Raw genomic sequence first — 57,671 nt, forward strand, 5'->3', positions numbered from 1 at the left:
GTACCGCCCGCAAAGCGCGGGCTTGCGATGGTGTTCCAATCCTATGCACTTTATCCGCACATGACGGTCCGCAAGAACATCGCCTTTCCACTGCGTATGGCGAAGCTGGATCAAGCCGAAATCGATAAACGGGTCGAAGGTGCGGCGCAGGTCTTGAACCTGAGCGATTATCTGGATCGAAGACCCGGTCAACTATCTGGTGGTCAGCGCCAGCGTGTAGCCATCGGTCGTGCTATTGTGCGCGAGCCAGCCGCGTTCCTGTTCGACGAACCGCTGTCAAACCTTGATGCGGCTTTGCGGGTCGGGATGCGACTGGAAATCAGCGAACTACATGAACGTCTGGCGACCACCATGATCTACGTCACCCACGATCAGGTTGAAGCCATGACAATGGCTGACAAGATTGTGGTGCTGCAGGCCGGCGTAATCGAACAGGTTGGCACCCCGCTGGAACTGTATCGTACACCCCGGAACCTGTTTGTCGCCGGATTTATCGGGTCGCCGAAAATGAACTTTATTGAGGGTGAAGAGGCCGCGAAACATGGCGCCCATACTATTGGTGTGCGCCCCGAGCATATAGCGGTTTCTGACAGTGAGGGGACATGGTCCGGCGTCGTTGGTGTATCGGAGCACCTCGGATCAGACACGTTCTTCCATATCCACGAAACTGATCTGGCCGATACGATCACCGTCCGCGCAGATGGCGAAGTTGGGTTCCGCCACGGGGACCGCATTCATCTGACACCGCGTACAGATGTGATCCACCGGTTTGACGCGAAAGGCTTGCGGATCGAATGACACGTCTGACAGGCAAAACCGCCCTGATCACCGGGGCCGCGCGAGGCATCGGGTTGGCCTTTGCCAAAGCCTATGTGGCCGAGGGCGCTCGTGTCGCCATCGCCGATATCGACATCCAGCGCGCACAGGATGCGGCTGCCGAGATTGGTAAGGCTGCTATCGCCATCGAGATAGACGTGACCAAGCAGCAGAGCATAGACGAAGCTATCGCAAATACCGTCAGCCGTTTCGGTAACATCGACATTCTGATCAACAACGCAGCCATCTTCACTGCTGCACCAATCGTTGAGATTGATCGGGCCGACTACAACCGTGTGTTTGACATCAACGTCGCTGGCACGTTGTTCACGATGCAGTCCGTCGCTCGCCACATGATCGAACACGGAACCAAAGGCCGGATCATCAATATGGCCTCGCAGGCTGGTCGAAGGGGAGAGCCTTTAGTCGCTGTATACTGCGCCAGTAAGGCCGCAATCATATCCCTGACTCAATCGGCAGGCCTGAATTTGATTTCTCATGGGATCAACGTGAACGCGATTGCCCCAGGCGTTGTTGATGGCGAGCACTGGGACGGCGTTGATGCGTTCTTCGCTAAACACGAAGGCAAGCCACTCGGACAGAAGAAGCGGGAAGTGGCGGCTGCTGTTCCTTATGGCAGAATGGGCCGCGCCGAGGATCTGACCGGGATGGCGGTTTTTCTGGCTTCTGATGATGCCAAATACATCGTCGCGCAAACCTACAATGTCGATGGCGGAAATTGGATGAGCTGATGGGTCCTGTTGCGAACTCAAAATCTCCGGTTCGGCTGCGGCGCGATAGCTTTATAGACCTGCCGCCGACTGTAAGGACTCCGACCTATGTGTCCTCGGATTTGTCACCCGGTATTGTCCATATCGGAGTTGGTAATTTTCACCGCGCGCATCAGGCTTGGTATCTACACCAACTGATGCAGCAGGGTCTGGCCCATGATTGGGCGATCATCGGAGCAGGTGTGCGAGCCTATGACGCCGAGATGCGAGAGAGGTTGCTTGAGCAGGATTGTCTCACAACGCTGATCGAACTGGATCCAAGTGGGATATCCGCTGAGGTGATTGGTTCGATGACAGACTACCTGCCGATAGAGGAGGGCAACCCCACGCTGATCCTCAGAATGGCCGATCCATCCATCCGAATTGTTTCGCTAACCGTAACCGAGGGCGGGTATTATCTGGATGCCAACACTGGCGCTATCAACTTAGCTCATGATGATATCCGTCATGACGCGGAAAACCCTGACCAGTCTCGCACAGTGTTTGGTGCTATTGTTGCGGCACTTAGGCAGCGTCGGGCGAATGAGGCGAAACCGTTTACTGCTCTGAGCTGTGATAATCTTCAGGGCAACGGGGAGATCCTGCGAAACTGCGTTGTTGGGTTGGCACGTATCTCAGACCCTGAACTGGCTGACTGGATTGACCAGAACGGAGCCTTCCCCAACTCGATGGTAGATTGCATTGTGCCCGCAACGACTGATCAAGTGGTCTCGCAATGTGATGCAATTGGCATCGATGACCGTGCCCCGGTCTCGCACGAGAACTTTCGCCAATGGGTGATTGAGGATGATTTCTGTGCTGGGCGGCCGCAGCTCGAAAAGGTTGGAGTAACCCTGACCGACGATGTTCACAGCTATGAGACTATGAAACTGCGCATTTTGAATGGGGGTCACCAACTGCTCGCCAATGTCGGGGAAATTCTGAATGTTCCAACGATTGCAGACTGTATGCAGGATCAGGATATCGTAGTATTCTTCAGGAAAGTTCAGGCCGAAGAAATATTGCCTCATGTCGAAGCCGTCCCCGGAACCTCGGCGGAGCAATACCTAGGGTTGGTTGAGAGGCGATTTGCAAACACAGCGATTCACGACACAACCCGCAGGGTCGCGTTCGACGGATCCGCGCGTCATCCAGGGTTTCTAATTCCGTCGCTGCGCGATGCACTTGAGGCGGGTTCTTCGGTAAAAGGGCTCGCGTTGGCCGAAGCTTTTTGGTGCCGGATGTGTGCGGGTGTTCGTGAAGATGGTTCTGAAATCGCTCCCAACGATCCCCAATGGGAGAGCTTGCAAAAAGCAGCGTTGGCATCGAAAGCTGACCCAGAGCTTTGGCTCGAGCAGCGCCGGTATTACGGAGACTTTTGCCGCAGTGCACAGTTTTCCGCTGCCTTTGCGTCCTGGCTGACCGCAATATGGCAGAATGGCAGCCGGGCGGTCATCGCTGATTATGCCACTAACGGCACCAATTCACGCTAATCGAATATGCAAAACGCGATCAATCACGTAGTCATCCAACGTATTCGACCGTATTCGACAATCAGAACAATAAAGTACTCGGCCCACAACCAATGCGCTTGTAGTAGGCCTTTGCATACCGACCTCTGAGCTCGTTCTCAGCGCCACAAGCACCTGGCACACTTAAACCGGCCATTCGCACCGTGAGCAATGACCATTGGGAACCAAACAACAAAGTCTCATAACAACGCGAGCGTTTCTGCCCGATACAATTTTGCCAAGGCCACATCAGAGTTGCCTCCGTTTGCTTTTACCAGCCTCAAACCGCTACTGGAACTTCCTGGAAATCGATCCTCTTAAATTCTGGCAATTGCGAGGATCGCCCCAGGAACTTTCCTTCGTGCAAATCCCTCAGGCTTCGCTCTTGGGTTTGCGGCGACCAAATTTCGAAGTGTTCCGAGCGACCACCAACCAATTATCATTGGGATACGATCTGTTGCGTGTGGCGGGCCAAGTTCATGGCGGTGGAAAACTTAACAGATCAGGTCTATTCTTTGGGTATTATAAAAATCGCGCGCGCTCGTGATGGATAAGGCCCGGCAGCGCCAAGTGCGAAGCAGTCAATCTATGAGAGACCGGCAAAAACATGGCGCTTGAGGACCCCTTCACAGACCTCAAAATAGAAACGCAACGAGCTGGGTTTTATAAAGGATACAGCTTGCCGATTGCATTGGTGAGCAAGTTTTCGGTTTCGCTGCTGGTGCTTTGGGCACTGGTGTGGCCATTATCAGCAAACGATACATTGCGATCATGGAAGTCCGGTTTACTGACCGAATTCAACACCTTCTACAACCTTTCGGTCGGCCTGTTTGTAGTTTTCCTTTTACTTGTCGCGCTCATTCCTGCAACCGGGCGAAAGCGGCTCGGAGCCGAAGGAGATATGCCCGAATTCTCGAACTTCTCCTGGTTTTCAATGATGTTTGGTGCGGGTCTTGGCGTGGGTCTTATGGTTTATGCAACCGCTGAACCGCTTGGGCTGTGGGAAACCAATCCATTGACTGTATCCGGGATAGTCACACCCAAGAGTGAGGAGGCGATTGAAGGAGCTTACCGCTACACGTTTTTGCACACCGGTTTTCACGCATGGGCAATTTATGTGGTCACCGGTTTGAGCCTTGCCTACTACGCCTACACCCGCGGAATGCCCCTGACTATCCGCACCGCACTGACTCCGTTGCTCGGAGAGTATTCCAACGGTTTTGCAGGTCATGTGATCGACATACTCGGCGTCGTGGCGACGATACTCGGCGTGGCGGTAACCATCGGCTATGGCGTTTCGCAACTGGTGGACGGAGCCTTTCTGATTACCGGCGCGAGCTGGCTCGTGGAAAATCCGCTAACTACAATGAAACCCTCGACCGCCGGCCTGATCACGGCGTTGTTGGTGGTCATGATCATGTCGACACTGTCTGCCGTCTCTGGCGTGGGACGCGGTGTCAAATACCTGTCGAATATTAACCTCTTGTTGTCTTTGGTTTTGTTGGCCGTATTCATTGTTTTTGGCTCATTTGGATTTGCCGCAACAACCTACGCTTCGGCTCTGGTCGACTACATCAAAAACTTCTTCTCTATGAGCTTTCAAGCCTACCGTCCGATTTCGGAGGTCGAGTTTGCATCAGTATTACCGGCTGAGGCTGCCCCATTTGTCGGAGAGTTATTCGCTGGTGCCACAGATGCCTGGGGAACGAAGGCAGCCTTTCTTGAAGGTCTGAGCAACGATGCCGCTGCTCTTTCCGACGCGGCCAAAGCTGCGGCTTACGACGCGGGCACGCAAGGACGATTGTTTGAATGGCAAGCCGGATGGACAACTTTTTATTGGGCTTGGTGGATCGCGTTTTCACCCTTCGTGGGTCTTTTTCTGGCGCGTATCTCTAAGGGCCGAACAGTGCGCGAGTTCATTTTTGGCGCGGTCATTGCGCCGTCGCTGGTTTGCTTCGCATGGATGGCCATTCTGGGCGGTGCCGCCATCGATATGGAGCTAAATGGGGATGCGAATGGGGCAATCCTTGCCGCATCGACGACATCGACACTGTTTGTCACGCTGGGTGCAATGATCTCGGGCAACTTTCTCACGATCATGAGTGTCATGTGTGTGCTGTTGACAATGACATTCCTGGTTACGTCAGCCGACTCTGGCATCCTTGTGATGAACACGATCATGTCCGGTGGGTCTGAAGACACCGGCTTGCTTCATCGTATTATCTGGGGCGTTCTTCTGACCCTTGTCATTGGAACTTTGCTTATTGCGGGTGGCGGCGGACTAGAGGCTTTGACCAATTCGATGATCATTGGCGCGCTACCGTTCAGCGTTGTGTTGCTGCTCATGTGCGTCTCTCTGGCCAAAGCGATGATCAACGACCTGCGTCGGCTGAACCACGAGGCGCAATCAGAGGGGTCGCCGGGCTCGCAATAGCCCGTGGTTAGTCCTTGATACTTCCGGCTGCGTTCATCCAGGGATCGAGCGGATTTCAAAGTGTTTTGGAAACATTGACTGCAGTACAAACAGGCAGATTTTCAAAGCCTCCTCGGGTTTGAAAATCTCAGAGTGCAAATGGTAGTCGGTCCAGAGCCCTTCCAACAAAGCAATCAATGCGTCTGTTGCAAGTTTAGCGTCGACGTCCTCGTGTTCACCGTCGCGCTTTATTTGCTCCAACAGCTCCAGGATCACCGTGCGGAAGCGTTTATCTCGCGAGTCGATAAATGGAAATATGTGGGGGTTCGATAGCGCTTCGGCCCGGAACGAAAACCAGATCGCAACGTCCCGCGCATTTAGGACCAACGGGTCGAAATCTGCCTTTAAGATAGAAATCAGCTTCTCAGCAGGGCCCAACTCTGGATTATCAGCGATTGCCTTCCACTGTCCCGCATAGCGCGCCGATAGCTCCTCTGCTACCGCAAGCAGCAGCTTCTCTTTCGAGCCAAAGTGCAGGTTCACCATTCCCCGCGACAACCCTGACAGTTCCTGGATTCTTGCTGAAGTTGTCCCTCGAATTCCGTATTTATGGATGGCGTCTGCTGCCGCCTGGATCAGCTGCTTTCGGTTCTGCAGCTTGCTCAGATCTCGGGCATTGGTTGGGATATTGGGCTCGGCAGAAATGTCAGTTTCCTTTGGTGATGTACTTGCCTTTTGCTTTTCGCATCTAGCGAAGCAGAAGTTCAAGGATTGACATTGAATGAATGTTTGTTCATTTTGTGATTTATGTTACATTGTGGTGCCGCATGACCCTTTTGAACTCGGACTTTCAGTCTGTACGTGACTGGGACAACAGTCATTTCCTGCATCCATGGGAGGGGATGTCGTACCTAGGCCAAAATGAACGAACCTTTGCCGAAAGCGGTCTTGGTATCCACGTCGTGACGGAGGACGGAAAGCGCCTGATAGATGGACCCGCAGGCATGTGGTGCGTTCAATTGGGCTATGGAAACACCGAGATTGCCGATGCGATGGCCCAGCAGGCGAAGGAGATGGCGTATTTCTCGCCCTTCAATAACGCAAACTCGGCACCGGCCAGGCTAGCACATGAGATTGCGAAAAGAACACCGGGTGACCTGAACCATGTGTTTTTCACAACTGGCGGCTCAACGGCAGTGGATAGCGCGTTAAGGTTTGTGCAGTTCCGTAACAATTTGTTGGGAAAACCTGAAAAGAAAATCGTGATCTCACGCCAAAAAGCGTATCACGGTTCGACGTATCTGGCCGCCTCGGTATCTGGCAAAGAGCGCGACAAAGGGTGGTTGGATCAGGCAAGCCATCTGGTGCGTTTCCTGCCGAACGTGAACCCGTATACACGCAATCACGATCAGACGATTGATGACTTTCTGAACGAAAAAGTTGCTGATCTCGAGAACATGATCCTGCAGACCGGGGCAGACAAGGTCGCTGCTTTCATCGCCGAACCAATCCTGTGTTCGGGTGGGGTCATCGTACCTCCGAAAGGGTATCACCAGCGTTGTCTTGAAATCTGCCGGAAGTATGATGTCTTGTACATCTCAGACGAGGTCGTGACCGGATTTGGGCGACTTGGACATTGGTTCGCATCTGAAGATGTCTTTGGAATTCAACCCGATATCATTACCTGCGCCAAGGGGATGACGTCTGGCTATGTCCCCATGGGGGCCTGTATTATCTCTGACCGTCTGATTGCAGATGTGAGCGGAGAAAACGCACAGGACGCTACGTTTTCAAACGGTTTCACCTATTCAGGCCACCCAGTAAGCGCAGCTGCAGGTTTGAAGACCATCGAAATCATGGAGCGTGACGGCATTCTGGAGCATGTCCGCGCGATTACGCCGCTGTTCGAAGAGCGTCTTCAAGCTCTGTCAAACTTACCGCTGGTCGGCGACGTCCGTGGTATGGGTCTGGTTGGCTGCGTTGAGTGTGTTGCGGACGCCCAGGCGGACAACCTTTTGGATCTGGATAAATCCGTTGGCGCATTAATTGACCGGCATTGTCAGGAGAACGGGCTGATCTTGCGGCCGATCATCAATATGTGTGTGTTTTCTCCGCCGCTGATCATCAAGGAAGCCGAGTTGAATCAGATGTTTGACATCCTTGAAAAAGGCATCCGGCTGGCAACCGAAGACCTGACGCGCCAAGGCGCATTCAGAAACTAGAGACGTTGTCGAAGCCGCTTCGCAACCTTGTTCGTTGCGAAGCCTTTCCTTTGCACAGCAACTTTTAACCAGCGCGCATTGCCTCACGGGGCAATTTGATCGGGAACCTGGACCGAACCTCTTCATCCACCTTGCTGCCAAAGTAATTCGGATAGTGATTGGATAGGATATCATCCACAACGGACCGGCTCCGCTCGAACATGTCCTGACGACCGGCCTTCTCCCAAGTATCTGTCAATTCACGGTCCATCAGGGCCGGATAAACATACTCGGTTTCCATGTATTCCAGGGTCTGCGCGTTGCCGAGGAAATGGCCTGGTTCGATTGCGCATTCATGGATGACGTCAACAGACAGCGTGTCGTCACTCACTTCGATCCCGCGAAGCGTTCGTGAAATCATACCGGCGGCCTCGTTGTCGATGACCATGGACTCGAAGCTACAGCCCATCAGGCTGCCAAGCATCCCGCCAAATTCGCAAAGCCGGTTGGCCCCTGCATGAGCCGCCAAAGCGAAAGTTAACGCCTTTTCCAGACCATACTGTGCATCAGGTATCTTGGAATCCGTCATGCCGCATCCGACACTAGTCGGCAGATTGTAAAAATTGCCCATCTGGATCGCCGCCGCCGAGATCAACGCCTGCTCACCACTGCCACCTGTAAATGAACCAGTGCGCAGGTCAGTAATAAATGGCCAGGCCGCAAAGACAACCGGAGTCCCCGGATTGATCAGGTTGGCGATGGCCACGCATGACAGGGTCTCGGCCACAGCTTGCGCCAGAGTACCAGCCAATGGCGCAGGCGATGTCGCCCCGGCCTGCGGCGGAACGGCCAGATCGCAGACAAGGCCCATCTTTGCCGTATCAATCAGAATTTCCAGATTTTCGCGCCCGAACCGAAGCGGGGAGACGATGGGACAGCCACCAAAAATCACAGAGGGCTTTTCAAGGAACTTGCCCTCCCCACCCGATGCCAGATCGAATAGATGAATAGCGTCTTTAATGTGCTCACGCGTGCGGAATGTCAGACAGGATGGTTTCTCACTGCCCGCAAGAATGGCATAGAGCATGCTCATGTCATGCTCGTAGTCCTGAGGCACATCCGTTGCCAGAACCGTATCACCGGTCATGTGAATGTTGTCGAGCCGGTCAACCAGACGGGTGAAATCGTAGATGTCCTTGAGGGTTGATGGTCGGTAACTGCGCGTTTCCGCGTCGAACGTTGTCACTGCCGTGCCGGAGTTTGCGTAATACACCTTGTCCTTGGTGCAGTGCATGTCGTCCTTACCAGCTCGCGATCCGCGTGCATGGACATAGAATTCGCTGGCGGACTTGGCCAACAGGTCTTCCATCAATGCCCGAGGAAAGCACAACCTGCCATGCTCGTTCACCGTCGCCCCTTTGGGCAGCACGAGTTCAAGAACTTCCGGCGTGGGATCCCCTACCCCAGTACGTTCCAAAATGTTGAGGGCCGCCTCGTGAATGCGCGACATGTCCGCGTCTGAAAGTGGCCTGTATCGCCCACCAGAAATGCCCGGCCAGATTGCTTGCGAGGCGGCGTTACTGTTCCGCACTGCGGCTCGTGCTTCGCGCCCGCCCCCGCGCCGTCGTGATCTGCGCTGAGTTAACTCTGTCATGTTTAGTCTCCGAATTCTGAGCGTGTCAGATCATGCTGAAATAGTTGCGATAGAAACCGGGAATGCTCCATTCCATCTCGGACAGTGGACCCGGGACGAAATGGTATGAATTCACGCCTTCCTGATTGTGCCGGATGATCCGTTCGTCATCGAGCGATGTGACATGCCAGAGCCATGTCAGGGCCTCCTTATCGTAATCTCGACCCTCTTCCGCGTCGCCGCGCACGTACCAAACGATCTGAATATCTGTTTCTTGCAGGGCGCGTGGGACGAACCGATACCCAACCACGTGATCTGCGTAGACGAGGAAATAGTTGAGCGTCCCGATCCCCAGATCGGTGGCGCCGCCATCGTGACCTTTCAGTTCACCCAATGGCGGTGCCAAGGGTGCGCCATCCTTGCTGCCAGTCGAATAGCCGGGGAACAGCGGGTAGCGCCGCCAATAGACATCTGAGCCCGGTGCGACCGCGTTTTCTCCGGTCAGGTCCAACTCCTTTGTGGGTATTCTGGCTTCTTTCATCCGCTCATGAAGCGCCCCGCTGAACTCCAAAACCTGGGCGGGGTCTTTCAGGGAGTGGCTGCGTGAATAATCCTGATGTGACGGCGCGCAGTGGTAGCATTCCAGGTAGTTCTCAAGGGCCAGTTTCCAGTTCGCTGGAACCGGGTAAGACGCCTCATGAGCAACCTTCAGGTTTTCAAAGTCGAACGGTTTTGAAAGCGGAGACAGCCTCTCCAAGGCAGTATTCAGCGGCGGAGCGTCTTCAGCAGCGCAGACAAAAATCAAACCCTGGAATATTTTCACCTGTACCGGAAACAACCCGTATCGGCTCGGATCAAAGTCCGGGCCCATCGACCGCCCGTTTCTGAGCTTACCGCTCAGGTCAAAGGTCCACGCGTGATAGGGACAGATGAAGTTTCGCGCCTTGCCTTTCTGTTCAATGCAAATGCGAGATCCCCGGTGGCGGCAGACATTCAGATGCGCGCGCACCTCGCCTTCGCGATCCCGAACGATAATGATGGACTCCGGGCCGTAATCGAACAGGAAATAGTCGCCGGGTTCAGCGACCTGACTGACATGGCCCACCCAGATCCAGTTGCGGTTCCAGAACGTACTGATATCGTTATCGTATACCGCCTGAGACGTATAGAAATGACGCGGCAAGGCGAACCCCTCCCGCTGCGCTTCCATCAAGTCGCGCATAACTTGCAAGTCATCTTTTGGCATAGCGCACCTCACACAGGTTCAAGGGAAACGAGTTCCCGGCGGAAAAATTCGCGGTCGATATCGCCCTCATCGCGTTCGAAATTCCGGGCAGCCATGTGACCCGAATATACAGCGTCCGCAATCAAACCGGGGTTTGCGGCATCTCCGATCAATTCCAACGTAGTCAGCGGGCTGTCGGACAAACCTCGAAGCTCATCATAAAGGCTGGTTTCGCGCGCTCGCTGCGTCACCAACACCACAGAACCGCATCCTATGGTCTGCTCACGTCCCGTGTAGACGCATTGCACGGTCGCCTGACCTTGCCCCACTCGGTCCAAGGTATGAGACAGGACCAGTTGAACGCCCCTTTCCAGAAGACTGCGTTGCACTCTGGTTTGTTCCAACGTTAACTCAGTAAACGGCGAAACCATTGAGGCTGGGGTAACAAAGACGACCTCACGTCCAGCCTGGGCCAGATGATCCGCCAATACGCCACCGAGGTAGCCTTGATCATCGTCGTAGATCAAAATTGGACCTTCCCCTGGCATTCCCCCTGACATGATGTCGTCGGGAGTAAATATCTGAGCGCCAGAACCGACTGATATGCCCTGAAACGCAGACTTCCCGCGGCCATCTCGGCGCCACGATGAACCAGTTGCTACAAAGACATTCGGAATGCCCAGCTCGACAACCTCGTTTGCTGACAAACGGCTGTCGGTGAATAGCTGCACGTTCCCGCGTTGTTGAAGGTCATAAACCCTATGGTCTATCACGCGTTTCCATGCGGATAGCCCGGTCAGGCTGGATTCTTGCAACACACGCCCGCCAAGCTCTTGCTTAGTTTCCGCCAGAGTTACCTCATATCCCCGGCGCGCCAGTTGCATGGCGCATTCAAGCCCCGCGGGACCACTGCCAACAACAAGCGCAGTTTCCTCTTTCCCCCTTCTTTCTATGATCTCAGGATGCCATTTCCGGCGCCACTCTTCGCCCATCGTCGGGTTTTGGGTACACCGGATGGGGACGCCGAGAGAGTCGGATGAAACGCAGATATTGCAGCCGATGCACTCGCGGATTTCTTCGATGCGACCTTCCTTGATTTTGTTGGGAAGAAACGGGTCAGCAATGGATGGTCGCGCCGCGCCGATAAAATCAAGAATGCCTTTTTTGACCAATGACACCATCAAATCCGGAGAGGTAAGGCGCCCGACGCCCACCACTGGCTTGGAAGTCACCTGTTTGACGAATTCGATGTATGAGGTTTGAAATCCGTCTCGAGGTTCAAAGCGGGTCGTTGCGGAGTCATTGCTCCAATCCGCGACGTTTACATCCCAGAGATCTGGCAGTTCTGCCAGCAGTTCGACAACAGCACGACCTTCTTCCTGCGCCTGCATCCCATCGGACCCGAGCATTTCATCAACTGCAAACCGAAGGGCTATGGCGCAATCGTCCCCAACCTCTTCTTTGGTCTCTTCCAGAAGTTCTCGTGTTAGCCGCACTCGGTTCTCTAACGAGCCGCCGTATTCATCCGTCCGGTCATTGAACTGCGGCAGCAGAAAGTGGTGCGGCAGGGTCATGTGATGGCCGGCATAGACATAAACAATATCAAAGCCAGCTTCGTGCGAACGTCGGGCGGCCGCGCGGTGCCACTTACGGAACTCGCGAATGTCTGCCTTATCCATGGCACGGGCCTGCTTGGGGTACACAGTTTGCAGGGCGAGCTCAGACGGGGCCAGCAAAGGTGCGCGGCTCAGGTGGTTTTGGGCATGATGACCATTATGCGCCAGTTCAATCGCCGCCAATGACCCTTTCTCGTGTACTGCTTCGGTCATCAGACGCAGCGCCGGAACATCCCGCTCATCCCAGATCCGGTTTTCAGCATAAGGGGACAGGTCAGACGTAGGGTGAATCTCCGTCTCTTGATTGGACACAACAGCCCAACCGCCTTCGGCCTTCATCGCCCGCATGGCCGCTTCGGCCTGAGGTCGTAAATGCCCCAAACCGTTGCAGTGGGGAACCTGATAGAACCGGTTTCGCGCCGTCACTGGCCCGATCTGAACCGGTTCGAAGAGAACAGAGTATCCGTCAGCGCCTGACATTGCCGCGCATCCTCCAGAAAGTCGGAAATCGTTTCGAGAGAATGGAAGAAACTCTGCGTTCCCACCATTCCCGGTTGTGTCATTAAGGTGCCCTTAGAAGCCCGCTTTAATACGCTCGAACTCTTTCAGCATCTTGGCTTCCAGCTCGGGGTTTACCGCGTCAAAGAAGAGGCTTCCTTCAAAGAAGCTGTCCACGTCTGCAAACCCATAGGTTTCGATCAGTGCCGGATCGGCCTGCGCAAACGCGTCCTCATTGGCGTGGGCGTATCCCCAGCTTTCGATGATGTACTTGCCGCTGGCAGCCGAACTCAGTGCGTTCAGCATGTCATAGACCTGTTCATCCGACTGTTTGGCAGATTTCAGATGCACATAACCGCAAACCCAAGTGGCGATGCCCTTGTCCACATCACGCATCATAACTGCGGGGGTTTCGTTCCAGATCAGGTTCAGCTCCGATTGGTTCCAGCCCCAACCGAGTGTCACTTCTCCACTGGCAATTGCCTGATCCAGCTGGCCTGCGTCAGACCAATAAAAGCGCACATTTGGATGAATCGCGCGTAGGTAGTCTGCGGCTTTCTGGAATTCTTCATCGCTCATATCGGTATAGCTGGAAGCACCGGTCGCCAGTGCGGCCATGGCAAACGCGCTGGAGGCGGCGTCCGGAATAGCAACCTTGCCCTGATAGGTTGGATCCATCAGCAACTGCAGCGATACATCGTCAGCCGAGATCATATCGGTGCGATAGATAAGGCCGGTGTTGCCCCATTCGAAAGGCACCATGTAGGTCTGCCCGTCGATTGTGATGCCATCGACCTCTTTGATCTTGGGCATCAGCTTGTCCCAATTCTCCAGCTTACTGGTGTCGATCGGCTTGATCATGTCTGCCGCCACCCATTTCCTGAGGGCGTCCGTGCAGGGGTGGGCCAAATCGGCTTCAAACCCGGACTGAAGCTTGGTGAACGCTTCTTCTACGCTGCCGAAATAAGTGTAGCTGGGCGGGCCGCCGTACTTTTCGACATAGTCGCCGTAAAAGCCCTGATCCTCATATCCCGACCAGTCAAAAACGGTCAGATCAGCTGCGTTGGCCAAAGCCTGGCTGGCCGTAAAGGTGGCAACCACTGCTGCCGTAAGTGATGCTGTTTTATTCATTTGTCTCCTCCCAAAGATTCACGTTTGCCCAAATCGATCACCGAGGCGCTTTGAACGCCAAGCCAGACGGTATCGCCCCGGCTGTGATCGACTGTGTGAAAGTAGTTCGGCACTGCGACGGCGATGCTTTCGGGCAATCCGTCGATGCGCACATAATAGTGGACGCTCTCACCATAGAAGGCGACGTCCGATACCTCGCCTTGAACATAAGCGTCGTAGCCTTCCGGTTTTTCTGCGCTGATCTCCAATTGTTCGGGCCGAACGCCGACCAGAAGCTCCTTGTCATGCAGCTGAACGTTTGGATTCACCCCAATCATCATCTGCCCAAACCCCTGAACAGTTACCTCCAGCGTTTCAGAATTTTCAGCCGTTACCTCGGCATCCAGAAAGTTCATCCCGCCGATGAAAGACGCCACCTCCCGGTTGCACGGTTGGGAATACAGAACTTCGGGCTTGTCGACCTGCTTGAGTTGCCCAGCAAACATGACACCTATGCGATCGGACATGGTCATCGCCTCGTATTGGTCATGAGTGACCATGACGAAAGTAATTCCAAGCTTTTGCTGCAGACGGCGCATTTCCAGCTGCATGGCTTCGCGCAAGTTCTTGTCCAGCGCGGAAAGAGGCTCATCCAACAGCAGCACTTTCGGCCGCATAACCAACGCACGAGCGAGCGCCACGCGTTGACGCTGACCGCCCGACAACTCATTGGCCTTGCGGTCCTGCAAGCCTCCAAGCTCGACCATCTCAAGCGCTTCGGCAACGCGCTCCTTGATTTCCTTGCGCGAGAGCTTTGTCTTGCGCAAACCGAACCCGACATTGTCGCCAACATTCAGGTGAGGAAAGATCGCGTAACTTTGAAACACCATATTGGTGGGGCGTTTGTTGGCAGGCACCTCGCCCATTATGCGCCCATCAATCCGGATCTCCCCTTCTTCGTGATCCTGAAACCCTGCGATGATACGGAGAGCCGTAGTCTTGCCGCAGCCCGACGGCCCAAGCAGCGAAAAAAACTCACCCTCTTTCAAGGTTAGGTTCAGATCAGACACAGCCACAAAGGACCCAAAGCGTTTTTCAACACCCTGAATTTCGATGATGTTCTGTTCGCTCATCTTGTTCATTTCCTTTGGCTTCAATCCGAGGACTGGGTGGAACGGCGGCGGAAATACTCGGCAATCAACAGCAGCAGGACCGAGGACATCAGAAGCAGAGACCCCAATGCCAACGTGTTGGGCAGTTTTGCCGGGAAGCGGATCTGGCTCCAGATATAGACCGGCAGCGTCGGGCTGTTTCCGGACAGGAAAAAGGCTAGAACGAATTCGTCAAACGACACGGTAAAGGTGACCAGAAGGCTGGCGATTATGCCGGGTGCAACAATGGGCAGAGTGACCCGCCGAAACGTACCCACAACGCTTTCACCAAGGTCAAAGGCGGCCTCTTCCAACGACTGGTCGAAATCATCAAAGGCGGATTTCATGATCGATACAGCGAAGGGCAAGGCCACAAATACATGGCCTAGTATAACGGTGGTCAGAGAGGGCTTCAGTCCAATGCTGATGAACAAAACCAGCATTGAGCTGGCGACAATGATGCCGGGAATGACCAGCGGAAGCATGACCAATCCTTCAGACACTTCCCGCCCCTTGAACCGATACCGGACATAGGCACGCGCTGCGAACAGACCCAGCGAAGTTGCCATAACAGCGGTTACGCTGCCGACGATCAGCGAGTTTACCATCGCCTGCAGCAGCGTATCCTGCTGTCCAAGTTGCGCGTACCACTTCAACGTGAACCCCTTGAGAGGGAAGGCCACAATAGTTCCATCGTTGAACGAAAACAGCGGCAGTAGCAGCACTGGCAGATAGAGGAACACCAAATACGCAACAGCATAAACAAGAAGCCAGGGAATCCTGATAACTTTGGTCATCTGATCCTCCTGCCCAGTGCCGTGACGATGACCACAAAAAGGATTGCCACACAGCCCACAGACAACATCGCCAGAAGTGAAAGAGTTGCACCGAGTGGCCAGTCATTAGCCGCGCCAAACTGCACCTGTATCAGGTTCGCGACCATCTTGCCTTGTGAGCCACCGACCAGAGCCGGAGTGACGTAGTCCCCAACCGTGGGTATGAAGATTATTAAACATGCTGCAATGACCCCCGGCACGGTCAAAGGCAGCGTCACGCGGACAAACCGCTCCAATTTACTGCAACCCAGATCAGTGGCCGCTTCCAGCAGGCTCCGATCAATCTTTTGCAAAGAAACGTAAATTGGCAGGATCGCAAACGGTGCCCATGCATGTGCTAGGGTGAGAACCACGGCAAACTCATTATACAGAAGAAAAGTCAGTGGCTCCTGAATCAGGCCCAGAGAAATCAGGGCCGAATTCATCACACCATTAAAGCCGAGGATCAGTTTCCAGCTGAATACGCGCAGCAGATAGCTGCTCCAGAACGGAATGGTGATCAGCAAAAGCCACAGCGTTTTCTTCTGCGTCCTGAACGCTATGAAATAGGCGATAGGATACGCCAAACAAACCGTTGCAAGCGTCACAGCACCCGCAATGACTATTGAACGGATCATCAGGTGGCGCACCAGCGGATCAGTAAGTGCTTCCTGATAATTTGCCCAGGTCAGCGTTCGATCAATTTCAACGTAGTTTTGCGTCCAAAAACTATAGGCAACCAAAATGCAAAGCGGGACGGCAACCAGCAAGCCAACGTAAAGCGTCGCAGGCGCGCTTAGTGCAAGGCCTTTGCCCGTCTCACTTCTTATGACTCCAGCCATGCTTCCCTGCTGACTTAACTTTCGGTGGCGCGGTGATCTCGATCACAAAATGGACAATCGTCCATTTAAATCTGGAGTTTTCAGGTAAGCTGTGTCAACTGATATTTTCACAAGCGGCACTGGCCAAACTGCCAAGAGACGCTAGAACGCGCTGCAAGAGGCTGAAAACAAACAAGACCACCGGAAGAAATGACTGGAAAACGCCAACAGATACGTGAACGAAATCGCCTTACTCTTATCGAGGCCGTGCTCGACTCAGTTGCGGAAAAAGGAATCTCCGAGACGTCAGTCAGCGAAATTATTCAACGCGCTGAACTATCTCGTGGCATGATCCACCTACATTTTGGCGGCAAGGATAACCTTGTTGACGAGGCTGCCCGGCACTCGTCCGAGCAGTATTACAACGGTATATATGCCCTGCTGGAAACAACCGGACAAACTGGCCAGGAACACATTGAGATGATTGTCAGAGGAGACTTAAGTGAAGCCATCCTCAACAAAAAGAACGTTTCAATTTGGTACGCATTTCGCGGGGAAGCCCGAAACAGAGCAGCGATAGCAGCCTTTTCAGATACACGCGATGCAAAGCTTCGGAACCTTGTCTTCAATGCATTCGCGCGAATTGCAAAAGAAGCCGACATCGAACATGCCAATCAGGTTGCACGGGATGCAACCCACGGCACACTCGCCATGTTGGAAGGCATGTGGACCGACTATCTGCTCCACCCGGATTCATTTGATCGCACCGAGGCAATGAGAATTGTTTTTCGATTTCTGCGGGCAATGTTCCCGAAACACTTTGACCTAAGCGGTGCCCTTTTAATTGAATGAGATTTGGGACCAGTTTCCTAACAGGCGCTTAGGAAGTGGATAATCTCCATCTTTAAATCAACACGATGACAGCATCGTAGGGGCGCAAGAAGTTCATTTGAACCGACAGCAATGCGCGACTTTTTCGTCACGCCGAGCCGGTCTCGTTCCGATCCCGATGAAGCAGTTTGTGTTTCACGCCCCGCTGCCCCACCTCTCATCGAGATAAACCTTCATATCAAAATCGGGACCTTTCTGATTCAACCCGATCTGCTTCAATGATGAGCAAACTAACAACTACCTCAACACCGGGCCATTGATCACCAAAGACTGCATGTTGAGATGTGCGTCGACCAGAAAATGCTCCATCAGGTTCTGGCGTGACAGGACATCCGCCGGTTTTCCATGATCGACGATCCGTCCGCTGCTTATCAAATGTACATGATCGCAATATCGTGCCACCAAATTCAGATCATGCAGGGTCATAAGAACCGTCCGGCTTCGCCGTTTGACCTCGTTCAACAGCACCAATTGGTAGTGGAGATCAAGATGGTTGGTCGGCTCATCCAGAATGTAGATTTCCGGGTCACAGGCCAGCAACTGAGCAAAATAACACCGCTGAAGTTCTCCGCCTGACAGGCGATCGGCAGGTTGGTTCCGCTTTTGGATTAGCCCCACCAGCTTAAGTGCTTCATCTCTGCGTAGAACCAGATCAACTCCGTCCAGGCCAAGAGCGGACAGACCAATTTCAACGATATCCGATGGGGTCAACCCGGCCAGCAAACCAGAGCTTTGCACCAACGCACCGCATTTCCGCGCCCATTCGTGATAGGCATAGTCTTCAATATCGCGACCATCTGCAGCGATTTCACCTGCTGCAGGGCGCTCAGCGCGGTAGATCGTACGAAGAACAGTGGTCTTACCCGCCCCGTTAGGGCCAAGCAAGCAATGCACCTCGCCTTTGGGGACGGCCAGAGAAACGCCTTGAACATATGGCTTGCCTCCGACATCCACCGACAGGTTGCGGATATCGAGTGCGGGATCAGACTGCACGGCGCAACCCTCTCAATATCAGGATAAAAGGCGGTGCCGCAAACAGTGCCAGAAGCACACCAAGCGGCAGTTCCTCGGGCGCCAGCAGGGTTCTACATAGAAGGTCGACAGCAATCAAAACAATCGCCCCCAGCACCATCGACAGGGGTAGTAGAACCCTGTGCCGCGCACCTACCAGCAGCCGCGCCATATGCGGCACAATCAGGCCGATAAAGCCGACGATACCGGCGACGGAAACCGCCAAACCGGTCAGCACAACCGTTGCCACGAATATCATGACACGCAGACGCCCTGTGCGAATTCCCAGTGCCTGAGCGCGCTCTTCCCCCAACAAGGTCGCGTCCAGAGCATTCGCGCGCATCAGGAACACGCCAGCAATCACCACAAGTGCCAGCGCAAGCAAGGGCAACTCTCGCCACTCTGTGCCCGCCGCTGTGCCCATGAGCCAGTCCAGGGCGTTACGGGTAACATGTGGGTCCCCAATATATAGGAAAAAGGCCGTCACCGACTGGAACATCAGCGAGACTGCAACGCCCGCCAGTATAACAATCAGCGGATCAAGCTGACGCCCACGTTGCTGAGACAGTCCAAGCGTCATCAGAAACGCCAGCGCTGCACCTGAAAACGCGATCAGGGGGACACCGACGGTTTCGGTCACTTCGGACGGCAACCAGATGATCGCTGCGACCGCTGCCGCAGAAGCACCGGATGACAGACCCATCAGATAGGGGTCTGCCATCGGGTTGCGCAGGGCCGTTTGCATCAAAGCGCCAGCAAGGGCGAGCCCGGCCCCGATCAGTCCAACTGCCAATACGCGCGGGATGCGCCACTGCCACACAATCAGGGACAGCCCCCGCGGGGCATCCTCATTGCGCATCAGAATGGCAACACGATCCGACCAGCTTATGTCGGCTGTCCCCCACAGAATGCCGGCAATGGCGACAAGCACCATTACGACCATCGCCGTGGGAAACAGGACCAGGAACCGGGATTGCATTTACTCGAGTTCCGCCAGTTGGGCGTTCAGGTTCTCAACACCATCGGCAAAACGCATCCCGAGAAGGGTTTCAGAGAACGGAACAGTGACGAAGCGACCCTCTTTAACAGCAGTCAACTCGGACAAAACCGGATCGCTTTCCATATAGGCACGCTTTTCGTCTGCCGAAGACCAACCCGCGTCGATCAGCAGGATCACATCGGGGTCTGCCTCGACCACGCGTTCCCATGCCAGATCGACCCATGTGCCTTCGACATCGTCACTGATGCTTTTCAGCCCGGCGGTTCTTGCGACCAATGCGGGCCCTCCACAGCAACCGATCGAGTAAGGTGTCTCATCGCCACTGTCGTAGATAAACGCCGTACGGCCAGCCCCTTCCGGGTCAGTCTGAACCGCCTCGATACGCGCACGGGTCTCAGCGATCAGCTTGCCCGCGCGATCTTCAACATCGAAAATCTGCCCGATCTTTTCGATGTCGTTCAGGATCGGCTCGATGGTCAAAGGTACATCCTTCGGATGCGCTTCTTTGCAGGATGCGTCAACCAGGTAGGTACCGATTGCCAGATCATGCCATTTCTGCGCTGATCCAAGGTTGTCTTCGGAAAATGCGGACCCAAAACCCGCGAACAAAAAATCCGGCTCATTGGCCAGCACCACCTCTGCGGCCGGGTATTTCTCGGCCAGGACCGGGACGGACTCAAACGCCACTTTCCACTGGGCTGGCATTTCATCATCCAGATAAGAGGTACCAACCATCGAACCTTCAAGCCCAAGTGCCAACATTACTTCGGTCGCTTGCTGGTTCAGGGTAATCGCCCGCGTTGGCGCCTTGTCGAAGGTGTAATCGATCCCGCAGCTTTGTACGGTGACCGGATCGGCCTGGGCTGTAGCCGCGACAAATCCAAGCGGCACGATGAATTTAAGCAGGTTCATGGGTATCTCCTGTTTGATGAATAAGCAGTGATCGAGGAGTGGTTCCGGCGCAAAGCGCCTGAGAAACAAAGGTCCGGATGTCGTCCAGGTTCTCCACGCGATACCAATCGCCGTGTGGATAGTGGACGATCACTGGCCCAGCATTACAGGGAAACAGGCAGCCGGTTGTTGCCACCAGACATTCAGAACTTTTGCCTGCATGGCCGAGTTCTTTTTTAAGCGCATCCACCAGATTGGGGGCGTCTTTCAGGTGACATCGCGGGCCTGCACAGACGAGTAGATGGTGGCGAAAGGCAGGAGGGCTGTCCCACCCTTTGCCGAGCTCACCGGAAGGTTTCGGCCTAATTGGTTTCAGCAGAACATCTGCATTTGCGGCAGCCCGAATGACGTCTGAATCCATTTGCAGCGGTTTGGCGAAGAACAGCTCAGGTGCGGTTATTGTCCGCCTGTGCAACCAGCTTGCTGCCGCATTTGGCAACCAGTTTTCGAGGCTCTGGGAAAACGGCAAGCCAATTGGACGCAACTCGATGCGCTTGGCTCCCTGCTCCGTGAGATCATCTAGAGCATGCCAAAGCCCATCACCGGATGCCTCCAACCTGACAGCGCGGGCTTCTGTAGGCGCGGCCTCAATCAGAGCGTTTGCAAGGTGGCGGAACCGGGATTGGCTGACATAATTTGCCGAAATCAAATAGATAAATGCGTCCATCTCTGCCCCGAAACAGGAGGCAGGTCGGCACAATGCACTGGCCCGAAGATATCCATCATCTCATCCTCCTCGGGCCCTCCGCCCGGTTGGTTACATCCAGATGATGGCAGGTCTCCTGACTTGCGGATCAAAGCTTGCCGTCCCTTCCCGGATCTTGGGCGATCCAGTGGCTCTGACGGGTTGCTCACCGCTTACAGTTGCGGGGGCAGTTTCGGATTTGGATAAACGTCCGCACCGAATTCCCTTTTATCCTTGCGGCAATCACCTCAAGGAACCATCACGGCGAAAAAACACAAGCAAAGTTGATTCGACAAGAGTACGTGCTGGCTGATCGCTGGTATTTTGCCAGAAACTGCACGAGCGGACAAAGAAGTTCGCCACACTTCACTCTATATATTGACAACTTGCCCTGGTGAAACCCAATATAGTGTTGCTTCGGTTCTTTCGATTCCTGTCGAGAGCTAAGAGGGAAACCGGTTCGAATCCGGCGCTGCCCCCGCAACTGTAAGCGGAGAGTTCGGCTGAACACGCCACTGAAAGTACGCTTTTGGGAAGGCCAGATCGAACGATGATCCGCGAGCCAGGAGACCTGCCGCAAGCTCGAATGATAACCACGAACGGAGGGTTCGGGGGCGTTTGACGGGCCTGTTTGCCCATGGCGTCCTCGGCTTTGATTAAAAGGACAGAGGACAAATGAGCATTACCGTATATTCCAAACCCGCCTGCGTACAATGCGCCGCGACCACCCGAGCGCTGGATGCAAAAGGCATCATTTATGATGTCGTGGACCTGACGCAGGACGACAGCGCCATGACCCACGTGGCTGAACTTGGCTATCGACAGGCCCCCGTCGTTGTTGCAGGCAGTGATCACTGGTCCGGCTTCCGCCCCGATATGATCGCCCAACTGGCCTGATCTATGACCGCGCCGATCCCGGCGCTGGTCTATTTCTCATCGAAATCCGGAAACACCCACCGCTTCATCTCGCGGTTGGGCCTGACCTCTTTCCGCATTCCGACCGGGATGGACCCGCTGCCAGACCCTAAAAGTCCCTATGTTCTGATCTGCCCGACCTACGCTGATGGCGAAGGACGCGGGGCGGTTCCGAAACAGGTGATCCGCTTTTTGAATGACCCAGCCATCCGTTCCGGGATCATAGGGGTGATCGGGGCCGGCAACCGCAATTTCGGTGCGACCTATGCCCTGGCCGGTCGCATCATCGCTCAGAAATGCAACGTACCTCTGCTCTATTCGTTTGAACTGGCCGGTACTGACACTGACATCGCCCGCGTTCGCGCCGGGCTTGAGAAATTAGGGAGACACCTATGCTCGACAGCAGCGTAAACGAGCAGGATTATCACGCGCTGAACGCGATGCTGAACCTGTACGATGGTGAGGGGAAGATCCGTTTCGATGCCGACCGTATGGCCGCGCGACAGTATTTCCTGCAGCATGTGAACCAGAACACCGTGTTCTTTCATTCGCTGGATGAAAAGCTGGGGTATCTGGTGTCCGAAGGCTATTACGAAGAGGCCGTTCTGGACCAGTATTCCAAGAACTTCATGCGCAAGATCTGGGATGCGGCCTATGCCAAGAAGTTCCGTTTCCCGACCTTTCTGGGCGCGTTCAAATATTACACTTCGTACACGCTGAAAACCCGAGATGGGCAGCGCTATCTTGAGCGCTATGAAGACCGCGTCGTCATGACTGCTCTGGCGCTGGCGCGCGGCGATGAGGCGCTGGCCATGTCCTTCATGGAAGAGATCCTCGAAGGCCGCTTCCAACCCGCTACACCGACTTTCCTGAACGCAGGCAAAGCATCCCGTGGTGAGTTGATTTCGTGTTTCCTGCTGCGGCTGGAAGACAACATGGAGAGCATCGGGCGCGGCATCAACTCGGCTCTGCAGCTCAGCAAACGCGGCGGAGGTGTGGCGCTGCTGCTGTCCAACATCCGCGAACACGGCGCACCGATCAAAGGCATCGAGAACCAATCCTCGGGCGTGATCCCGGTGATGAAACTGTTGGAAGACAGCTTTTCCTATGCCAACCAGCTTGGCGCGCGGCAAGGCGCTGGTGCGGTTTATCTGAACGCCCATCACCCGGACATCATGCGGTTCCTCGACACCAAGCGCGAGAACGCGGATGAGAAAATCCGCATCAAAACCCTCAGCCTTGGCGTGGTCATCCCCGATATCACCTTTGAGCTGGCCAAGAAAAACGCCGATATGTACCTGTTCTCACCCCACGACGTGGAAAGGGTCTATGGCGTGCCGCTTTCGGAAATCTCGGTCACCGAGAAGTATCACGAAATGGTCGACGACAAGCGCATCCGCAAATCCAAGGTCAACGCGCGGGAGTTCTTCCAGACCATTGCCGAGATCCAGTTCGAATCCGGCTATCCTTATGTGATGTTCGAAGACACGGTGAACCGGATGAACCCCATCGCGGGACGGATCAACATGTCGAACCTGTGTTCCGAGATTTTGCAGGTCAATGAAGCGTCCGAATTCAACGATGACCTCAGCTATGCGCATCTAGGCACGGATATTTCCTGCAACCTCGGCTCGCTGAACATCGCCAAGACGATGGATGGCGGCGATCTTGGCCGCACCGTCGGTGCTGCGATCCGGGCGCTGACCGCCGTGTCCGAGATGTCAGCAATCGACTCGGTGCCCTCGGTGCGTCGAGGCAATGACGAAAGCCACGCGATTGGGCTGGGGCAGATGAACCTGCACGGGTTTTTGGCGCGCGAACATATCCACTATGGCTCGGCTGAGGGTGTCGAGTTCACCTCGGTCTACTTCGCAACCGTAGCCTATCACGCCATTCGCACATCCTGCGATCTGGCAAAGGAAAGGAAAGTGTCTTTCAAGGGATTCGAAGACTCCGACTATGCGTCCGGAACCTTCTTCGACAAATACACCACCCGCGACTGGTTGCCCGAAAGCGAAAAGGTCAAAGCCTTGTTCGATGGCATGACCCTGCCGACGCGCGATGATTGGGCGGCGCTGAAGGCGGACGTCATGAAACATGGCCTCTACAATCGCAACCTTCAGGCGGTGCCGCCGACAGGGTCGATCAGCTATATCAACAACTCAACCTCTTCGATCCACCCGATCGTCTCGAAGATCGAAATTCGAAAAGAGGGTAAGATCGGCCGCGTCTACTATCCGGCGGCTTTCATGAGCAATGACAACCTCGAATACTATCGTGATGCCTATGAGATCGGCCCCGAGGCGTTGATCGACACCTATGCCGCAGCCACCGAACACGTCGATCAGGGTCTGTCGTTGACCCTGTTCTTTCCGGCCGAGGCCACGACCCGCGATATCAACCGCGCGCAAATCTATGCGTGGAAGAAGGGCATCAAAACCATCTATTACGTGCGTCTGCGCCAGGAGGCCCTTGAAGGGACCGAGGTGCAGGGCTGCGTATCCTGCTCGCTGTAAGGGGAAACGATATGAAAGATATGATCCAAACCAAGATCCCCCGCGCGATTAACTGGAACCGGCTGGAAGACGACAAGGACCTTGAGGTCTGGAACCGTCTGACGGTCAACTTCTGGCTGCCCGAGAAGGTGCCGCTGTCCAACGACATCCAAAGCTGGGCCACGCTGACGGACCATGAAAAACAGCTGACAATCCGCGTCTTCACCGGCCTGACCCTGCTGGACACGATTCAGAATACCGTCGGGGCACCTGCACTGATGCCAGATGCCGTCACTCCGCATGAAGAGGCCGTGCTGACCAACATTGCCTTTATGGAGGCCGTGCACGCGCGCAGCTATTCTTCGATCTTCTCGACACTGTGTTCTACCAAGGAAATCGATGAGGCCTTCCGCTGGTCCGAAGAAAACCCGCATCTACAGGCCAAGGCCGAGGCGATCCTGAACACATATGCGCCGGGCAACGACCCGCTGAAACGCAAGATTGCGTCGGTGTTTCTGGAAAGCTTTCTCTTCTATTCCGGCTTCTACCTGCCGATGTATTGGTCCAGCCGCGCCAAGCTGACCAACACCGCCGACCTGATCCGCCTGATCATCCGGGATGAGGCCGTGCACGGCTATTACATCGGCTACAAATTCCAGCGCGGCTACGAGAAGCTGTCCGAGGCCGAGCAGCAGGAGTTGAAGGACTATGCCTTTGGCCTGATGTTCGAACTTTACGGAATCGAGAACCAATATACCGAGGAACTTTATGACGAGATCGGTCTGACCGAGGATGTGAAGGTCTTCCTGCACTATAACGCCAATAAGGCGCTGCAGAACCTTGGCTTCGAGGCGTTGTTCCCGCCCGAAGTGTCCGAGGTAAACCCTGCGATCCTCGCGGCGTTGAGCCCGGACAGCGAAAACCACGACTTCTTCTCGGGCTCTGGCTCGTCTTATGTCATCGGCAAGGCTGTCGCCACCGAAGACGAGGATTGGGACTTCTGATGCCGAAAGACACGCTTGCAATCGTAAAGGAATGGCATGAGGCGTTCGATGTTCCTGTCGTTAACGCTCCGTCCATTCCCAAAGAGCGCGCGCAGATGCGGCTGGCGATCCTCGAAGAGGAAGTGGCCGAACTGCGTGCAGCAGTTGAAATCGGAGATTTGGTCGAAGTTTTGGATGCGCTTTGTGACATTCAATACGTACTGGACGGAACTTTTCTGGAATTCGGTCTGCACAGCCACAAGCAGGATGCGATGAAAGAGGTCCACGCCTCTAACATGTCAAAACTCGGCGCTGACGGCCGACCAGTTCTGCGCGAGGACGGCAAGGTTCTGAAAGGGCCGGACTTCCGGCAGCCCGATCTGGCCCGCATTCTAAAGCGGTGATAATAGACGCGTCGAAACCGCAGCTGGTCATACCCATGCTGCGGTTTCGAATCTGACGCCGCCCTAAACCTCGACTTCGACCTTGCCGATCGGGTTCGAGCAACAGGCAAGAATGTAGCCCGCCTCGATATCGTCTTCCGAGATTCCGCCGTTGTGGACCATGTGGACCTCGCCAGCGGCCTTCTTAACCTTGCAGGTGCCACGCACACCAAAGGTACAGACCCAAAACCAGCTAGCACGAATTGGGTTCTTGCCATCCGCTAAGAGTCACAACGGTTCGCCCTAGCTTAAAGCGATCGTCTCCTACTTTCCCCACGGGATCTGTCTTTGAAGTTGACTAGCGATTGCGTGCTGAGGTTACTGATGCGTACTACCCGAAACTTGATTTAAAGCGGCCAGAATTGACTTAACGTCTGCAACTCTGACTGCGCAAACTGGTTTGTGAACAACAAAGCTCCAACGGGTTCCAACAGGGTTCAGAATGGTGACGTGAGTGGCGGGTCCAGGACAATTGGGCTCATCACATTCCACTTCAACAACGGTAATCAGAGAAAGCGGTCCAACCTCGATCCATTCTCGAACCAGTTTCTTTACACGTTGGACATGCCAAAGTGTGGCCGCCCTTCCTTTGATCTGACCTGCAAAGCTCATAGCTGTGTCGGATTTGGCGCATCGCCGTAGACCGCTGTGGGGTCAAATGTCTTCCTATCTTCCGTGAAAACCAGCGATGTTCCCGCATCGCCTTCTGTCGGAATGGCCCGATAAAAACAAGACCGATACCCCACGTGACAAGATGCGCCAGATCCAGCGACCGACACGCAGAGCCAGATGGCATCCTGATCGTCATCAATGCGCGCTTCCACGACCCGCTGAATTAGCCCAGATGTTGCGCCTTTTTGCCAAAGCACCTGACGAGCACGGCTGAAGTAATGTGCCTCACCTGTTTCAAGAGTCAGCCGCAGAGCATCAGCGTTCATCCAGCCCAACATCAAAACTTCACCGCTTTCGGCATCGGTGGTGACACAGGGCATAAGCCCATCAGCGCCGAATTTGGGCGACAGCGCCGTGCCCTCTTCTACTTCCTCGACCGAATGGCGGGGGGAGAATGAAATTTTGTCCACGTGGACATCCTTATTTTTATTATGTTATTTCATAACAATCACGATCAGTATTGTTTCGCAACCTGTAAGAGCGACACGACGTTCACAATCTTATCTCTCTCACATTTTTCGATTTTAGTTTGGGGCGGGAAGTCCATCTCTTTTGGTTCGCTTGCAGAACAATATCGTAACCAGCCACATCGCAGTCGTTCAAGCTAGACGGAAACTCCGTCTCCGGGAAAAAGACACTCAAGGCTGCAAAAAGTTACGATGCCGCGTAAATAGACGATCCGGGTTAATACGCTGGGGCCGCCAATTGCTTATCCGAAGCCCACAATGATCTTTGGTTGGATCGAAACATATTGCTCAAATGATATTGAAGCCTTGTTTTCACTCTATCCCAAAATACGCAGTCCATGTGCCCACTATGCAGTACGAGTTTTTTGAAACGTCCGTGATAGATGCGCGGATTGTTAGATATTACCGGCGAACTTGGGTTTGACCTGCCGGGTCGACAGTTCACTCGATCACGCGGACCGCGCCCTCGGGACCATAATTACTGGTGGGCACTACACGGTTACATTCAGAAACACTGGCGAGGTTCAGATTGTTCCCGCACCTTTCCAATTCATGTTCATCGATGTGGAAGGTGGGTGGCGAATAATGGGCAAGCTTTGAGCGTACTCTATACAACTACTTCCAGCGGATCGTGGTCGTCGCAATGGCCATCATGCGGGTGCTGCAGCCGACCATCAACCAAATAGCAGGTGTGGCCCACAAGAGGCACAGCCTCGTGTCCGCTACCGGATCCATGCACATGACTTTCTTCATAGCCAAGATGGTCAGAGGAGATGGAGGACACACGCCCTGAACATATTTCCAGAAAAACTTAGGGCTGCAGAAGAGCAGGCCAACAGGCGGAAGCTGTTGGTACGGACGCCTTTTCAGCCGATCTTCGCAAGCTTGTAACGTCCAGCCTTGCACGCCTTACGGTCAGCCTTGATCCGCCCTGCGTCAATTGCCAGGCCAGTCATCTCGTTTTTCTCTAATTCGAGATTGGGGTTTCTAATCTCTGCGCTGGGCCTGCCACCCGACGAGGCTGAAACACGCAAACAAAATTGCGGCCACGCAGACGATTGAAGGACCGGCCGGTGTGTCAAAAACATAGGCTGCGCGCAGCCCTGCTACGGCGGAAAACGCGCCGATCGCCGCTGCAATCAAGGCCATCGTTTCTGGTGAACGTGCCAAATTGCGTGCGGCTGCGGCGGGAATGATCAGCATTGCTGCAATCAGCAAGACCCCCACGACTTTGATCGCTACCGCAACAGTTACTGCCAGGGCCAAGGTCAGGATCAACTGCTCGCGCTTGGGATCAAAGCCGCTGGCATAGGCCAGTTCTTCATTCAGCGTCGCTGTCAACAGTTGGGACCACCGCCATGCGATCAGCGCCACGACCAGCGCGGCGCCACCCCAAATCACGATAAGATCCGAGCGAGATACCGCAAGGATATCGCCAAAGAGATACGCCATAAGGTCAATACGAACACCTGACAGAAACGAGACAGCAACAAGACCGAAGGCAAGCGCGGAATGCGCCAAAACCCCCAACAATGTGTCCATCGCATACCCCCGGCCAGCCAACAGCGTTACCGTCAGCGCCATGACAAGCGCAACCGCCAATGCCCCGGTAAAGACCGACATCTGAAACGTCAGAGACAGCGCAACACCGAGGATCGCAGCATGTGCTGTGGCATCTCCAAAATAGGCCATCCGTCGCCAGACGACGAAGCAGCCAAGCGGAGCTGCTGCAAATGCAACACCAACACCCGCGAGTGTTGCGCGCGTCATAAAATCATCAAGCATTATTCTGCTGCTTCCTGAGAGTTTTCACAGTGGTCGTGATTGTGGTCATGATCATGACGGTAAAGGGCCAGCGCGCCACCTGTTCCTGTTCCAAACAGGGCTCGGTATTCCGGGGCTGACGCGACAACAGCCGGAGATCCTTCGCAGCATACATGACCATTCAGGCAAATCACCCTGTCCGAAGCACTCATGACCACGTGCAACTCATGACTGATCATCAGAATTGCACAGCCGGTTTCGCGTCGCACATCCTCAATCTGACGGTAAAATGCCGCTGATCCCGGTTGGTCCAGCCCCTGGGTTGCTTCGTCCAGAAGCAAAACATCTGGCCGATTGATCAAAGCACGGGCCAGCAATACGCGTTGGAACTGCCCGCCAGACAATTGCGACATCTGGCGTTTCAGAAGGTGCGGCACCCCTGCGGATTCAAGAGCATCCTCGCATTGTTTTCTGGATACCCGGTCGGTCAGACGCATGAACCGTTCGACAGATATCGGCAAAGTCGGATCAATATGCAGTTTTTGAGGTACATAGCCGATTTTCAGGCCCGGCCTCAGAGACACTTTCCCCGCAGATGGCTTGGTCGCGCCGATGATGGCCCGCAACAGGCTGGTCTTGCCCGATCCGTTTGGACCTACAATTGTGACAATCTCTCCGGGCTCGATGCGCATGTCTACATGGCGCAGAACATTGTTGGCACCATAGCGTACGCCGAGATTTTCAACGGTGATAAGGGTCATCTCTACGCCTTTTTGGTGCAGTCCGGACAGATTCCCTCGGCTTCTACAACCGTTCGCTCAATCTCGAAACCCGCCGCGCGTGCAGCCGCGCCCAAAACTCCTTTGGCCGGCGCGGAATGCGCCTCTGCCACGGCATCGCATTTTCTGCAGATCATGAAGGCTGGCGAATGGGCAGCGCCAGGGTGCGAGCAGGCGACAAACGCATTCAACCGTTCGATCTTGTGAACGAACCCATTTTGCACAAGGAAATCGAGCGCCCGATAAGCCACCGGCGGTTGAGATCCGAACCCCTCCTCGCGCAGGCGATCAAGAATGGCATAGGCACCAAGCGCCCGATGCTCCTGCAACAGCAACTCCAGAACTTTCCGGCGAACAGGGGTTAGGCGTAGACCCTCTTCTTTGCACCGCGCTTCCGCCGTCGACAAAGCGGTCTCAACACAACTCTCGTGGTCGTGTTTCTGGAATCCAACCGTGGCCGTTTCGTCGACCGGAACAGGGTGCGTTTCGCTTGTCATGTTATTCCATATCATGTATGCCGCTCGTAACGTTATAAAATCACATAGAGGTTCTGATGTCCAGAAAGCTTCTCCCACTATCGATCACGGCTGCTCTCATGGGTGGGACGGCTATGGCGGATGTTCCGAATGTAGCGGTCGATATCGCACCAGTCCATTCGCTGGTAGCACGGGTTATGGAGGGGGTTGGAACACCTGATCTTATTGTACCACCCGGCGCATCTCCGCATGAGTATAACCTGCGTCCTTCTGAAGCTTCGGCATTGCAAGAGGCCAATCTGGTATTCTGGATTGGTGAGGACCTGACGCCGTGGATGGAGGGTGCGATAGACACCCTTGCAGATGGCGCAACCGTCACGACTTTATTGGAGTCCGACGGCACAGTTCTTCTCGATTTCCGTGAGGGTGCATTGTTTGAGGCCCATGACCACGGAGAAGAAGATGATCATGGGCATGATGAACATGCCGAAGACAAGGGTCATGATGATCACGACCATGGTGACGAGCATGCAGAAGAGGGCGAGCACGATCACGAAGCGCATGGGGAAGATGATGACCACGATCACGAGGAACATGCCGAAGATGAAGGTCACGGCCATGATCACAAAGATCATGCGGAAGGCGATAACCATGATCATGAAGAGCATGCCGACCACGAAGGGCATGATGACCATGACGGACACGCACACGGCGAACACGACCCCCACGCCTGGCTTTCTCCGGCAAACGCTGAAATCTGGTTAAACCTGATCGCAGCACAGCTTTCGTCAGCTGATCCCGACAATGCAGGCACCTACTTTGCGAACGCTGCAGCTGCGCGTGAAGAAATGGCTGCGCTGTCTGCCGAAGTGGCCGAAACGCTTGAACCTGTCCGTGGCGGCAGCTTTATCGTCTTCCATGACGCTTACCAGTACTTCGAAGATGCGTTCGACTTCCCGGCCTCGGGTGCAATCTCGATCGGTGACGCAACTGACCCAAGCCCGGCTCGTATTGCCGAGATTCAAGCGCGCATCAAAAACGAAGGCATTGATTGCGTCATGACCGAACCGCAGTTCAACCCGGGCATCGTCGCAACAGTTCTGGATGGAACCGAAGCCAAAACCGGCGTCATCGATCCTTTGGGATCTGATCTGGAACCCGGAGCGGCGCTGTATCCTCAAGTTATCCGCAACATGGCCAAAACACTGGCGGAATGTCTTTAACCTCCAGCCCGGTCGGTGCTTAAACATTGGTCGGGCTAAACAACTTCAGGGGCGACACAGAGTATTGGTGCACGTGTTGTAAGTGATCGTGTTACCCCTGATGCATTAGGACAGATCGCATTAGTTAACTCTCTGTCGACACATTCCCGCCAAAACCACGATAGTGTCTTGCTCCGCTTGAACTTTCATTTTGTGATGTTATCACGTAGTTAAACAAGGAGAGAGCAGTGATTTCGCAAGCAGCATATGGTGCTGAACCCAACAAGGACCGGCGGATACCTGTCACCGTTCTGACTGGTTTTCTTGGCGCTGGGAAAACCACCTTGCTGAACGCAGTGCTGTCAGAGACATCTTCCGGAAAAATCGCGGTAATCGTGAATGAGTTTGGTGAAGCCGGCCTGGATCACGATCTGATCGAGTCTGTCGAGGACGAGATCATCCTGATGCAATCCGGGTGCCTGTGCTGTTCAATTCGAGGAGATTTGGCAGGGACAATTGCGGATCTGATCGAACGGCGTGACGACGGCTTTCTTAGATTTGAGCGGATCATCATAGAAACCACCGGGCTTGCCGACCCTGCCCCAATTCTGCAGACACTTTTGATCGACCCCGAATTGGCACGCACAACTCGCATGGACGGATTGGTAACAGTCGTCGATGCGGCCAACGGGTCCAAAACCTTGGATGCACAGTTCGAAGCCGTCTCACAGGTCGCGATGGCCGATCTGATCCTGCTCAGCAAAACAGATCTGATATCTGCCAAGGTCACAGATGCTTTGTCCATGCGACTGAACGGATTGAACCCTACAGCCCGGATCGAACGGCCGGTCGCTGGGCAGTTCGACCCGAAGCAATTGTGGGGATTGAGCGGCCTGCGTAAGGGTGTGCGTCAAGAAGATGCGATTGCATGGACAACATCGGCGCCTGAACCAAAGATTGACCCGCTCGCAAACCTTTCGGGTTTATCCAAACCCAAGCCGGTGTCGTTTGCACCGACACCTCACGATACCCGGATCAGTTCTGCTTCGATCGTTCTGGACACGCCAATCAAGGATTCAGCCTTTGATTACTGGCTGGACACGCTGATCGCCCTCAAGGGCCCAGACATCCTGCGTGTCAAAGGGATCGTGTTTCTCGAGGGTATCGACGTGCCGTTTGTCTTTCACGGCGTCCAACACATTTTCGACCCGCCGGTCCCTTTGAAGAACTGGATCGGAGACGACCGCCGCTCTCGCATCGTGGTCATCGCGCGCGATCTGACCCGCCCGGAATTGCAACGCAGCCTCGACATGCTGCGGGCGCATCAACCCAAAACCGGGACAAAAGAAGAAGTGTTACTAGGCCATGACTGATACCCGACTTCCCGTCACCGTCCTGTCCGGCTTTCTTGCCGTCGGTAAAGCCACCCTGCTAAACCACGCCCTAAACAGCGCGTCGCCGTCGTGAAAGCGGTAACCCTGCTCAAAGATTATTTCAGCCATGATTTCCTGTGTAACCGCAGCGTGACAAACCATTCCGTAGTCGACAGCGAGACCATTCTGGCTCTGCGACGCGGCGATCTACCTGGTGTGATCCGCGCGAAAGGGCATTTCTGGATTGCTATGCGGCCTGAGTGGGTCGCCAAGTTTTCCCTCGCCGGCGCTTTATCGAGCGTGCAGCCGATTGGAACATGGGGAGCATCTGTCCCTGACACCCGATGGCCCGAATGCGCGACCACAATATGGCGACGCCGACAGTCTTCGAATTTCCAGTGTTGGATCGACGCGCTCGAACCGACATTTAACCTGAACGAGGCCGACTGATGAGCCGCAATCTTGGCCAGACGAAAATCCGAAAACGACGGCGCAGCGAGAACCCAATGCGCGAATTTGACAGTCTTCCGCCAATTTTGCGCGCCTGGGTTTCGCAAGCGGCCTTGCCCTGGCGGCCGCGCTCAGTACTGCGCGCCTACAACACTGCGCTTGCGCGGACCGGGGATCAAAGCCGGGCTCTGGAAGAGTTGAGGCGTCTCGAAGCTGCACAGTTGGCAAAAGACAACCAATTTGCAGCCAGCGTGTATGGATAACTTGGAGCGGCGAAGGCCAGACCAGTATGTCTTTCGTCACTTGATCACGAACAAACTGAACATGGCAGGTTTCAGCTCCCAAAGCTGCAACATATCACCTGATGAGCAAAGTCATCGCGCCCTCATTGAGACTAGGCCGGCCATTGGCGAGGACGTGAGAAACAGTAGCCTTGTTGCGCTTCCTGATAAAATCTATTCCGGTTTTGGTTACCCTCTTCGGCGCCAATCATTTCTAAATCTCTCAAAACCCCAGCCAGTTTTTCCTTAACAGGCATTGGCCGTACTGTTGATGTCGCCTCGCTCCGTCCCGCTAGTTCAAGCGCAACCGCAAAAGCTGTGGCCAATGGCAAGCAGTCTGTTTTTCATAGGCAAAGTTTGGCTGCGTACTGCAAATCACTCAAGAGTGTAGTTTTCTCGTCGCCCCATCCCTGAGATGAGCAATTTTGAATGTCATTGAGCTTGGACCAGAGATTATCTTGACCAAGTATCGCAGCAGAACCACAAAGCTTATGCGCCTTTTGTTTGAGCGCTCTGCTTAACTCATCGGAAGACTTCAGATCCTCAATGAGTTCAACAAGTTCACTATTCAACTCTTCGCAGGCTTCACGATACTTATCGCCGCCAAATCGGGTCTTAAAGTCATTCTCAGAGTCTTTGGTACCAGTTCCGTTGGCCTTTAAGACCCTCGCTAATTCTGATTGCAGCGCCGCCAATGAAACCGGCTTAACTAACAGCCCCTGAAATTCTGCTGCTCGTATGACTTCGTGATCTTTTGGGGCTGCATGAGCCGTAACTGCTATCGCGGGCAAATTGCCCCAATCGATATTCAGTTCGCGAACTTTTCCGAGTGTTTCGATGCCATCGATGCCGGGCATGCTGATATCCAACAAAAGTACATCAAATCGCTCGGACCCAAGACGTACTAAGGCGGCGTAACCACTTTCAGCCTCAGCAACCGATAAGCCAAGATCTTCAAGCATATCGGTCAAGATCATTCGATTGATTTCATTGTCGTCTACCACCAGCGCTTTCAAACCCTGATAGAGCTCTGCCTGTGGCGCGTCTGTGGAATCCAGTTCGCTCGTGACATCAGATCTTGAGGTTGGCAGAGGCAGTCGCATTGTAAACAGGCTGCCTTCTCCAAGCACACTATCCGCCGTGATGTCGCCACCCATCGCTTCGACCAGTCTTTTGGTAATAGCGAGCCCTAATCCAGTTCCGCTCGTCTCACGTGCAAAGGCGGTATCGATCGTGACAAATTCATCGAAGATAACGTCCAGATAGTCAGGTGATATCCCAACCCCGGTATCTGCAATCCGAAACTCAACCAGATCGTCATGCTGAAGCCTTTCGACTTCGATCGTGACTGATCCATCCCGCGTAAATTCGATTGCGTTACCTAACAGGTTCACCAAGCATTGCTGCAGCGCAGTTCTGTATCCAAGAACGTCGATAAGTTCTTCAGATAGAACATCGACCTTCAGGTCGTTGCCACGCGCATCTGCATTCGCCGACAGGCTGTCGGCTACCTCGTGGACAACCTCCATAACGTCAAAGCTTGATCTGTCACGCAAGGCATTGCCTGAACCCAGTCTGGAAAAATCCAAAACGTCAGTCACATGAGAGAGCAGTAACTTACCCGACACTTCAATAGAACGAAGATACCGCTTTTGTCTGTCCGTCAGATTGCTCTGATCAATCAATGCCGCAGAGCCGAGTATTCCGTTCAACGGAGTACGCATTTCATGGCTCATCACTGTCAACAGATCGGATTTGGCCTGTTCGCTTTCCCGCGCCTTGTCTCTTGCAGTGCGTAAGTCTTCCTCGGCTTTGAGTTCTTCAGTTATATCACGAAGGAATGAGACAAAGACTTGCTCTCCATCCGTTTCAGCGAGCGATATGGACAGCTCCACGGGAAAAGTTTCCTGCGATTTGCGCAAACCCTCTAACCTGACACGCCCAGCGCCGATTACCTTTTGCTCGCCGGTCTCGAGAAATCGCGTCATGCCTTTTCGGTGCAGGGCGCGCAGGTGTTCTGGAACGATAAGTTCAGCCATATCAGCACCGATTGCCTCGGCCTGACGGTACCCAAAGACATCTTCAGCGGCACCGTTGAATTCAAGAATTCTTCCAGAAGTATCAACCACCAACACCGCATCCAGTGACGAGGTAATGGCCGCTTCAAATCGGTTGCGAGCCGACTGGCTTTGCCGGGCAAACAACTGCCCTTGCCGGAATAATTTGATAAGAACTGCAAAAGCTAAGAGCAGTGCAACGAAAAGCACAACAAGCAATGATGCCATTCGAGTTAGTGTGCTGGCCAACTCAGCACGTCGAGTTGCGTTTTCCTGGGCAAATCCCTGAATACCGCCCAGCGCAAGCTCGCGCACTTCAGGTCGCAGTGTTTGAATCTGCGCCCGCAGATCAGGAAGTGCCGCGCGCAGCTGGTCATCCGGCCCATCGATCAATGGTGTCAGCCCGGATAGAAAATCTTCAGTGGCTTGCAAGGCTGGTTGCGCGGCGGCACCCCCTCGCAGAAATGAAAACAGCTCGCTACTAAACAGCGTATCCGCTCGGCTATAAAAGATATCGAAACGGTTGCGTACGGCGGACAAGTCACCATTGGAACGTGATGAAGCATCAATGACCGAGACTTCGAACCTAAGCAGCTCGACTTCGAGCTGAGACATCAACCAGCTGACGTTGTCTGTTTTTGCGGTCGAGAGCGCGTCGAGATCTGATTTCACCTCACGCCCAAGAGAAAGCACGATAGCCAGACTCACAACCAGCAAGCCCACAAAGGCAAAAATGGGCCATCTCTTCATGCTCATGAAAGGCGCTTTAGTGTCGATGGCCTTCTCCTCGGTACTTACTGTGCAACGACTTCCAATCGATTGAGTTGCCAAATGCTGCGGGCATAAATTTCTTCGGACTGATAGGCCTCGTTAGCATCGTAAGGGTAAATTATCCACAAAGGTCCTTTGTCGCGTACTGACATCGCCTTGCCATCGCGCAAGTAGGCAACGATCGGGCCACCATCTGTTGCATCACTGGTGGGAATGGTGACGGCGTAGTCATTCAAAGCCACCGCTCGTATGATCCCCTGCTCTGCCTGGACATGGTCCAGAAGCACATCAAGGGAAACTCCTTCAAAGCTCTGCGTACCCTCTGTCCAGATCGTTGTGGTATCGATTGACTTACTGGGCAATGCCTCAAGGGCTTTCCTGTCGAATGTCCAAGTGTTCTTGTTTCCTTTGAGACCGACATCGCCCGACACCGTAAGAAGTACTTCATCCGCATATGCCGCACTCGCAAATGAAATGGCGAGTGTGGCGCAAAGTGATTTTAAAGTTCTAAGCATGCGAGATTGTGTCCGTGAGTAGGTGAACCTTTGTCAAAACGCTTTTGACACAGCCCCTCGAAACGTTCTCAGACGCAATAGAATAGCTCGCTATACTTTAGGATAGTTCAGCGCACCAAAGGTCACACCATCAGCCTAATTTGCGAACTTTCGACGTCCCAAACCATGCAATCAAAGTTTTCGCGGAGTGCGATAATGAAGCGTTGGCAGCCAGCGCCAAAGAGTAATAGCCTAGGAAAACAACATGAATTTGCAAAGTTCGTCAAATAGTAACCCTTTTGGTGGTTCAACTATTCCGGGTGCGATAAAATCGGATCAAAGCATTTGTTCAAGGTCACCGATATCGATGCGAATTCTATTGGCTGATGATCACGGTTTGGTCCGTGATACGATTTCATCCTACCTCGAAACTGAGGGGCGCGCGGCAGTTGTTGCCGTACCCGATTACATGGCTGCGATGAAATTGCTGTCATCCGAAGATCCATTCGACCTTGTCCTGTTAGACTTTGATATGCCGGGTATGAACGGGATCGAAGGGCTTTCAGACGCAATTCGCCAATTCCCTGAACAGGCTTTTGCGATATTGAGCGGGACGGCACCAAACAAGATCGCACAGGAAGCGGTCGAAATGGGCGCCGTTGGTTTCTTGCCCAAAACCATGGGCGCCAAATCCCTGGTCAACGCGGTGCGATTTATGATCGCCGGCGAAACCTTCGTCCCGGCCAGTGTTCTAAGTATGGATGGCGATGTCAAAGAAAGCGACTTTTCCCGTCAGCTCAGCCAGCGGGAAAAACAGGTTCTACGCGGATTGTGCCGTGGACAGTCCAACAAGGAGATCGCCCGAGAGCTGGATCTTCAGGAAGTCACGATCAAGCTGCATGTTCGGACCCTTTGCAAGAAACTCAATGCAAAAAACCGGACCCAGGCCGCTCTGATCGCTCGGGATGCAGGATTCGAGTGACCCGGGTCCGCAGGGGGGGACTTCAGAATAGAAAGTGATCGTAGAGTTGGTCGAAATCCGACGCTACGCCTTCAAGGATCAATGTCGTATCCGGTGACAAAGTTACGTAGACATCGGTCCCGCCCACGATTTCAGCGTTGGCATTAAACCAGTCAGATGTATCAGCTCCGCCACTATCGATGTTGAGCGCACGCAGATCGAGTAAGTCGCCATCGCTGAGCGAAAAGTCTGTGATCGTATCGGTCGACCCGTCCAGATCCTCATCGCGGAAAATGAACCTGTCCGCATCTGCGCCACCGGTGGCTAGGTCATCTCCTGCGCCAAGGTAAAGCCGATCTTTCCCTGAACCTCCGTCCAGAACGTCGTCACCGCTGGAGCCATTCAGATAATCGTTGCCAGCACCCCCATTCAACTCGTCATCGTCAGAACCACCCTTCAACGTGTCGGAGCCCTCACCGCCAGCTAATGTGTCGTTTCCGGATCCGCCATCCAGAGTATCCGCACCGAGACCGCCTATCGCGGTATCATCACCGGAGCCCCCAGAGAGGCTGTCGTCGCCAGCACCGCCATCTAGGTCATCGTTGCCAGATCCTCCGGATAGCGTGTCTTTTCCGTCGTCCCCGGACAGAAAATCATCACCGGATCCACCTGACAGATTATCACTGCCATCGCCACCGTTCAGGACATCCGCGCCAGACCCGCCATCGAGTTGGTCATCGCCTGTGCCACCGAACATCTCGTCATTGCCCGAGCCACCGAACATAACGTCTTGGCCGTCTTCACCTCGTAAAGTGTCAGCTTCGGATCCACCGCGGAGTGTGTCATCGCCCTGACCGCCGATGAGAATGTCAAAGCCTGAACCGCCATCCAAAATGTCGTTGCCGATCCCACCATCCAGCATGTCGTGCCCAGCCGAGCCCATCAGACGATCGTCGCCCTGACCGCCAAACAACGAGTCATCGTCTTCTGTAAGAACATTGCCAAACTGGTCGTACCGCACACCGTCTTCGTCATATTGCGAGACAATGCCGCTGGCGGCACCGACGCCCGCTCCACCGTGCAGCAAATCGTTGCCGTCATCCCCTTCAAGCACGTCGCCTGAACTACCACCCGTCAGGGTGTCTGTGCCAATCCCACCGTATAGGGCATCGCTACCAGCATTGCCCGAAAGGTCATCATCGTAGCTCAACGCGCCTTCGGTAGTCGCAACAAGTGTTAGATCCTTGACCAAAACGCTTGCATCCAAATCGACGGGCGCAAACGGACTGGTTGCTGTCGGGTCGGCGGCACCATCATTCGAATACGATTTCGGCGCCTCTTCGATAAGGTGCAAACTAGCCTCGCCGGTCACATCATCTACGATGACCTGGAAAATCGCGCCTGTTGCAGGTGTCGAGTCATCCATGTCGTGGTCGCCTGAGTTGCCACCAACAAACAGGTTTCCGTCTGCGTCGATGATTGCCGCACCAAACGTCATTAGCGGGACCCCATTCAGGACTTCACCGTTAATCACTGTCGATGTGACTGAAACCTTTCGAAACTCTGGTTCGCCCGAAGAGATATCAACGATCAACATAAACGTAGCTGCACCTTCGGAACTTGGGCGAGAGACACCGTAGAACGACTGTGAAGCCGCGTCGAACGCAACATCGTAGACTTTGAAATCCACAAGATCGGATGGCAACTTGTATACTGTGGTTACCGGGTTTCCATCCGCATCGAACTGATCGACATCAATGACTGCGATACGGTCCATGCTGGATTGGAAAGACCAAAGATTGCCCTGATCGTCAAAGTCTCCAGTCCAAGACCGATATGGTGTGCTGCCAACACGGTAACTGTTTCCTTCGGCGTCTAGCATCACCAAATCAGAGCGGCTAACCACCTGCCCCAGTGAATCCACTCCGTCGCCTACTGCGATGGCATACAGAAGGTCGTCTTCCGTATTGTAACCCATTGAGTTCACATTGACCGTACCCTCGACGCCGGCCATTTCATAGGACTGGGTTTCGACATCAAACACATGCAGTGTTCCATTTAGAACCTGATAGAGATTTGATTGCCCATCGGCGAATGCAGACACCGTCACGGTTTGTCCACCAATCTCGACATCCTTGTCATAGTGAAACGCAGGACCGGACGTATCAATTTCTGGACCGTTGCCTGACACATCAATCGATCTGATCGTTATGGTCGAGCTGTCATCGTCAGCCGTGAATTGAACGGAATGAGATCCGAAGGCACCGCTTTGAGAAGAAAACTCGGCGACCACCTCACCATCGATCAGCACTTCGACGGCAGCCCCGGAACGACCTGCAGCAAAATTTGTTGCGAGATCCAGGTTCAGTTCATAGACCCCGCCCGCTTCGGTCGTAATCTGCTGCTCCATCTGCTGGTGGCCGTTTGCAAGGTCAATCAATCCCCATTCGCCGTTCTCGGCGTAGTCGGAAAAACTGACAGCACCTTCTGTGCCGTCCAACAAGTTTGCCTCGGCATAGTCACCGTGCAACACATCATCGCCGGCTTGCCCTTGGATCTCATCGTTTCCGGCAAGCCCTATCAGGGTCTCCTGCTCACTTCCGCCAACAAGTTGATCGGACAAACCCGTTCCTGAAATTACATTTGAAGATACCGCAGGCATCATTTCACCTCTTATTTTCAACTATTTGGAGTAAGAATTTTACCAACCGATGCCGTCGATCCGACGGTTCACTGGGTTCTCGGGGAACAAGCGCACCACATCCACGACAGGCATCTCCGGTTTACTGGAAACGGCGTTCTGATAAGCAGGGTTTCGGTGGCAGACGATGACGGCCTCGGCCTGTTCCATTACGTCTTCTATGCTGTCGCAAAGCATCGATTTGATGGATCCCGCGAGGCTTCGAATGCCAGAGCCCGCGTGGTGCATGTAGGCTTGCAACCCACTCAGAGGGGTTTCTTTTGTCACCGCCGGATCATGCAGGACCAACTCCACCCCCTCGGCATGGAGCTCGGCCATGACTTCCAGAATAGGGCTTTCGCGCAGATCGTCGGTGCCGGGTTTGAAAGCCAGCCCCAGAACCCCAACGCGCCTGGCCCCCGTCTTTCGCAGCATCTCGGTCGCTTGATCAATCTGCTCTCGGTTTGAGCGGTCAAGGTTGCCGATCATGGGCAGTTCGACACCCAGTTCTTCGGCTATATGTGTTACAGCCCGTACCTCTTTCGGCAGGCATGAGCCGCCATAGGCAAAGCCCGGCTTCAGATAGTAAGGTGACAGGTTCAGCTTTGTATCTTGGGTAAAGACGTCCATGACCGCGTGGCTGTCCACGCCCAGCGGCTTGCACAAGCGTCCGACTTCGTTGGCAAAGCAGACCTTGGTCGCGTGCCATACATTGTCGACATATTTGATCGTCTCAGCCACTTCGACCGTTGTCAAAATGGGATTTGGGTCAACCGGCGTGAAGATGCGCTTCATGACTTCCGCCGTGCGAAAATCGTTGGTGCCAAGCACTGTTTTCGGAGGGTTATGGAAGTCATCTATGGCAACGCCTTCCCGCAGAAACTCAGGATTGAAGCACACCCCAAAGTCCTGGCCCATCTTCTTTTCTGAAAGACGCTCAAGGATCGGAACCAATACGTTCATCGTGGTTCCGGGCGGGATCGAACATCGCATGGCAAAGATGTGGAATTCATTCTTTTGGCGAAGGCCAACTGCCATCGAGCGGGCTGCCTGTTCTATATAGCTATAGTCGCAGCCCCCATCCGGAGCGGTTGGTGTTCCTACCGACACAAAGGTAACGTCGGTTTCGCGTACAGCTGCGCTCAGATCGTCCGTCGCAGAGATCAGACCCTTTTGAACGCCTTGTTTCAGAGTGGGGCCAAGGTTTTCTTCGTGGATCGGGCTCTCACCGCGCGCAATCTGACCCACTTTATCGGGGTCGATATCAACGCCTATGACCTCGTGTCCAAGCGACGCCAAACATGCAGTTGATACGGCCCCAACATACCCCAGCCCTACAACACTGATCCGTGATTTTTGCGAAGACACTGGGATTACTATTTCGGCGTCGTTCTGCGCAATCTTTCTGAGTTCCATAGAAATACCTCCGATTTAAATCCAAGGTAACGCGCTGATAAAATTGCAAAACATATCGGTGGACTATGCGCAGTGCTCAAATGATGCCGGACCTATACGAATGGTCACTAACCCCATACGAGAGAAAAAACCCGCGTGGAGTTCCACACGGGCCAGTTTTCAGGAGGGAAGGTAATTGGCGTTTCAAGCTACGGCGACACGGTCATAGACATCCTCGTATCTGACGATATCGTCTTCACCCAGATAACAACCTGATTGAACCTCAATCAGATGCAGTGGCAGCTTTCCTGGATTCTCCAAACGGTGCACGGCACCCAGAGGAATGAAGGTCGATTCATTCTCGGAAAGCAGGCTGACATTGTCACCGACAGTCACGCGCGCAGAACCACTGACAACAACCCAGTGTTCTGCACGGTGTACATGGCTCTGTAGTGAAAGCTTGGCACCGGGTAAGACCATAATCCGTTTGACCTGAAACCGAGGACCCAGCGAAAGGGTTTCATAGTAGCCCCACGGTCGATGACACCTGCGGAACATCTCGGCCTGGTCAGACCCTTCGTTGCGCAATTCGTCCACGACCTTGCCGACTTCGGCACTGTGCGACATGTCCGCAACCAATATTCCATCGTCGGTTGCGACTGCGACTATGTCTTTCAATCCCAGCCCGACCAACTTGATATCCGGGTTTTCCGACCTCAGCAGGCTATCGCGGCAATCGATGGCGGTCGAGTTTCCAGAAGTGACATTCGCCCCTTCATCGAGCTGCCCCTGATCCTTCACCGATTTCCAACTGCCCAGATCGGACCATCCGCAGTCCAATTCAAAAGCCACTACACCGGTTTCGACATGCTCCATCACCGCATGATCAAACGAGAGGCTCGGACACTTGGAAAAGGCGTTTTGATCCATTCGGTAGAAACCAAGATCGCTTTGCCCAAGCGCCAATGCAGCCTCGACCGGTGCAGACATTTCAGGGGCATGAGCTTCGAAAGCCTTTAGCACAGTGTCGACCCTGAACATGAAAATTCCGGCATTCCACAGCCAGTCACCGCTTTCCAGCATGCCCTTCGCGGTATCAACATCGGGCTTTTCCGCAAACTTAGATATCAGCAGTGCACCTTGGTACCCTCCTGCGACTCTCAGGTAGCCGTAGCCCGTCGCGGCATGATCGGGTTTGATGCCGAACGTGACGATCTTACCGCGCTTGGCTGTTTTCTCCGCCCGCACCATAGTTCGACGGAACGCGGATACATCCTCAATTGCGTGATCGCTGGGCAAGACAAGCAGGACCGTTTCCGGCTCTTCCTTGTAGCGCAAAGCTGCGGCCAAAACCGCAGCGGCGGTATTGCGACCAACTGGTTCAATGATCAGTTCAGATTTTTCGGCATCAATATCTGTCAACTGTTGCTGTGCAATAAACCTGTAGCCTTCGCCCGTCACGATCAGCGGTGCAGAAAATCCGGGCTCGGATACACGTTCGATTGTTCTCTGAAACAGGCTCTGCTCACCTGCCAGCTCCACGAACTGCTTAGGGTAACTCTTACGAGAAACGGGCCAGAGACGGGTGCCGGAACCGCCAGCAAGGATAATCGGCTGAATCATTTGAAACCTCTTCATTACAAGTCTGATCTCAGGTTACCGACCGTTGTGTTCAACATTTTGTTTCATAGGCTTAATTCACCTATCGAAAGGATAGGTCTGCTAGCCGAACGGCATCTCGATCAGACCAACATAGATCAGGATCGCAGTTAGAAACGTCAGGATTGCAGTGGCCATCTGGAACTTGGCAAAGCCGCTTTTGAGCGTTTCGACAAAGCCCGACCCACCTCCTGAGCTTTGATTGCCTCTGTTCGACCATTTCTGTTTGGACAAATGAAAGATCATGTAGATTTTGACCGTCGCGTTGATCACTTGGTTGAGATACAGGATGAACGGCCAACTCATGTCCGCGCGCCTGCTGTAGCCGAACAGGAACAGACACAGCACGATCCGTGAAAACAGCACCCAGATGATGCAGTTCCAGAAGTAGCCCGGCGCGATCATGCTGCCGACGACGGCCATTACCGGACTGACCATCATGGTCCACATGGCGATCCGTTGATCAACGACACACCACCAGATGAAAAATGGCATTGCAGTTGGTCCAAGAGCGATCGCGCGGCTTCCGTTCCGCAGCATATTGCCCGACCAGCGGCGGAAGTTTTGAACCATCCGCATGAGGCCGTTTTCTTTGATGACCTCGATTGTGTACACAGTTGCATCCGGCACGTAGGTCATTTTCGCGCCTACGCTCAGCAGCCGATACCAGGTTGATTTGTCGTCCCCGGACAGAAACCGGAAGTTGCCCCATAGCCAGTGATGCAGATGGTCTGCTTCGATCGTGCGAATGAACTTCTCGTCCAGAATATGCCTGGCTCGAAAGACGCTCATTCGACCCGTCAGTGTCAAAACGCGGCCCGACAAAGCATGGCTTTGCATCGCTAGACGGCGTTGAGCAAATCGCATGTCCAGCCACTTAGCGATCCAAACCGGGCCATAGCAGATGACCTCTTCATCTGTCGTCAGCGCCTGCAGCTCTGGATCACTTGCAAACATTGGCAGGGTTTTGCGTAAAACATCCCCGCCAAACAGGGCGTCTCCGTCCATGAAGATCACCAGATCATCAGGGTGTGCGCCAGAGCGGCAAATCGCCCGAAGGATCAGGCCAATCGCCATCCTTTTGCCCGGCTGGTTCTGACGGACAAATACAAGCGTGGCCAATTCGTCCGGAATATCCTGTGCATAGGTTTCAACAAAGTCGCGTATGATCTGCTCATCATATGCGCTGCCCGTGCCGATATAGATCGTTGTCGGAATCCGTTCGCGTCGGATTTGCCCAAGTATCGACCCTACGACGCGTTTGGTGATCGAGGGTTCCTCAAAATATGTTGTCATCTGGATGTGGAGACGCTTGGGCCGCCATCCTGCATCCCAAAGCACGTCAGCGCGGCGCCGCATTCCCGGCCATTTGGCTTTAGCGTAAATTTGGGCCCTCAACGCATGGGTAAACCACCAGCCAAATCGCCAGAGCCCAAGCGTTCCAAGGACCATCGTGACATGCAAAACGCTTGGGTTGAAAAACCGGTTCGGCACATTCGCCAATAGCCAAAGCAGCCCCATGAACAACAACAGAAACAGCGTGAACTGCGGTAGAGACCACTTGCAAAAATAGTTGGGAACATCTGATTGCAGTTGTCTCAATCGCCGCGCCAGATCCTTGTCGAACTCATACTCAGTCATGTGGTTGGCCACTACTAGGGTCCATAGACTTTATCCAAGTGCCAAACCGTGTTCCCAACTGTCGCTTCGCTTCCAGATTGACCGGGGCTCCCAATCGCAATTGGGTTTTGGTTTGTCGTGACGACAGGCCGGTTGGACGAACAGTAACAATGATCCCGAACTCTCCGGGTCGCTCAGGGTTGTCCCCGGCGCGCACATCCCAGACCTCTCCGGGGATACTGATCCTCTCACCCTTTTCGTTGAAACCGATCGTTGCAGGCATTCCGATGTAAATTGTCTCGGCAAACCGCTCAGACACCCATCCGATAGTCATGCGGGGCTCAGCAGTTTCGAAAATCAGTTCTTCCGGAGTGCCGCGAAACGGTTGTCCCGCGCTGACAGTGAAATCCTGAACCACCCCGTCTGTGGTCGCACGAACATGGTTGCTTTCTATTATCTGTTGCTGTGCTTCTTTGGTTGCCTCCAATGCCTTTACTGCAGACGAGCGGTTTCGCTCTTCGGCTTTCAGCAGGTTCGCCACAATAAGAACGGGGTCTACAGACTGCGCCAGATCCGGATTGCGTTCGCGAAGGCTAAGCCATTGGCGTCGCATATCGTCAAACCCACCATCCTGCACAAACTCAGCATAAAAGCGCATGGCCGTAGCAACCCTTTCGGCCAGAATTTCAGAGCTGGATTGAGACTGTAGGTTCTTTAGGGCGTCATTGACATTTGAGAGCTCTGCGCGCGCCAACACCAATTCCGCTTCTGTTCGTTTGAGTGCCGCCTCTGCTTCCGCGTCGTCCATTAGGAATAGAAGATCGCCCTCCAACACCTCCTGCCCGGGCGTCACCGCAATTAGCTTGATGTAACCTTTGGCCGGTGGGAAAGAGGGGATCATGGGTGCCAACACCCGACCGTGTTGAATGTCGATCCGATCCAGGTTGGTAAAGATGTTGTTGCCTATGACACCTACAACCGCCGCAGCGATTAGAAGGTAGGTCGCCACATTGAATGCAACACGTAGAGAACGTGGAAGAAACCTCACGGGCTTTCGGGATTGCTCGCCCTCAGTTTCCTCCATCGGCACCAAATCAACCGGAGTATCGAGGCTGGTTATCACGTCGCCGCTGCTGGCCATTCGCCCAGACAAAAGCGAGCGATAGAAGAGCGCCAGAGTCTCGCGTTGTCGACCGCTCAGGCCTTCCAACTGTACTGTGGAATTCGAGTTTGGCTTGGATAGGCGTACCGGGAAACGAATATCGACTCCCTGAAATGGTACGCTGAGTGTAGCAGCCTTGGGGCATTCTGGCGCATCGTCGGGCCATTCCAATCCCGCAAGCGACCAGCGTTCAATCGTGACCACGGCACCAGAGGGTGTCTCCACGATCAGCGGTGCTTTTACCTTCCAATCCAGGTCCGACCCTGGCGTTTCGTGTGATACTCGCAATGTCGCCTCAGAACGCTGTTGATAGACCTGAGCTAGCAACAGATCACGGCTTCTGACGGACACACGGACGCATATCTCTGCGCAAAAAAGATAACTTCCCATACTAAAGTATGTTGTGAAAAATCTTCTTAGGTCGGATCAGAACCTCTCACGGCGTTACCTCAAGCGAGCTATCAACGGACAAGCGGGTGACAAGTGAAGCGATCAGTGATTGAGTGGTCAGATCATCAGCGGATCCAACGCACCATCATTTCATCCACCGATATAGCAGCCATTGATCTTGTATGCAGGGAAAGTCAGCGATCGAGCCCAATGCCGCCGTTGGTCACACTTCGGTCTTTCGCTAGTGCAGCAAGTCGCGAACCGCAAATTCCAGACGTCAAGTGTCAACTGGCAAAGACGGCTTACCGGGACAAAGCTCACTACTGCTATAGGTAATCTAGCGATCGCTCTCGCGGTGCTTCGATCAAAACCCGGATCTCAAATCGACATGAGCCACTTCTTGAAAATTCTCACCGTGGCTCGTTCCTGATCGCCAGGGCGGCAAACGAAGTAGAGGCCACGATCCAGTGGAACGCTACTTTCATCGAGCCGGACTAGCCGGCCGAGCCTTAAATCCCTCTCTGCCAAGAGATGTCTCGCCAACGCTACGCCCTGTGCATCAATCGCGGCCTCCAAAAGAACAGCGCTATCCACATACTTGATACTTTGCGAGTTGATCTGATCAACGTTCAGTCCGACTTGCGCAGCCCAGCTTTCCCATCCGACGTTGAAGGCATCGTGCAATAGTGGGAGAGCAGCCACATCCTCGGCCCGCATTGGTATCCGCGTTTCCTCAACAAGAGCGGGGGCGGCCACAACGATCAGTTCCTCTTGCCTTATTTGCTCATGATATATGCCGTCCCATCGAGGTTCACCAAACCGCAGGGCCACATCGACCTCAGATGTGTCAAAATCTGCATAGGCATCATTGGTGTCCAGCAACAATGCGATACCAGGGTGCTCTTGCTGAAACGAACTAAGCAGCGGAACAAGCCATTTGAGTGCAAGCGACGTCGACAATGACACCGTAATCGACTGGCGATGATGAAGTCGCTTCACCTCCATTACGCCCAGCTGCAATGCCGAAAACGCCCCGCGTGTTGATTGATACAGGCGCTCTCCGGCTTTGGTCAGTTCAACACCATTGGGGCGGCGATGAAAGAGCGTCACGCCAAGGTGCAGTTCCAGCAGCTTGATCTGACGACTGATCGCCCCGTGAGTGACGTTTAGAACATCCGCCGCCTTGGTCAGACTGGAGTGGGTTGCGGTTTCATCAAAGGCCTGAAGGGCACGAAGGTGTCTGAGGTTTTCCACCATGTGAGAAAATCTAACAGCGAACTGCCAAAAACTCGATAGGTTCCTTTGATTTTCGGAAGTTAGAGTACTTTCGGCTCAACAAACCTCACACAATAGGCACTCATTGAAAGGAAAGATCATGGCTGAAACCAAAGTCGCGCTCATGACAGGTACAGGACAGGGCATTGGCCGGGGATGCGCTATTGAAATGGCAAAGGCTGGCTACAAGGTCTCACTGATGTCACCGTCAAATCGCTCGGTGGAATTGGCGGAGGAACTCGGCGGCATCGGCCGGCGCGGATCTGTGCTGGATGTTGATGATTTACAGGCGATGATCGACAACACGATGAGCAAATATGGGCGGATCGACGCTATCGTCAGCAACATGGGGCACGGTGGATCGGTGCCAGAAGCCATCAAGACAGTTGGGTTCGATCCCGATTTTGACGGGCCGCTTTTGGAACTCAGCGACGAATTGTGGCACGAAAGCCTGGACATGTATGTGCTGAACGTTGTGAAGATCGCACGTATCGTCACACCTATTCTGATCGAACAAGGTGGGGGTGCATTCGTAAACATCTCATCCATGAACGCCCTCGAGCCACGCGCGCCCTACCCCATGAGCATGCTGCGTGGCGCATTGCACAGTTTCTCAAAGCTTTACGGGGATCGTTATGCCCGGCACAATATTCGCATGAACAACCTGCTCCCCGGGTTCTGCGAGAACGTCAACCTTTCTGAAGAAGCCCGCAAGTCCATACCGGCGCAGCGGCCTGCGACATTCGAGGAAATAGGACAGGCTTGCGTGTTTCTCGCCAGCGATGGAGCCCGGTATATCAATGGTCAGAGCATCTTGTCCGACGGCGGGATGAACCGTGCGGTTAGGTAGAAATGAGACGGTGAAAGATGATTGTTAAGGCACTCAAAAATATCCTTGGAACAGATCGGGACGTTTCCGGCCCGGGTTGGAAAAGCAGAAGGTTGCTGCTTGCCTCTGATGGAATGGGATTTTCGCTGACGGATACGATCATCAAAGAGGGTGCGGTGCTTGAACTTGAATACACCCATCATCTAGAGGCTTGCTATTGTATCGAGGGCAAGGGTCAGATCAAAGCGTTTGGCGGAGAAGTCTGGCAACCCCTTGAGCCATTTACTCTCTATGCTTTGGATCAACATGACAGGCACCTGGTGCAAGCCATAGGCGCTGATCTTCGGCTTGTCTGCGTCTTTAACCCGCCTCTCAGCGGGCGTGAAGTACACCGCAAAGATGGAAGTTATGCGCCAAGTGAGGCTTGATAAGGACAGTGATGTCTGGGGCGGAAATGCAACTCTTTCAAAGTGCGAAATTGGGTGAATTGGACTCTCTGCGGATTTTCACTGCGGCAGTTCGCAATCCGCATGTTCGGGACGTTCGGCGCGAGGTGACGAATTGTGGGTGAGTGTAAAAAACCTGCCGTCCACGCGGTGTCTTTCTAATGCCCGATTTGAAGTTAGAAGTTCAAATCGAGACACCGCCTCTTTCCCTTGCACACGTCGTCAAAGATTGTCTCTACTTTTTTCCACGACCTCAATAAAAGCGACCGCTGCAGGCGATGGTGTTGCGTGAGGATGCATCGCGAGACCAATTTGTCGTGTCCTGACTGAATTCAGCGGCCTGCTGACCCAGCCCTCTTTTCCGTTCGTTGGGGGCAAGGCCATCTCGGCCACGACCGATACGCCCTGATTGCGTGCAACCATAGTCAAAGTGCTGAGCATCTGCGATGTCCGGTACCGCACATTTGGGCTGAGACGTGACTGCGTGAACAGACGTCGAATGATCCGGGCAGAACCAGATTCCGGCATGATAAATGGCATCTCGCACAGCTGCTCCAACCGGATAGAGGACTGCCCGGCCAAAGTGCTATCAGCGGCAACCAGGGCGACAAACTGGTCCTGCGCCACAGGCCATGTACGGAAGCGTTCATCTGGTAAAACAACAAAGCCGAGATCAATGCGCCGGTCTTCGATCCACCGGATGATCTCCTCATCAGCGGCTTCCTCAACCAGTACTTCAATGCCGGGATGGATTGCATGAAATGCTTCGAGAAGGCGCGGTAAAATCTGCAACGATGACGTCGCACCAAAAGACCCGATACTCAATCTGCCGGTCTGCACACCACGATATTCCGAAGCCTCCTGATGCATGGCATCAGCCAATCCCAGAATTTCACGTGCGCGAGATAGAAGTCGTTCGCCCAACGGAGTCAGTTCGATTGGCGATACGGTGCGATCAAATAGTCTGACGCCAAGCTCATCCTCGAGACCTTTAAGGGCATGGGACACTGCGGGCTGGCTGATGCCAAGCCGCAAGGCAGCAGCTGTAAATCCGCGCGTTTCTGCAAGAGTGGCGAAAATTTCAAGTTGACCAAAAGTCATAAGTAAATACTCATTTGACTATAACATAGTATAACTGAAATTCGACATGGGCAATCCGGTGTTTTAGGTGTCTCCATGTCCCATGCCCTGTCATATCCCATAGCCTCGCAGAACGCTTTGATCTACGTCCGGCTCACGATGGTGGCCTTCCTGTGGGGCGGCACGTTTGTTGCTGGTCGCATCGTCTCAGGTGAAATGTCCCCGCTGGTCGCTGCAATGGTTCGGTTTGGCTTGGCAACGCTGGTCTTGCTTTTTCTCGTGTGGAAAACAGAAGGTGGTTTGCCTCGCCTCACCTGGCGGCAGAGCGTGTTGATGGGGCTTCTCGGACTGTCCGGCGTCTGCCTTTACAACCTGTTTTTCTTTGCCGCTCTGACTGAGATGCCGGCTTCGCGAACAGCACTGTTCGTTGCCTGCAATCCAATAGCCGTGGCTCTAGCCGGTGGGTTGATTGCGTGGCGGCTTCTACCGATTGGGCAAGTTGTCGGGATTTGTGTGGCGCTAGCCGGGGCGGTGATCGTAATTAGCGGAGGGGACGTTGCCGGACTGATGACTGACCTCCAGCAGAGTTTTGGACGGGGAGAACTGTTCATGCTGGCTGCGGTCGGCAGTTGGGTGGGCTATACGCTTCTTGGACGCAAAGCGCTTGGAAGCCTCTCGCCACTGGCGGCAGCCACTTGGGCTGCATTATTTGGGTCTATGTTACTGGCATTGGGGTTGCCGCTGGCCGGGACCGCGCAAGTGCTGCAATTGCCCACGTTCACCTGCACTTTGGCCATCATCTACCTGGTCATTGGTGGAACAGTCGTGCCATTTGTTTGGTACTATAGCGGGGTGCGCACGCTTGGGCCTGAACGTACGGCAGTATTCACCAATCTTGTCCCCGTCTTCGGGGTGGCCCTTGGGGCAACAATCCTGCACGAACCGGTCGGGGCTTCCATGCTGATAGGTGGCACGCTGGTGATTGCCGGAGTTACACTTGCAAACCGTGGATGATTTCTTATGCCAAGAAACAGGCGGTTACCCACAAACTCTTTTTCGTTGCGCGTCACGGATAAGAGCAGCAAGTCGATAGAACCCGTGTGCCATCTTGGTGTAGGGTGTCAGCAGGAAAAATGTCAGAACCGATCCAAGGTGGATGGCAAGCAGCGCGGGCATCAGAGCCGTTGATCCGAGGGCGTAGAGAGCAAGTCCGCTAAATCCGACAAATCCAAGCAGCAATATAAAACCAATATCACCACCCCATGCAGAGGGATCACCGAGATTGCGATCGGACCTTTGCTTGAGAAGCGCCATGGCGCCGCAGCCCACTGTCAACAACACACCTCCGGAAATTCCTAACAGTTTGGGCAAAGACCAGAACCCATATGGCGCATGCATTCCGAAACCATAATGCATAACCGTCGCGACCGAAGTCGACGCAAAGCACAGCAGGAAGCCATACATGATCGCGTGGTGAATATGGCGCCGTGCCTGACTAAAACGGTCTTCGTCTTCAAAATTGCAACCCTCACCATGCCCGGCTGCCAGATCCTGCATCTTGCCGGCGCGTGAAAAGGCGGCCACCAGATCGGCAATCTTAATGGATTTGCCGCCAACTTCGGCCCAATAGCGCTTGAGACTAATGGTGATGCTGAAAACTGGTAACAGAAATGCCGGCGCAAAGATTGCTACCATCGCGTTATGCGACAAGACGGCGTAGAAACCTTCGCCTCCGTTCGACCCAATGGCACGAATTGCCCAGAACAAAAGGGCAAATCCGATCACGAGTGCCAGTGCAATCGCCCCGCCATGGGTGTGGAACCGGCGCGCCAGAGGTTGTGGCCATGCGAATCTTTCCCAGCTGTCGCGCCGAACCTCAGCCAAGGCCTTGGGCAGGTTCAGGTCGAACTCGTGCGGGGCGGTGTATTGGCAAGCATAGTAGCAGCCCCGACAATTGTGACAGAGGTTGGCGAGTTGCGTGATGGCTGCATCTGAAAACGCCCGGTCCGCGTGCAGCGACGGGAAAACTGAGCAATATCCCTCGCAATACCGACACGCGTTGCAAATCTCGGTCTGTCGGCGGGCCTCTTGAATAAGTTCAGTTTGCATAAGTGGCGGCCTCACGTCCTGCGATACGTCCGAAAACGGTTCCGATGGTCATGCCAAAACCGGCCAGATACCCCTGCCCCAGGATCGATCCGGCCATTGTTTCACCTGCGGCCCAAAGATTTTTGATCTTTCCGTTGGGCGTCGAGCACTGGGCCGCATCGTCGACCTTGAGCCCAAGGTAAGTGAAGGTCACACCTGTGCGGAGCGAGTAACCATAGAATGGCGACTCGGTGATTGGGCGGGCCCAGTTGGTCTTGGGCGGTGTCAGGCCAGAAGTAGAAACACCGTCCAATTCGGTAGGATGAAAGTGACTCGTATCACCGCAGGCTGCATTGAACTTTGCAACCGTCGCTGTCAGCTTGTCCGCAGGCAGATCCATCATCGCAGCCAGTTCTTCCAACGTGTCAGCTTTCAGCGGGGGGAAGACAGACGGCATGAACAGGTTCAGCGATTTAGCGTCGATGACCACGTAGCCTACTTGATCGGGTTGGGCCGCCACCAGACGCCCCCAAATCGCATAGCGCTTGGGCCAAACGTCTTCGCCCTCGTCATAAAACCGCTCGGCATTCTTGTTCACGACAATTGAAAACGGAACGCAGTCCAGTCGGGTAACGATGCCTCCGTCGAATTTGGGCGCGCGCCCGTCGATGGCAACGGCGTGACATTGGGTTGGATCGCCGACGCTCTCAACGCCCTGATCCAGCAGATCGGCCAGCACAACTCCTCGGTTGTAAGGAGTACCCCGGATCAGAAAGTTCTTTGCCGGCTCACCCCAAGCACGGGTAAGCCAATCTGTGTCTGCCTGAAACCCGCCCGAGGCAACGATGATCGCCTTGGGCGTGATGCGATGAGATTGGCCTTCATAGCTATAGTCGACCCATTCGATCCGATCGTCATTCAACTCCAAATGCGTGACGGCGGCTTCGTACAATACATCGACACCTAAACCTGCAGCGGTTCGATAATAGGCATTAACCAGAGATTTCCCGCCGCCCATGAAAAAGGCATTGGTGCGCGCCAGTGACAATGTTCCGGAAAGCGATGGTTGGAACCGGACCCCATGCTCTTCCATCCACGGCAAACACTCCTCGGAAGTGCGGATTGCCAGGCGGGCAAGATGTTCGTCGGTTTTGCCACCAGTGACCTTCATCAGATCCGAAAAGTACTCGTTCTCTCCGTACTCTTCGACCAAAGGACCCAGAGGGGCACCGTGCATGCAGCGAAAGTTGCGTGTGTGACGCGAGTTCCCCCCGCGATAGGGTTTCGGAGCCGTTTCGAGGATAAGAACGCGTGCGCCTGCTTCGGCGGCTGTCATTGCGGCACAAAGGGCAGCGTTTCCGCCACCAATCACAGCGATATCGTAAGCTTCCTTTTGGGTGGCCATATCCTGTCTACCTACTGATTTTCGTCGATTGTCCGATCGCGTTCCTGCAACGCCCGGATGCGCATCCGTTGTGCGGCCTGAATATGCGCGCGCATCTCTGTCTCAGCCGCGGCACCATCCCGCGCCTTGAGCGCAGCCATGATACGCCGATGTTCAGCTACTGCCGCTTCGGCCCGATCCCCGTCCAACAATTGCGATGGCCCAAGGATCAGCAGCGCCTTTTGAAGCGACAGCATGGATTTCGCAAGGAACCGGTTCTTGGCGGCATCCAATAGCGTGGCATGAAAAATCCGATTGATCCGAGCTGCATCTGGGCCTGTGCCGGCCTCGGCCAAGCGATCATTCAAAACGTCCAGCTCGTCCAATTCGACATCCGACGCCGCGCGAGCTGCCAAACGTGCTGCAGTGCCTTCGAGTACAGCGCGCATCTCATAGAGTTCCATTACTTCGGCGTAATCCAGGCTGCGGACGGTCGCGCCCTGCCGCGGAACGTGGGTGACCAAGCCGTCGGCCTCCAACTGCCGGATCGCTTCCCGCACCGGAGTTCGACTGACGCCCAGCCGTTCCGACAGTTCGATTTCGCGCAGGCGTTCGCCGGGCAGAAGTGTGCCGTCATGAATCTCGTCCAGCAGGCGCTGATACGCGGAATTGCCTTGCGGGCCGGGCTGTAAGGTGTCGTCCTGAATGGTCATCGAGCGCTCACTTGTCTTCTTGCGTCCACTTGTATACATTTGGATACATAGTGAGTCAATATCGTCGGAAGCCGCACTTTGCCAACCCAGAACAGAACACCTTCTCTCTTGAAAAAGCGGGCCGTAACACTGGGTCTTGCGCTTCTGGGTGCGGGAGTATTCTGGGCATTGAATCTGCCACTGCCGTTTCTATTTGGCCCAATGTGTGCGTGTTTGATAGCAGCGCTGGCTCATGCCCCTATGGAAGGTTTTGGTCAGATCTCGGTTGCCGCACGCACCATTCTGGGTGTTGCGGTTGGAGCTTCGATTACCCCGGCCCTTTTTGCAGAACTGCCAAAGATGGCTGCGTCCATCGCGCTGATCCCATTCTTCATCCTGCTGATCGCGCTGGTCGGAGTGCCCTTCTTTCGCAAAGTCTGGGGCTTTGACACAACAACTGCGTTTTACGCGGCCATGCCCGGTGGATTGCAGGACATGATCATCTTCGGAACCGAGGCAGGCGCCAATCCGCGGACGTTGTCCCTGATACACGGCACACGCGTTCTGATCATCGTGACGCTGGCACCACTTTTTCTGACCGTGTTTTACGACGCCCAGCTTACCAACCCGATCGGAGAGCCTGCGCGCGACTTGCCGATAAATGAGTTGGTACTGATGGTTCTGGCCGCCCTTATCGGTTGGAAGGGCGGCGAGCGGATCGGTCTGTTCGGGGCGTCAATTCTGGGTCCAATGATCCTGACAGCAGCCTTGTCGCTGGGAGATTTCATTCACACCCGACCGCCTCGAGAGGCCATCCTTGCAGCACAGTTCTTTATCGGCTGCGGGATCGGTGTGAAATTCGTAGGCGTCACCTGGGTCGAACTGCGCAGGGTTGTGGCAGCGGGTTTCGCCTATGTCATTGTCCTCGCGATACTGGCTGCTGCCTTCACCGCCGTTGTCACCACATTGGGCTTCGGTCAGCCGGTTGAGGCTTTCCTCGCCTTCGCCCCCGGCGGACAGGCAGAGATGACAGTTCTGGCCATCGTCTCGGGTGCGGATTTGGGTTTTGTTATCACGCACCACCTGACAAGGATCGTGCTGGTGATCATCGGTGCGCCTATTGCGGCCAACCTCATCTTGCGTTGGTCCAAACCTCGGGGTTGATCATGTGAATCGGAGTGCCTTCGGCATAAGCATGCACCTGATCGAAAATGTCTGCGAATTGCAGGTCGAACTCGTCCTCCGTCACAAATCCAATATGTGGTGTCGCAATCAGGTTTGGATGCGATAGCAACGGGTCATTCGGATCAGTAAGCGGCTCTGTATCAAAGACATCAATGGCGGCTTTACCGGGGTGCCCGGCATTCAAAGCCTCAAGCAATGCGCCCTTTGCGATTAGGCCCGCACGGGATGTATTCACAAACAGCGCCCCCGATTGCATCTGCGCGAAATCCGACGCGGTGATAATACCGCGAGTGTCTGGCTTCAGACGGACATGAACTGAGACGACATCGCTTTGGGCAAAGAATGCTTCACGGCTTTCTGCGATCAGAACTCCATCTGCCTCCGCGCGCGCGCGGCCTTCATCCGAGGACCACCAGACTACATTCATTCCGAATGCCTCGGCATAGCCTGCAACGGCGCGGGCGATACGGCCATATCCATAGAGCCCCAGTTTCCGCCCCCTCAGGGTCTTGCCAACTCCGGCCTGCCAATGCCCCGCTTTGACCGAGGCCATCTGTGCGGGCAAATCACGCATCCCGGCCATGATTAGCGCCCATGTCAGTTCGGCAGCAGCATATGAGGGCGTCCCGCCATGCATGTTCGAACAAAGTAGCACTCCGTTATCCGAGCATGCCTGCACATCGATATGCGGGTAAACGCTGCGTTGACTGATTAGTTTCAGATTAGGAAGTTTCTCAATCAAGTCGCGGGTGATTTTGGTGCGTTCGCGAAACAGCACCAGCGCCTCGGCCTCCTGCAACCGCGCGGCCAATTCGTCTATCTCTTCGACATGATCTGTCCAGACCTTCACGTGATGGCCAGATAGTTTTTCAAAACAGGGCAGGCCCTGCAGTGTTTCAAACCAATCATCCAGAATATGAACCTTCATCGGCTTTCTATACCCTGCCCTATGTTTAGTTTTCTTGGGGTCGGCACAAAGTGCAATGCGTCAAGTGCTGCAAGCGCATTGCGGACCCGTTCGCTTTGATCCAGCAAATGGTTGAACTGCTCATCGCATCCGGCAATCGGTGTTGGGTATTCGGCGATGTCCCGCCGTAGCACCGACTGTGCCAGCCTGAGTTCCTGACGCGCAATATCAAGGCATTCAGAATAGTCATCCATGGTGGCGCCTCCATAATGTATACCATAGTATACTTACTAGCGTTTACCATATCAACTCCCGTTCCACACAGACTCTGGTACGTAGACATGCCCATCCGCCAGCTTACGCGCGGTCCGCACCAAACCGGCAGAATTTACATTGAAATCCCCGTCATGTGAGAAATCCACCAGCACGTCGATCTTGCCCGACGCATGTTCCAGTATAACTTCCGCCGGACTTGCCTCAGGACGGGCCAGCAACTCGTCAGCGACGGTTCCGGGTGTCAAAGCGCAGGACGCCATGCATTGCGCACCGGTGACCGCCATTGTTGGATGGGTTTTCCACGGCATGAAGTACCGAACCGCAACGGTTCCACCTTCCTTGGCTGGTGCAAAGAGGCCGAATTTCGGGGTCACTGATTTTGATACATCCCCCATACCCATCAACTTCCCGGCTTCGATCCGCACCGCCTCCATACGATCAAAGAAATCGCGGTCGGCATCCAGTTCATCAGCGCTTTCATACCCTGTCAGTCCGAATTCTGTGGCCTGCGCTATGACCATTGGCATGGCAACATCCATACAGGTCAACTCGATCCCCTGAACTGTATCACGCAGGTTTCCGGTGGGTAGAAATGCACCTGTTGCCGAGCCTACAACACCCATGAAACTCAGCTGCACAGGTGCAGATTGGCCAGGAACTCCGGCAATTTCCGCATCGCCCTCATAGACCAGTTCACCACCCGGGGTCTGCACTTTGGCGATGACCCGGGCACCCGTGTTGACAGCGCGAATTCGGATTTCGGTCTCATCACCCTGGGGGTTAAACAACCCCATTTCGATGGCAGCAGGGGCGACTCCGGACAGGATGTTTCCGCAGGTGGGTTTGAAATCGACCAGTTTCTCCTCAACCGAAACCTGCGCGAAGAAATAGTCGATATCAGC

Annotated in this window: 50 protein-coding genes, 2 pseudogenes and 2 riboswitches (2 of these 54 cut by a window edge); of the genes and pseudogenes, 20 read left to right on the forward strand and 32 right to left on the reverse strand. The window is 54.3% G+C overall.

Translation table 11 applies throughout. The features are described 5' to 3' along the window. The 4 genes from GOX61_RS05525 to GOX61_RS05540 form a co-directional block, all read left to right on the forward strand. Positions 1–798: the 3' portion of an ABC transporter ATP-binding protein gene (locus GOX61_RS05525; RefSeq protein ID WP_170331929.1), read on the forward strand. The gene continues 207 nt to the left of window position 1, outside the view; the window shows 798 of its 1,005 coding nt (coding positions 208–1,005); its start codon lies off the left edge, out of view; the stop codon is at positions 796–798. Then, the gene (locus GOX61_RS05530) at positions 795–1,568 is read left to right on the forward strand and encodes an L-iditol 2-dehydrogenase (protein WP_170331930.1); all 774 of its coding nucleotides are present in this window, start codon (positions 795–797) and stop codon (positions 1,566–1,568) included. The genes GOX61_RS05525 and GOX61_RS05530 overlap by 4 nt, the downstream gene beginning before the upstream one ends. Continuing rightward, the gene (locus tag GOX61_RS05535) at positions 1,568–3,079 is read left to right on the forward strand and encodes a mannitol dehydrogenase family protein (protein WP_170331932.1); all 1,512 of its coding nucleotides are present in this window, start codon (positions 1,568–1,570) and stop codon (positions 3,077–3,079) included. Before GOX61_RS05530 ends, GOX61_RS05535 begins: the two co-directional genes overlap by 1 nt. A gap of 625 nt (positions 3,080–3,704) precedes the next feature. Then, positions 3,705–5,531: a BCCT family transporter gene (locus tag GOX61_RS05540; RefSeq protein WP_170331934.1), complete on the forward strand. Its 1,827-nt coding sequence runs from the start codon at positions 3,705–3,707 to the stop codon at positions 5,529–5,531. Between the two features lie 33 nt (positions 5,532–5,564). On the opposite strand, the gene GOX61_RS05545 is transcribed toward GOX61_RS05540, so the two are convergent. Beyond that, positions 5,565–6,215, reverse strand: a complete 651-nt coding sequence (locus tag GOX61_RS05545) for a TetR/AcrR family transcriptional regulator (RefSeq protein ID WP_367646948.1) — start codon at positions 6,213–6,215, stop codon at positions 5,565–5,567. Positions 6,216–6,337: 122 nt separating this feature from the next. Here GOX61_RS05545 and GOX61_RS05550 point away from each other — a divergent pair, with 122 nt between their 5' ends. Further along, on the forward strand, positions 6,338–7,732 hold the full coding sequence (locus GOX61_RS05550; protein WP_170331936.1) for an aminotransferase: 1,395 nt from the start codon (positions 6,338–6,340) through the stop codon (positions 7,730–7,732). A 64-nt stretch (positions 7,733–7,796) separates the two neighbouring features. Here the strand turns inward: GOX61_RS05550 and GOX61_RS05555 are convergent, their stop codons facing one another. The 7 genes from GOX61_RS05555 to GOX61_RS05585 form a co-directional block, all read right to left on the reverse strand. Then, positions 7,797–9,365, reverse strand: coding sequence for a trimethylamine methyltransferase family protein (locus GOX61_RS05555; protein ID WP_170331938.1), 1,569 nt, complete (start codon positions 9,363–9,365; stop codon positions 7,797–7,799). A gap of 25 nt (positions 9,366–9,390) precedes the next feature. Further along, positions 9,391–10,590: an aromatic ring-hydroxylating oxygenase subunit alpha gene (locus GOX61_RS05560; RefSeq protein ID WP_170331940.1), complete on the reverse strand. Its 1,200-nt coding sequence runs from the start codon at positions 10,588–10,590 to the stop codon at positions 9,391–9,393. A gap of 8 nt (positions 10,591–10,598) precedes the next feature. Further along, the gene (locus GOX61_RS05565; protein ID WP_170331942.1) at positions 10,599–12,665 is read right to left on the reverse strand and encodes an FAD-dependent oxidoreductase; all 2,067 of its coding nucleotides are present in this window, start codon (positions 12,663–12,665) and stop codon (positions 10,599–10,601) included. Between the two features lie 93 nt (positions 12,666–12,758). Further along, complete coding sequence (locus GOX61_RS05570) at positions 12,759–13,814, reverse strand: ABC transporter substrate-binding protein (protein ID WP_170331945.1); 1,056 nt, start codon at positions 13,812–13,814, stop codon at positions 12,759–12,761. After that, the gene (locus GOX61_RS05575) at positions 13,811–14,926 is read right to left on the reverse strand and encodes an ABC transporter ATP-binding protein (RefSeq protein ID WP_170331947.1); all 1,116 of its coding nucleotides are present in this window, start codon (positions 14,924–14,926) and stop codon (positions 13,811–13,813) included. The genes GOX61_RS05570 and GOX61_RS05575 overlap by 4 nt, the downstream gene beginning before the upstream one ends. Positions 14,927–14,946: 20 nt before the next feature. Continuing rightward, positions 14,947–15,741, reverse strand: coding sequence for an ABC transporter permease (locus tag GOX61_RS05580; RefSeq protein WP_155150364.1), 795 nt, complete (start codon positions 15,739–15,741; stop codon positions 14,947–14,949). Beyond that, complete coding sequence (locus GOX61_RS05585; protein ID WP_170331949.1) at positions 15,738–16,601, reverse strand: ABC transporter permease; 864 nt, start codon at positions 16,599–16,601, stop codon at positions 15,738–15,740. Before GOX61_RS05585 ends, GOX61_RS05580 begins: the two co-directional genes overlap by 4 nt. Positions 16,602–16,790: 189 nt before the next feature. Between GOX61_RS05585 and GOX61_RS05590 the strand changes: the two genes are divergently transcribed. Then, positions 16,791–17,432, forward strand: coding sequence for a TetR family transcriptional regulator C-terminal domain-containing protein (locus GOX61_RS05590; protein ID WP_155150360.1), 642 nt, complete (start codon positions 16,791–16,793; stop codon positions 17,430–17,432). Positions 17,433–17,708: 276 nt separating this feature from the next. On the opposite strand, the gene GOX61_RS05595 is transcribed toward GOX61_RS05590, so the two are convergent. Genes GOX61_RS05595 through GOX61_RS05610 form a run of 4 tightly spaced genes read right to left on the reverse strand, consistent with a single transcriptional unit; the run spans position 17,709 to position 21,100 of the window. Beyond that, the gene (locus GOX61_RS05595; RefSeq protein WP_170331951.1) at positions 17,709–18,464 is read right to left on the reverse strand and encodes an ABC transporter ATP-binding protein; all 756 of its coding nucleotides are present in this window, start codon (positions 18,462–18,464) and stop codon (positions 17,709–17,711) included. Further along, positions 18,454–19,461, reverse strand: coding sequence for a FecCD family ABC transporter permease (locus tag GOX61_RS05600; RefSeq protein WP_170331953.1), 1,008 nt, complete (start codon positions 19,459–19,461; stop codon positions 18,454–18,456). Before GOX61_RS05600 ends, GOX61_RS05595 begins: the two co-directional genes overlap by 11 nt. Then, positions 19,462–20,394, reverse strand: a complete 933-nt coding sequence (locus GOX61_RS05605; protein ID WP_170331955.1) for an ABC transporter substrate-binding protein — start codon at positions 20,392–20,394, stop codon at positions 19,462–19,464. After that, complete coding sequence (locus GOX61_RS05610) at positions 20,381–21,100, reverse strand: (2Fe-2S) ferredoxin domain-containing protein (RefSeq protein ID WP_170331957.1); 720 nt, start codon at positions 21,098–21,100, stop codon at positions 20,381–20,383. The genes GOX61_RS05605 and GOX61_RS05610 overlap by 14 nt, the downstream gene beginning before the upstream one ends. An 88-nt stretch (positions 21,101–21,188) precedes the next feature. Further along, positions 21,189–21,394: riboswitch (cobalamin riboswitch) on the reverse strand. A gap of 125 nt (positions 21,395–21,519) precedes the next feature. Beyond that, positions 21,520–21,711, forward strand: a riboswitch (cobalamin riboswitch). Positions 21,712–21,793: 82 nt separating this feature from the next. Between GOX61_RS05610 and nrdH the strand changes: the two genes are divergently transcribed. From nrdH to GOX61_RS05635, 5 genes are read left to right on the forward strand one after another with little or no spacing between them, the layout of a single operon-like run. Further along, positions 21,794–22,015 (forward strand): glutaredoxin-like protein NrdH, encoded by a 222-nt coding sequence (nrdH, locus tag GOX61_RS05615; protein WP_170331959.1) that lies wholly within the window; start codon positions 21,794–21,796, stop codon positions 22,013–22,015. Positions 22,016–22,030: 15 nt separating this feature from the next. Continuing rightward, positions 22,031–22,444 carry a class Ib ribonucleoside-diphosphate reductase assembly flavoprotein NrdI gene (gene nrdI / locus GOX61_RS05620; RefSeq protein WP_170332585.1) on the forward strand — a complete coding sequence of 138 codons (414 nt, stop codon included), beginning with the start codon at positions 22,031–22,033 and terminating at the stop codon, positions 22,442–22,444. Next, the gene (nrdE, locus tag GOX61_RS05625; protein ID WP_170331961.1) at positions 22,426–24,549 is read left to right on the forward strand and encodes a class 1b ribonucleoside-diphosphate reductase subunit alpha; all 2,124 of its coding nucleotides are present in this window, start codon (positions 22,426–22,428) and stop codon (positions 24,547–24,549) included. Before nrdI ends, nrdE begins: the two co-directional genes overlap by 19 nt. An 11-nt stretch (positions 24,550–24,560) precedes the next feature. Further along, positions 24,561–25,532, forward strand: a complete 972-nt coding sequence (nrdF, locus tag GOX61_RS05630) for a class 1b ribonucleoside-diphosphate reductase subunit beta (protein WP_170331963.1) — start codon at positions 24,561–24,563, stop codon at positions 25,530–25,532. Then, the gene (locus GOX61_RS05635; RefSeq protein ID WP_170331964.1) at positions 25,532–25,915 is read left to right on the forward strand and encodes a nucleoside triphosphate pyrophosphohydrolase family protein; all 384 of its coding nucleotides are present in this window, start codon (positions 25,532–25,534) and stop codon (positions 25,913–25,915) included. The genes nrdF and GOX61_RS05635 overlap by 1 nt, the downstream gene beginning before the upstream one ends. Positions 25,916–25,978: 63 nt before the next feature. Here the strand turns inward: GOX61_RS05635 and GOX61_RS05640 are convergent. The 5 genes and pseudogenes from GOX61_RS05640 to GOX61_RS05660 all read right to left on the reverse strand — a co-directional run. Continuing rightward, positions 25,979–26,134 (reverse strand): annotated as a pseudogene (locus GOX61_RS05640) (2Fe-2S iron-sulfur cluster-binding protein); the annotation flags it as partial. Between the two features lie 428 nt (positions 26,135–26,562). Then, the gene (gene hisI, locus GOX61_RS05645; RefSeq protein ID WP_170331967.1) at positions 26,563–27,036 is read right to left on the reverse strand and encodes a phosphoribosyl-AMP cyclohydrolase; all 474 of its coding nucleotides are present in this window, start codon (positions 27,034–27,036) and stop codon (positions 26,563–26,565) included. 1,044 nt (positions 27,037–28,080) lie between these two features. Continuing rightward, positions 28,081–28,878: an iron chelate uptake ABC transporter family permease subunit gene (locus tag GOX61_RS05650; protein ID WP_170331969.1), complete on the reverse strand. Its 798-nt coding sequence runs from the start codon at positions 28,876–28,878 to the stop codon at positions 28,081–28,083. Next, the gene (locus tag GOX61_RS05655) at positions 28,878–29,618 is read right to left on the reverse strand and encodes a metal ABC transporter ATP-binding protein (RefSeq protein ID WP_155150340.1); all 741 of its coding nucleotides are present in this window, start codon (positions 29,616–29,618) and stop codon (positions 28,878–28,880) included. The genes GOX61_RS05650 and GOX61_RS05655 overlap by 1 nt, the downstream gene beginning before the upstream one ends. Before the next feature lie 2 nt (positions 29,619–29,620). Continuing rightward, complete coding sequence (locus GOX61_RS05660; RefSeq protein WP_254436767.1) at positions 29,621–30,148, reverse strand: Fur family transcriptional regulator; 528 nt, start codon at positions 30,146–30,148, stop codon at positions 29,621–29,623. 41 nt (positions 30,149–30,189) lie between these two features. Here GOX61_RS05660 and GOX61_RS05665 point away from each other — a divergent pair, with 41 nt between their 5' ends. From GOX61_RS05665 to GOX61_RS05680, 4 genes and pseudogenes are all read left to right on the forward strand, one after another. Continuing rightward, complete coding sequence (locus GOX61_RS05665) at positions 30,190–31,335, forward strand: zinc ABC transporter substrate-binding protein (RefSeq protein WP_170331971.1); 1,146 nt, start codon at positions 30,190–30,192, stop codon at positions 31,333–31,335. Between the two features lie 227 nt (positions 31,336–31,562). Beyond that, entirely contained in the window at positions 31,563–32,687 is a 1,125-nt protein-coding gene (locus GOX61_RS05670; protein ID WP_367646941.1) for a CobW family GTP-binding protein, read from the forward strand. Between the two features lie 177 nt (positions 32,688–32,864). Continuing rightward, a pseudogene (locus tag GOX61_RS22405) lies at positions 32,865–33,038 on the forward strand (GTP-binding protein); the annotation flags it as partial. 98 nt (positions 33,039–33,136) lie between these two features. Further along, complete coding sequence (locus GOX61_RS05680) at positions 33,137–33,400, forward strand: DUF6525 family protein (protein ID WP_170331974.1); 264 nt, start codon at positions 33,137–33,139, stop codon at positions 33,398–33,400. A gap of 362 nt (positions 33,401–33,762) precedes the next feature. Here GOX61_RS05680 and GOX61_RS05685 read toward each other — a convergent pair whose 3' ends face one another. Together GOX61_RS05685 and GOX61_RS05690 are read right to left on the reverse strand one after the other, a co-directional pair. After that, on the reverse strand, positions 33,763–36,306 hold the full coding sequence (locus GOX61_RS05685) for a PAS domain-containing hybrid sensor histidine kinase/response regulator (RefSeq protein WP_254436768.1): 2,544 nt from the start codon (positions 36,304–36,306) through the stop codon (positions 33,763–33,765). Continuing rightward, positions 36,270–36,761: an oxidoreductase gene (locus GOX61_RS05690; RefSeq protein WP_254436769.1), complete on the reverse strand. Its 492-nt coding sequence runs from the start codon at positions 36,759–36,761 to the stop codon at positions 36,270–36,272. The genes GOX61_RS05685 and GOX61_RS05690 overlap by 37 nt, the downstream gene beginning before the upstream one ends. Positions 36,762–37,107: 346 nt before the next feature. Here GOX61_RS05690 and GOX61_RS05695 point away from each other — a divergent pair, with 346 nt between their 5' ends. Continuing rightward, on the forward strand, positions 37,108–37,722 hold the full coding sequence (locus GOX61_RS05695) for a response regulator transcription factor (RefSeq protein ID WP_155150329.1): 615 nt from the start codon (positions 37,108–37,110) through the stop codon (positions 37,720–37,722). A gap of 22 nt (positions 37,723–37,744) precedes the next feature. On the opposite strand, the gene GOX61_RS05700 is transcribed toward GOX61_RS05695, so the two are convergent. From GOX61_RS05700 to GOX61_RS05725, 6 genes are all read right to left on the reverse strand, one after another. Beyond that, positions 37,745–40,324: a calcium-binding protein gene (locus GOX61_RS05700; RefSeq protein WP_254436770.1), complete on the reverse strand. Its 2,580-nt coding sequence runs from the start codon at positions 40,322–40,324 to the stop codon at positions 37,745–37,747. Positions 40,325–40,402: 78 nt separating this feature from the next. Next, entirely contained in the window at positions 40,403–41,797 is a 1,395-nt protein-coding gene (locus GOX61_RS05705; RefSeq protein WP_170331977.1) for a nucleotide sugar dehydrogenase, read from the reverse strand. Between the two features lie 183 nt (positions 41,798–41,980). Then, the gene (locus tag GOX61_RS05710; protein ID WP_170331979.1) at positions 41,981–43,399 is read right to left on the reverse strand and encodes a mannose-1-phosphate guanylyltransferase/mannose-6-phosphate isomerase; all 1,419 of its coding nucleotides are present in this window, start codon (positions 43,397–43,399) and stop codon (positions 41,981–41,983) included. 99 nt (positions 43,400–43,498) lie between these two features. Then, positions 43,499–45,076, reverse strand: coding sequence for a glycosyltransferase (locus tag GOX61_RS05715; protein ID WP_170331981.1), 1,578 nt, complete (start codon positions 45,074–45,076; stop codon positions 43,499–43,501). Next, positions 45,069–46,568, reverse strand: coding sequence for an HlyD family secretion protein (locus GOX61_RS22590; protein ID WP_170331983.1), 1,500 nt, complete (start codon positions 46,566–46,568; stop codon positions 45,069–45,071). Before GOX61_RS22590 ends, GOX61_RS05715 begins: the two co-directional genes overlap by 8 nt. A gap of 417 nt (positions 46,569–46,985) precedes the next feature. Beyond that, positions 46,986–47,864, reverse strand: a complete 879-nt coding sequence (locus tag GOX61_RS05725; RefSeq protein WP_170331985.1) for a LysR substrate-binding domain-containing protein — start codon at positions 47,862–47,864, stop codon at positions 46,986–46,988. A 118-nt stretch (positions 47,865–47,982) separates the two neighbouring features. On the opposite strand from GOX61_RS05725, the gene GOX61_RS05730 reads away from it, so the two are divergent. Together GOX61_RS05730 and GOX61_RS05735 are read left to right on the forward strand one after the other, a co-directional pair. Beyond that, positions 47,983–48,732 carry an SDR family oxidoreductase gene (locus GOX61_RS05730; protein ID WP_170331987.1) on the forward strand — a complete coding sequence of 250 codons (750 nt, stop codon included), beginning with the start codon at positions 47,983–47,985 and terminating at the stop codon, positions 48,730–48,732. 17 nt (positions 48,733–48,749) lie between these two features. Then, positions 48,750–49,139, forward strand: coding sequence for an ectoine synthase (locus tag GOX61_RS05735; protein WP_170331989.1), 390 nt, complete (start codon positions 48,750–48,752; stop codon positions 49,137–49,139). Positions 49,140–49,379: 240 nt separating this feature from the next. Here the strand turns inward: GOX61_RS05735 and GOX61_RS05740 are convergent, their stop codons facing one another. Beyond that, positions 49,380–50,258 (reverse strand): LysR family transcriptional regulator, encoded by an 879-nt coding sequence (locus GOX61_RS05740; RefSeq protein ID WP_170331991.1) that lies wholly within the window; start codon positions 50,256–50,258, stop codon positions 49,380–49,382. 75 nt (positions 50,259–50,333) lie between these two features. On the opposite strand from GOX61_RS05740, the gene GOX61_RS05745 reads away from it, so the two are divergent. Next, positions 50,334–51,251, forward strand: coding sequence for a DMT family transporter (locus GOX61_RS05745; RefSeq protein ID WP_170331992.1), 918 nt, complete (start codon positions 50,334–50,336; stop codon positions 51,249–51,251). 24 nt (positions 51,252–51,275) lie between these two features. Here GOX61_RS05745 and tcuB read toward each other — a convergent pair whose 3' ends face one another. The 3 genes from tcuB to GOX61_RS05760 are packed head-to-tail and all read right to left on the reverse strand — an operon-like array spanning position 51,276 to position 54,422. Next, on the reverse strand, positions 51,276–52,346 hold the full coding sequence (gene tcuB / locus GOX61_RS05750) for a tricarballylate utilization 4Fe-4S protein TcuB (protein ID WP_170331993.1): 1,071 nt from the start codon (positions 52,344–52,346) through the stop codon (positions 51,276–51,278). Continuing rightward, entirely contained in the window at positions 52,336–53,730 is a 1,395-nt protein-coding gene (gene tcuA / locus GOX61_RS05755) for an FAD-dependent tricarballylate dehydrogenase TcuA (RefSeq protein WP_170331995.1), read from the reverse strand. Before tcuA ends, tcuB begins: the two co-directional genes overlap by 11 nt. 11 nt (positions 53,731–53,741) lie before the next feature. Next, the gene (locus GOX61_RS05760; protein WP_170331997.1) at positions 53,742–54,422 is read right to left on the reverse strand and encodes a GntR family transcriptional regulator; all 681 of its coding nucleotides are present in this window, start codon (positions 54,420–54,422) and stop codon (positions 53,742–53,744) included. Positions 54,423–54,530: 108 nt separating this feature from the next. Here GOX61_RS05760 and GOX61_RS05765 point away from each other — a divergent pair, with 108 nt between their 5' ends. Beyond that, positions 54,531–55,565, forward strand: a complete 1,035-nt coding sequence (locus tag GOX61_RS05765) for an AbrB family transcriptional regulator (protein ID WP_254436771.1) — start codon at positions 54,531–54,533, stop codon at positions 55,563–55,565. Here GOX61_RS05765 and GOX61_RS05770 read toward each other — a convergent pair. The 3 genes in view from GOX61_RS05770 to GOX61_RS05780 are tightly spaced (at most 51 nt apart) and all read right to left on the reverse strand, a layout consistent with a single transcriptional unit that may run on beyond the window. Next, positions 55,534–56,514: a D-2-hydroxyacid dehydrogenase family protein gene (locus GOX61_RS05770; protein ID WP_170332002.1), complete on the reverse strand. Its 981-nt coding sequence runs from the start codon at positions 56,512–56,514 to the stop codon at positions 55,534–55,536. The two genes, GOX61_RS05765 and GOX61_RS05770, sit on opposite strands and share 32 nt — an antisense overlap. Further along, on the reverse strand, positions 56,511–56,747 hold the full coding sequence (locus GOX61_RS05775; RefSeq protein WP_155150295.1) for a hypothetical protein: 237 nt from the start codon (positions 56,745–56,747) through the stop codon (positions 56,511–56,513). The genes GOX61_RS05770 and GOX61_RS05775 overlap by 4 nt, the downstream gene beginning before the upstream one ends. 51 nt (positions 56,748–56,798) lie before the next feature. Beyond that, positions 56,799–57,671: the 3' portion of a 4-oxalomesaconate tautomerase gene (locus GOX61_RS05780; RefSeq protein WP_170332004.1), read on the reverse strand. 216 nt of this gene lie beyond the right edge of the window; 873 of the gene's 1,089 nt are visible here — the last part of the coding sequence; its start codon lies off the right edge, out of view — the gene reads right to left on this strand; it ends in the stop codon at positions 56,799–56,801.

The sequence above is a fragment of the Ruegeria arenilitoris genome, from assembly GCF_013030265.1.
Taxonomy (GTDB): domain Bacteria; phylum Pseudomonadota; class Alphaproteobacteria; order Rhodobacterales; family Rhodobacteraceae; genus Ruegeria; species Ruegeria arenilitoris_E.

Excerpts from the sequence above, each read along its gene's own strand:
- GOX61_RS05695 (WP_155150329.1), top strand. The coding sequence starts at position 37,108 with ATGCGAATTCTATTGGCTGATGATCACGGTTTGGTCCGTGATACGATT.
- GOX61_RS05540 (WP_170331934.1), top strand. The coding sequence starts at position 3,705 with ATGGCGCTTGAGGACCCCTTCACAGACCTCAAAATAGAAACGCAACGA.
- GOX61_RS05535 (WP_170331932.1), top strand. The coding sequence starts at position 1,568 with ATGGGTCCTGTTGCGAACTCAAAATCTCCGGTTCGGCTGCGGCGCGAT.
- GOX61_RS05650 (WP_170331969.1), bottom strand. The coding sequence starts at position 28,878 with ATGCTTGATGATTTTATGACGCGCGCAACACTCGCGGGTGTTGGTGTT.
- GOX61_RS05735 (WP_170331989.1), top strand. The coding sequence starts at position 48,750 with ATGATTGTTAAGGCACTCAAAAATATCCTTGGAACAGATCGGGACGTT.
- GOX61_RS05725 (WP_170331985.1), bottom strand. The coding sequence starts at position 47,864 with ATGGTGGAAAACCTCAGACACCTTCGTGCCCTTCAGGCCTTTGATGAA.
- GOX61_RS05605 (WP_170331955.1), bottom strand. The coding sequence starts at position 20,394 with ATGAACCTGCTTAAATTCATCGTGCCGCTTGGATTTGTCGCGGCTACA.
- GOX61_RS05680 (WP_170331974.1), top strand. The coding sequence starts at position 33,137 with ATGAGCCGCAATCTTGGCCAGACGAAAATCCGAAAACGACGGCGCAGC.
- GOX61_RS05560 (WP_170331940.1), bottom strand. The coding sequence starts at position 10,590 with ATGCCAAAAGATGACTTGCAAGTTATGCGCGACTTGATGGAAGCGCAG.
- GOX61_RS05705 (WP_170331977.1), bottom strand. The coding sequence starts at position 41,797 with ATGGAACTCAGAAAGATTGCGCAGAACGACGCCGAAATAGTAATCCCA.
- GOX61_RS05600 (WP_170331953.1), bottom strand. The coding sequence starts at position 19,461 with ATGCAATCCCGGTTCCTGGTCCTGTTTCCCACGGCGATGGTCGTAATG.
- GOX61_RS05580 (WP_155150364.1), bottom strand. The coding sequence starts at position 15,741 with ATGACCAAAGTTATCAGGATTCCCTGGCTTCTTGTTTATGCTGTTGCG.
- GOX61_RS05610 (WP_170331957.1), bottom strand. The coding sequence starts at position 21,100 with ATGGACGCATTTATCTATTTGATTTCGGCAAATTATGTCAGCCAATCC.
- nrdH (WP_170331959.1), top strand. The coding sequence starts at position 21,794 with ATGAGCATTACCGTATATTCCAAACCCGCCTGCGTACAATGCGCCGCG.
- GOX61_RS05590 (WP_155150360.1), top strand. The coding sequence starts at position 16,791 with ATGACTGGAAAACGCCAACAGATACGTGAACGAAATCGCCTTACTCTT.
- GOX61_RS05530 (WP_170331930.1), top strand. The coding sequence starts at position 795 with ATGACACGTCTGACAGGCAAAACCGCCCTGATCACCGGGGCCGCGCGA.
- GOX61_RS05655 (WP_155150340.1), bottom strand. The coding sequence starts at position 29,618 with ATGACCCTTATCACCGTTGAAAATCTCGGCGTACGCTATGGTGCCAAC.
- GOX61_RS05570 (WP_170331945.1), bottom strand. The coding sequence starts at position 13,814 with ATGAATAAAACAGCATCACTTACGGCAGCAGTGGTTGCCACCTTTACG.
- nrdE (WP_170331961.1), top strand. The coding sequence starts at position 22,426 with ATGCTCGACAGCAGCGTAAACGAGCAGGATTATCACGCGCTGAACGCG.
- GOX61_RS05760 (WP_170331997.1), bottom strand. The coding sequence starts at position 54,422 with ATGACCATTCAGGACGACACCTTACAGCCCGGCCCGCAAGGCAATTCC.
- GOX61_RS05740 (WP_170331991.1), bottom strand. The coding sequence starts at position 50,258 with ATGACTTTTGGTCAACTTGAAATTTTCGCCACTCTTGCAGAAACGCGC.
- GOX61_RS05555 (WP_170331938.1), bottom strand. The coding sequence starts at position 9,365 with ATGACAGAGTTAACTCAGCGCAGATCACGACGGCGCGGGGGCGGGCGC.
- GOX61_RS05635 (WP_170331964.1), top strand. The coding sequence starts at position 25,532 with ATGCCGAAAGACACGCTTGCAATCGTAAAGGAATGGCATGAGGCGTTC.
- GOX61_RS05665 (WP_170331971.1), top strand. The coding sequence starts at position 30,190 with ATGTCCAGAAAGCTTCTCCCACTATCGATCACGGCTGCTCTCATGGGT.
- GOX61_RS05565 (WP_170331942.1), bottom strand. The coding sequence starts at position 12,665 with ATGTCAGGCGCTGACGGATACTCTGTTCTCTTCGAACCGGTTCAGATC.
- GOX61_RS05730 (WP_170331987.1), top strand. The coding sequence starts at position 47,983 with ATGGCTGAAACCAAAGTCGCGCTCATGACAGGTACAGGACAGGGCATT.
- GOX61_RS05715 (WP_170331981.1), bottom strand. The coding sequence starts at position 45,076 with ATGACTGAGTATGAGTTCGACAAGGATCTGGCGCGGCGATTGAGACAA.
- GOX61_RS05690 (WP_254436769.1), bottom strand. The coding sequence starts at position 36,761 with ATGCTTAGAACTTTAAAATCACTTTGCGCCACACTCGCCATTTCATTT.
- tcuA (WP_170331995.1), bottom strand. The coding sequence starts at position 53,730 with ATGGCCACCCAAAAGGAAGCTTACGATATCGCTGTGATTGGTGGCGGA.
- GOX61_RS05575 (WP_170331947.1), bottom strand. The coding sequence starts at position 14,926 with ATGAGCGAACAGAACATCATCGAAATTCAGGGTGTTGAAAAACGCTTT.
- GOX61_RS05745 (WP_170331992.1), top strand. The coding sequence starts at position 50,334 with ATGTCCCATGCCCTGTCATATCCCATAGCCTCGCAGAACGCTTTGATC.
- nrdF (WP_170331963.1), top strand. The coding sequence starts at position 24,561 with ATGAAAGATATGATCCAAACCAAGATCCCCCGCGCGATTAACTGGAAC.
- tcuB (WP_170331993.1), bottom strand. The coding sequence starts at position 52,346 with ATGCAAACTGAACTTATTCAAGAGGCCCGCCGACAGACCGAGATTTGC.
- GOX61_RS05775 (WP_155150295.1), bottom strand. The coding sequence starts at position 56,747 with ATGGATGACTATTCTGAATGCCTTGATATTGCGCGTCAGGAACTCAGG.
- GOX61_RS05770 (WP_170332002.1), bottom strand. The coding sequence starts at position 56,514 with ATGAAGGTTCATATTCTGGATGATTGGTTTGAAACACTGCAGGGCCTG.
- GOX61_RS05585 (WP_170331949.1), bottom strand. The coding sequence starts at position 16,601 with ATGGCTGGAGTCATAAGAAGTGAGACGGGCAAAGGCCTTGCACTAAGC.
- GOX61_RS05550 (WP_170331936.1), top strand. The coding sequence starts at position 6,338 with ATGACCCTTTTGAACTCGGACTTTCAGTCTGTACGTGACTGGGACAAC.
- GOX61_RS05710 (WP_170331979.1), bottom strand. The coding sequence starts at position 43,399 with ATGATTCAGCCGATTATCCTTGCTGGCGGTTCCGGCACCCGTCTCTGG.
- GOX61_RS05660 (WP_254436767.1), bottom strand. The coding sequence starts at position 30,148 with ATGATATGGAATAACATGACAAGCGAAACGCACCCTGTTCCGGTCGAC.